Source organism: Fluoribacter dumoffii NY 23, from assembly GCF_000236165.1.
GTDB classification, from domain to species: Bacteria; Pseudomonadota; Gammaproteobacteria; order Legionellales; family Legionellaceae; genus Legionella; species Legionella dumoffii.
Genome location: NZ_CM001375.1, coordinates 16,341 through 74,011, shown reverse-complemented (window position 1 = coordinate 74,011; position 57,671 = coordinate 16,341). Strand labels below are relative to the sequence as shown.

Here is a 57,671-nt window from a genome sequence, read left to right as displayed (position 1 = left end):
TTCTGGGTTTCCAAACTCAAAAATATGAGCATGATGAGTTCTTTGGTTATCTCCCTTTTGAAAATAGCGGCGAAATGGAATTCCGTATTCTCCTTTTGCTTCATAGCCCAGGGCTTTCATGGCAGCATTGGCACTATCTACTTTGCTTAGTTCCAAAACAACTGGAATCATATCGATGATTGGTTTTGCAGCCAAACCAGGTACTGAAGTGGAACCGATATGATGAATTTCAATGCAATTACTACCTAATGCTTTTTTAATTCGCTCTGCTTCCTGTTCAAATTGCATAGGCCAATTAGCATCATAAGAAACTACTTCGATAAGCCGTTGTTGTTGGTTGACTTCCATCATCTATTCTCTCTCTTGAATATGCTGAACCATTTCATCCACAAATGCGGTGACTTCTTGATAGGTTTCTTCGGTCAAGATATCGCTTGCATGATCTAGTTCCGCTTTAGTTAATGCTCGTTGAATTAAAGCTCGCCATTTTGGGAATTGATTTTTAGCCCACACTCCAGCTTTTAACTTAGAGCCTTGTTCCTGATGGTGGAGCACGTACAAAGCCCTGCACAGTGTTAATACAGCATAATATTGGTACCCTAAAGAATTTCTGGTATGAATAACCCAATCTTGCCATTCAATGCTCTGCTTTTTGACATGCTCTATAAACTCACTGCTTGATACAGGAGCAACAATCGACTTTGCTGATGGACCATATAGAATGAGGCTATTTGTTTGCAATAAATAATAATTAATAAGCCAGTCAGTTCCCGCCTGTTTGAGGTGAAACGGTTCTCCTGGGCTAATGACAGCAATTTGACCTTGCTCTGTCTTAAAATGTTGTAACATTCTATACGATGCATAAGCTACTTCAATTCGGTCATACCAATCTGGAAAATGCTGAACCAGATTGGTATGCAAATAATCTAAAGCCGCGAATTCTTCTGATGTCATTTCTTGGTTTAATGCCACAAGAACATCAATGTCGCTGGTTGTTTCATCAAAATCACCCCAGACGAATGAACCATACACGTAAACGCCCAGCAAATGTTCCTTTAAAATTGATTGCAAGCCGGACAGTAAGTCATTAAGCAAATGATTCACTTCCGAAAATTCTGTATGTAATTTACTCATCTAATACCCCGTTATTAACTGACTCTTCAGATTCTTCTTTTCGCTCATCAGGCAAGAATCCACCTACTTGCGCGTCCCACAGGGTTTTATACAAACCACCAAGATTCAACAGTTCAGTATGTGTGCCATCTTCAACAATATGGCCTTTATCAAATACTAAAATTCGGTCCATATGCAGCAGAGTCGATAAGCGATGCGCAACGACCAGGGTTGTTTTTCCCTGCATCAACTCCCAAAGACTGTCTTGAATGTTGGATTCTGTAATGGAGTCCAGCTGGGACGTGGCTTCGTCCAACATTAAAATGGGTGCATTTTTTAAAATCGCACGAGCAATGGCAATACGCTGGCGTTGCCCGCCTGAAAGCTTCACACCACGCTCACCGACCAATGTCTCATAGCCTTCTGGCAAAAGACTGATAAACTCATGCGCATGAGCCTTCTTGGAGGCTAAAATGACTTCCTCATCCGAGGCTTTTGTCCTACCATAACGAATATTATCCATTAAGCTTCGATGAAAAAGTGTAGGGTCTTGAGGAATCATAGCAATGGCTTGTCTTAAACTCTCTTGAGTCACTTCAGATAGGTTTTGATCATCGATTAGAATTTGTCCATCCACTACCTCATAAAGTCGCAAAATCAAATTAACAAAAGTGGACTTGCCGCTGCCTGAATAGCCCACTAACCCCACTTTTTGACCTGCTTCAATGGTTACCGACTTATTCTGGAACAAGGAGTAACCACCTTGGTAATGAAATTTTACCTTTGAAAATTCAATTTGCCCTTGCGTAACAATTAATTGGGATGCATTTTTTTTATCCTGTATCTCATGGGGGATGACCAATGCATTTAAACTTTGTCTTGCCTTGCCTAAGGCTTGGTTAAATTGGTCCACTTGGTACATGGTGTACCACATCATATGCCCCAATTCCATGGAAAGCCCAAGAATCAAAGCAAAATCACCAATGCTCACCAGTCCCTTGCCATACAAGTGAATTAAGGTAATCGATGCCAAACCCATCATTACCGCAATCATTCCACCTTGGGCGCAGCATAACAAAACAATAAACAGCTCTTTTCTTTGGAAAGCCCGTTGTACCGAGCGAAAAAAAGTATTCATACGCTCTACTTCAAAGCCTTTACGTGAAAAAATACGAATATTGGATTGATTCGCCAGGCTATCTACTAATTGCCCAGAAAGCTGCGATTCAGAATTTGCATGGTCATCCGATAACTGAACCAATCGCGCCGACATCCAAATACTAAATGAGGCAAAGGCAATGAACCATAAGAATAAAATATAAAAGAACAGGACATTAACAAAATAGGCTGTAATAAAGGAAACCAGCAACAATGAAGCACCACGTAGAAAATCGACAGATACGCGATGCAAAATAATCTCAAGATTATCAGCAAGAGTCGTAATTTGTGTGGCAATTCGCCCTGATAGGTTATCCTGAAAAAATTGCGTACTACTTCCCAACACATACTCAAACATTTGGCTAATAATTTGGTTTTTAATCACCGCTTCGTATTTATAGTTCAAGTACCCGATTGTTCGCCAGGTGATATTGTCAAAGATAATAAAGTTCAATACCAATAATCCAGCGATCCAATACAAAGCGGAGAGGTCTGTATTTGTCTTTGCCACTAAGGTATTAATGAAGGACTTAATCAATAAACTATTAAACGGTCCCCAAAATCCAGCCATTAAAGCAAGCAGGATAAATAAAAAAACCATGCGACGATACGGTTTTAAAAAATGCCACATAAAAGAGCTTATGTGGTTAGGCAAACGACTAGTCATGATGAACACCCTCTGCTTGTTCCCCATTGAAATGATGTATCTTCCCTTGATGAATGTGATACCTGGTTTCAATGTGAATGGATTCTAAAAAATCATGATCGTGAGAAATAACCAGTATCGCACCTGGAAATTCACGTAATACTCCGATGATATGATCGCGTGTTTCCAGATCTACATTGTTGGTTACCTCATCTAAAACAAGTAGTTTAGGCGGATTGGCAGCAATCAAGGCTAAAGAAAGCCTTGCCTTTTCACCACCAGAAAGATCTTTGACCTTTATTTCTACCTCTTCATTTTTGCGAAATAAAAAGTCATTTAAATGGGCACGAAGTTCAGCATGAGAAGCATGGGGCATCTGACTTTTCATCAAATCCAGAACTGTTTCGTCACAATCCAGATGTTGATAATGCTGATCGAGATACCCAACTGTATTGTACTGAGGAAGAGTCCACTCACCTGTTCTCTTAATGTGACTATCCTCCAAAATCGCTTTGGCAAAGGTGGACTTCCCTGATGCGTTGTCCCCATACAATGCCACTCGTTCGCAGCCATTTAAGTGAAAATGAATGTCTTCCAGAATCACAGCTCCTGATTCATAGGCAATAGAAGTGTCTTGAATCCTGATTAAGGGCTTATGGTGGTCAAGACCGTTTAATTTAAATTTGGGCTTAATCGTTTGCGGAAGGTTTAGAGAAGAAAGCTCTTCAAGCAAGTGTTCTTTTTTATGATTAATCTGACTTAATCGTTTATTTCCTGTTGTCATTGCATTGGCGAGCTTTGTATGAGACCGAATCGTTGGCCATTTGCGTTGGGCTATCTTTTTTTCACCTGAAACACGAGAACGTTTATTACGTTCTTGTTCTCTCATTAGAGCAAGATGTGATTCTTTCTTCTCACGTGCAATCCGTGATAATTCCTGTTCAATCGATGCTTTCTTGTTTTCAAGCATCTGCTGATACTCAAAATAAGCCCCTCTAAATAGAGTGAGCCTACCCAAATCAATATGCCATAGAGTATCTGCGACGGTATTGATGAGCTCCGTATCATGAGAAGCAATGACCAACGTCCCCGGATAATGCTCGAGCATCCGCATTAAAGAACGACGATTGCGTCTGTCCAGATGATTTGTGGGTTCATCTAACAACAAAACATTCGGATCTTCAGACAATATTTTGGTTAACGCCTGGTTTAATCGTTGACCACCACTTAAATCAGGACATTCTTCAATCAATTGGGGTAAGTAACCAAAACGAACATCCTGTGGCATTTGAATTTCGCCAGCAGAGGCTGAACAAAAACCAGCAAGCATTTTAAGTAAGGTAGATTTTCCCGAGCCATTTCTGCCAATCAGTGCAATACGCTCACCAAAATGGATTTCACCACTGAAGTTTTGAAAACAGATTTTATGCGAATAGATAAGACCTAGGTCTTTAAATTGAATCGGTTTATGGTGCATGATTTACTCTTAAGCATGTCTTTTAGGACAATAAAAAATAGAAAATCAACAATGATTTCCTCTATTCGCCCTATTAGATGGGCGTACTTAAGATGTAATTTTCATGGCGTTATAAACCTACGTTTTACGGTTTTTCATATTATTTCAAATTTTAATGCAAAATAGTTGCTGATGTCAATCTTTGTTTCGCTCTTTGGCCGCAAACCGAGTATTTAGAGTCTTTAAATCTTAAGCTAGAGAAAAAAGTTCATGAGCGAACACGAGCGCTTCATCGGGTTAATGAAACTTTTGAAGAAAGCGAAAAACGATTTCGTGCGGCTTTTGATTATGCAGACATCGGTATGGCTTTAGTTTCATTGGAAGGACGCTGGCTTAAGGTGAATAAATCGCTGTGCCAAATAACAGGTTACACAGAAGAAGAACTATTACAAATCGATTTTCAGCGGATAACCTATCCTGATGATTTGCAAACCGATTTAAATTATGTGCGCCAATTATTGAACGGCACAATAAGCTCCTACCAAATGGAAAAACGTTATATTTGTAAAAATGGCGCCATCGTTTGGATTTTATTGAGTGGTTCGTTAATTAGGGATGCACATAGTGCCCCGCTGTATTTTATTGCTCAAATTCAAAATATTGATGCTCAAAAAAAGGCTGAACATGAGTTGGTTAGGATGGCCTACCATGATGCATTGACAGGATTGGCAAACCGCAAGCAATTGGAGCAATCGTTTCTATTATTTATGGCGTATGCAAAGCGCCATCAATGCAGTATCGCCGTGCTGTTTATGGACTTGGATTACTTTAAGAAGATTAACGGTACGTTTGGCCATGATGCCGGTGATTTGTTATTAATAGAGGTTGCATCACGTCTAACAGCATCGGTGCGCTCTTCAGATATTGTGGGACGACAAGGTGGGGACGAATTCTTAATTATTCTTTCAGATATTGTTCATGAGGAAGAGGTACATACCGTGATTAATCATTTGTTTCATGCTATCCAACAGCCTATTCTTATAAAAGAACAGACCATTTCGATTTCGTTGAGTATCGGTGTGAGCCTTTATCCTCAAGATGGTTCTGATTTGGATACGTTGATTCAACATGCGGATGCCGCTTTATATCAAGTGAAATCCACAGGAAGAAATAATTTTAAGTTTTATACGCCTTTCCATTGAGTTGGGCTGTGATGGGTGAAATACTCTTATTTCACCTGAGTATTAGTGACAAGGAAACAAGGGATAGGTCATGGCAGCATTTACTAGTGTTACTCAAAACGAACTGCAGCAAATTATTTCACAACTAGAGCAAGCAATTTATAATCATCAACAATGGCACAATTCATTGATTAGAACCTTGATTTGCCGACTGCCTGGAGATAACAACGATTTGCAGCCTGACGCTCATACGCGTTGCCGATTTGGGCAATGGTATTACAGTGGCATCCCAAAAGAAATTCAAGAACATCCTGGAATCATTAATATAGGCGTGTCACACCAACGCATGCATCAATTAACCGCGCAGTTATTACAAAAGGCAAGTATGCCAGAAGGGATAGCCCCTATTGACTACAATCATTTTGCCAATGCCTTGGAGCAGATGCGACTTGAGCTCTCCGCTCTTAAAATGAGTTGGAATATCTGATTCACAGCCGAGATGCGTTGACTGGGGCACTGTCTCGCGTGACGATGCTGTCGACTTTGCGAGAGCAACAAGAAATTATTAAGCGCCAAGGGCAAAGTTGTTGCTTGGTTATGGTGGATTTAGATTACTTTAAAGAGATTAATGATCGGCACGGCCATCAGATGGGAGATCGTGTTTTGGCAACAGCTGTTCGTCTGTTTATTGAGAATCTAAGGGCCTATGATAAAGTTTTTCGTTATGGTGGTGAAGAATTTTTACTGTGTTTGCCATTTACCGATTTGGATATGGGGTTCGCAATGAGTGAACGTCTTCGGAAAGTGCTTGAGGCCATTACCATCGATGATGGCAAGGAGCACTTGATTCAAGTAACTGCCTCTTTTGGTCTGGCGCTGCTTGAGCCTAATAAACCGATAGAGGAGTCTATTGAACATGCAGACAAGGCATTGTATTTGGCTAAGTCCGAAGGACGAAACCGGGTGCGCGTTTGGAAATAGGTAATCCACTGGTTTTATTGAATTACTTAATGGAGAGCGTTAGGTTTAAAAGTTCCTTCCGGGTCACTTAAATCAACTCCATTTGGCATGGTTGCGCGTGGATTTTCAAGATGCAGGGCTTCTTTAATGACCATCGGATACCGTGGGGACATTAATGTATCAATTTATCTTTGGGGTTTTCAATTTAGCTTAATGTGCTTTCCAGATAATGGATAATTATTATCGCTTTTTCTTCACTGAATGGTTTTCTAAAACTACACAAGTGAGGGCTTCCCATTTCATTTTTTATCGGTGGATGTTCGCAGATTAGTGCAATCACTGGAGCTGTAGTAAATGGGTGGTGTTTTTTTATCAATGCAGTCCAATCATAGTCACCTTGTGAATAGTACAAGTAGCTATCAATTAAAAGCATATCATAGCTTTTAGATGTAATTTGCATCAGAGTGTCTTCAATTGAGGGAACGATATCCACGTGTTGTCCAAGCTGCATTAATTGATTTCGGATAATAATGCGAGCAGGAAAAGATGCTTCTGCAACAAGAAAACGAAAAGAATAATTCATTAGTCCTCTGTTCTTTGTTCAAATCCTATTAAAAAGTATAGTGTGTCCAAGGGGATGTTGCGATAATACAAGAAAAACAAGCCGCGTAGCGTCTTTACAAAGCGATTCAATACTTTTTTAGTGGGTCTTCACGCTCAATCTGCTGATTGGTCGATGCAAGACTTGCTAATAAACCTTCAATAAGAAAAGGGAGACATGCCGGCGGATAGTGCAATGAACCCGCCTTCTCCATAACCTGGTTTGCTCTCTTCTGCTGTTATGATGGTATCAATAGGAGCAAATAGTGTTTGATTAATTGCCTCTTCTGTAAAATGAATTTCATGAAGCAATTCAAGAATCTCGGATACTGAATAAAAGTGAGCATATTGAGAAAATGGGTTGTCTTGTTTTGTGGCTTCGTACTGCTGTCCAAGCATCGAATGTTTATCAATCATGCCTATGATAATCTTCCCATTAGGTTTTAAGACTCGTTTTGCTTCGAGAAGTGCTACTAACGGCAAGTCAACATAACATAACGCCGTATTGAATAAGACAAAATCAAATTGCTGTTCCTGGAAAGGCAATGATTCAGCAACCCCTTCGAATACATCAATACCTCTTAATTTAGCGAAATGACTTAATTGAACAGAAGGATCGATGCCTGTTTTTATACCCAATGCGGCAGCAAATCGTCCAGAACCAACGCCCACCTCAAGTCCTTCTCCTGATTGAGGGGTGACTTTCTTTAAGGCTTCAAGTTCCGATTGAAAAACACCTGGATGACTATCAAACCAACCATCATAATCTTCAGCCAATTGGTTAAACATTTTAACTGATTCAATTCCCATATTGACCCAATATTTTATGTTCACTCACGGTGTTGTTGCCCATCAAAAAACGTAAATCGTATGATTTACCTTATGAGCATAGCATTGACAAATAAATACGCAACACCAATATAAAATTTTTTTATTTGGACAGGAGGCAATCGATTGGTTGCTATGAAAAACACAGAACTCTATTTATAAAAAATCATGAAAATTCCGGAGGATATGAATGACCATGCATCACCAGAATCCTGATTAAAGAAAATGTTCTGCAGAATTGTATCGAACGACAACACCAAGTACACTTGGTTTTTAGTCACTTATACAATCAATTGATGAATAAATCGGATTCCTTTTATAACCTGGAAACTCTTGGTGGTATCCTATTATTTATTGCTGCAGTGCTTGCGATAATCGTTGCCAATTCCCCTTATCGTATTGGTTATGAGCATTTTTTGCATATTAATGGCAGTGTTTCTGTTGGGAATCTTTCCATAAAAAAACCGCTAATTCTATGGATCAATGATGGATTAATGGCTGTATATTTCTTATTGATTGGCCTTGAAATTAAACGGGAAATCAATCGGGGAATTTTGAGTAATAAAACCAATCTACTGGCTCCAGCCCTTACGGCATTAAGTGGCTTGCTCTTTCCCGCTTTAATCTTTGCTTTCTTTAATGCTCATAATCCAGTCTATCTAAAAGGATGGGCAATCCCTACCGCTACCGATATTGCATTTACTCTAGGAATCGTCTCTCTTTTAGGCTCACGTGTACCTTTTTCACTCAAAATTTTACTCACTGCCATCGCCATTTTTGATGATATGGCAGCCATTGTTATTATTGCGCTGTTTTATACTGCAAAGTTATCGCTTTTTTCTTTTTCACTGGCATTATTGTTTACCCTGATTTTGATTGGCTTAAATTATTTTAAATGTCGCCGCATTTCAGTATTCATGCTTTTTGGGGTAGCTCTGTGGATCGCCGTATTAAAATCTGGCGTTCATGCAACCCTTGCCGGGATTGTGATTGCCATGACCATCCCTGATGTAGGCAAGGAATCGATGCTGACGCGCCTAGAAGACGGTTTGCATCATTGGGTTGTCTTTTTCATTCTTCCCTTGTTTGCCTTTGCTAATGCAGGGATCACTTTTATAGGGCTTGATTTCTCAATATTTACCCACCCAGTGGTTTTAGGCGTTGGGCTAGGATTGTTTCTTGGAAAACAATTGGGTATTTTCTTATCTTTGGGCTATTTTGTTAAGTTCAAAAAACTTCTTAAGACAGATAAGGTGAATCTTGCTCAAGTTTATGGCATTGCACTTATTTGCGGCGTTGGCTTTACCATGAGTTTGTTTATTGGTTCTTTGGCTTACCAAAACAATGATTCAAGCTTAATGCCCATGGTTAAAATGGGCGTAGTGCTTGGTTCGTTTATATCAGGACTCACTGGATTTTTAATGTTAAAAATGGCCTCAATCAAACGATAACAAAGTATTTTTCTATAGGGACAAACCAATTTAATTAAGGAGAATAATCATGGAGAAAAAGATAGCAATTGTTACTGGTGGTACAGGAGGTATTGGTAGCGCTATTTGTCAACGATTAGCAACAGACTATTCTGTGATTGCCTGCTACTTCAAAAACGGCAATCATGAAGAAGCAATTCAATGGCAAAAAGAGCAACAACAAGCAGGATTTGAAATTGATATACTGTATGCGGATATTGCGCGGTTTAATGATTGTGAACAGCTGGTATCACTGGTTATGGAACGCTACGGTCGTATTGACGTATTGGTTAACAATGCAGGTGTGACTCAGGATTCCAGTTTAAAAAAGATGTCGCCAGAGCAATGGAAAAGTGTAGTGAATGCGAACCTCACCAGTGTATTTAACATGACGCGAAATACACTACCTGCCATGCTTGAGAAAGGGTATGGACGTATTATCTCTATTTCCTCAATTAATGGACGTAAGGGTCAGTTTGGGCAATGCAATTACGCAGCAACCAAGGCCGCATTGTTTGGCTTTACCAAAAGCCTGGCGCTTGAAGTAGCCAGCAAAGGCATTACGGTGAATACTATTTCGCCAGGCTATATTGAAACGCCCATGATTCGCAAAATGCGAGAAGACGTTTTAAATACTATAATTTCAGTCATACCGGTAGGGCGCTTGGGACTTCCGCAAGATGTTGCAGAGGCCGTTGCTTTTTTGGCATCCCCTGCATCGAGTTTTATCACTGGAGCTAATCTGGATGTCAATGGCGGCCAATACATGTAAAAAGCAAGGAGCAATTGCGGTTCAAATACGATTTTGAAACATTGCTCCAGCCCTTTCAAGGAGGAATAAGTAATGCACCGATTTCATAACATTTTATTCGTTAGCCATGGAATTAAGAACGAAACAGAAGCCTTACAGCTGGCGTTAAAATTAGCTTCTAAAAACGAGGCACAGCTTCATATTTTAATTACCTGCCCTCCTTTTCCTGATACGCTTAGTGAGTACAAAACTTCTTATGAAGCATCATTGATTGACAAAATGAACAAAGCCATTCAATTGGCCAAATCAGGGCTTGGGGTATCTAAAAAGAAAATTCCCATCGATATTGAAGTGGATTGTGGCACAACACCTGACATCCGAATCATTCGCCATGTCCTTAAAAATTCACATGATCTTCTCATCAAAGAAGCGGAAACACGAGAAGGTATGAAAGGCTTTAAAGCACTGGACATGGAACTATTGCGCAAATGCCCCTGTGCCTTGTTTCTTTATCGTCCGCTTAAGCACACGCAACAGGATATTCGCATTGCAGTGGCTATTGATCCCAAAGATGAAGAAGCAGAAGCCCTGGACCTTTCGCTTCGCTTATTAGAAGTTGCTCATTCATTAAACGTCCGTTATCAGGGTAAATTAAGTATTATTTCCTGTTGGGAATTTGCGCTGGAAAGTTACTTACGGGATAGTGTGTGGTTAAAAATATCTAAAGAAGAATTAGATAGAATAGTCGCTGAAGAAAAACATGTTCATGGATTGCTCTTGCAAGAGCTCATTAAACGGTCTCAAATTTCTGGAGCATACCAAATTGACCATCTGAAAGGACAACCAGAAGAGGTTATCCCCGCCATCATAACCCATAAAAGAATCGATATTTTGGTGATGGGCACCGTCGCACGCACCGGGATATCTGGATTTATGATTGGCAATACTGCGGAAAACATCTTGCAAGACATTGATTGCTCGTTACTGGCATTAAAACCACAAGGTTTTGTATCCCCAGTAAAAGCCTATTAATCAGGGAAAAGAGGACCATGGTGGAATCAAAAAACAACATCCCAGAGCTCTGCTGGCATGAGCAGTCAGCAGAAGCAATTCTCGCGACATTAAATACTACATCAGAATTCGGTTTAAGCGAGGACGAATCGAAAAACAGATTAAAACGTTATGACCTCAATTGTTTACCGGAACCTCAAAGAAAAAATGTTTATTTTCGCTTCTTGCTCCAGTTTCATAACATCCTCATCTATGTGTTACTAGGGGCTGCTCTGGTGACTTTACTCTTGCAACATTGGATAGATACTGGCGTTATTTTAGCAGTCGTCATCATCAATGCCCTAATCGGTTTTATCCAGGAAGGAAAAGCAGAAAAAGCACTGGACGCGATTCGGAAAATGCTGTCCCCTACGGCTACCGTATTACGGGATGGCGAACGACGGCGTATTGCTGGTGAGGAGCTTGTGCCAGGCGATATTGTTTTGCTGGAAGCAGGAGATAAAGTTCCTGCCGATGTACGCTTAATAAAATCTCATGGACTCACCATCCAGGAGGCCATCTTAACTGGTGAATCCATTCCGGTTGAAAAACACATTCATTCAGTCCCAAGAAATGCCGTATTAGGTGACAGGACTTGTATGGCATTTAGTGGGACCCTGGTAACCAATGGTCAGGGCAAAGGCATTGTGGTGGCCACAGGCTCATCCACTCAAATTGGACATATTAGTGGGCTATTGTCAAAAGTAGAGTCTTTAACCACACCCTTAGTCCTACAAATGGGGCTGTTTGCAAAATGGCTGACTTTGTTCATTTTATTGATTGCGGCACTCCTTCTTGCGTATGGGTATTTTGTTCAACATCACCCGTTTGTTGAATTGTTTATGGTCGTGGTTGGTTTATCGGTTGCGGCTATCCCGGAAGGTCTTCCTGCCGTTCTTTCAATTACCTTAGCTATTGGTGTGCAGGCTATGGCGCGACGACATACCATTGTACGTCGACTACCTGCCATTGAAACCTTAGGCGCGGTATCGGTTATCTGTACGGATAAAACAGGTACCCTCACTCTAAATGAGATGACCGTGTCTTCGGTTATAACCAGCAGCCACCTATTTACTCTCGACAGCACCGGTTACGAGCCGGTCGGTGCCCTGATGTTGAATGAACAAATCATTGATCATAACGAGCACCCTGTACTGAAAAAACTGGCCCATGCAGCAATTCTTTGCAATGACGCCATGCTTCGTGAACATGAAGGATGTTGGTCTGTGGATGGGGACCCTATGGAGGGCGCTTTGTTAACCTTTGCAGGTAAGACGGGACTTGTCCTTAAAGAGGAAAACGAATCCTGGAGGCGTACCGATATCATTCCTTTTGATGCCAAGCATCGCTTCATGGCAACTCTTCACCACGACCATTTCAATCATGCGATGGTCATGGTGAAGGGAGCTCCTGAGCAGATTTTGGGTATGTGTCAAGTTCAACAAACAGACTGGGGTGGAACAGAGCCATTAAATGAGTCTTACTGGAAAGAGCAGATGGAAATGATTGCAGCAAGTGGACAGCGCATCCTCGCTTTTGCTGTCAGAAAAATAAAGCCAGAACATATCGTTTTGGAGTTCGCTGATGTTGAAGGGAATCTCACGTTACTTGGGATGGTTGGACTGATTGATCCGCCCAGACCTGAAGCCATTGCAGCAGTGGCAGAATGCCATACAGCGGGCATTCAAGTAAAAATGATCACAGGCGATCATGCCAGTACAGCGGTTGCTATTGGCCGGCAAATAGGACTTAAAAATTTGGATAAGGTATTAACAGACATTGATTTGGATAACATGGATGACGCCGTACTCAGAAATGCTGTATTGCTAACCGATATTTTTGCCCGAACAAGTCCTGAACATAAACTAAGGCTGGTGATGGCATTGCAATCACATGGAATGACTGTGGCCATGACCGGCGATGGGGTCAATGATGCGCCTGCGTTAAAACGAGCAGATGCAGGAATTGCTATGGGGAGAAAAGGCAGTGAAGTCGCCAAAGAGGCGGCTGAATTTGTACTGGTGGATGATAATTTTGCTTCCATTGTAGCCGCTGTACGTGAAGGCCGTACTGTTTATGATAATCTTAAAAAAGTGATTAGCTGGACTTTACCCACCAATGCGGGTGAGTCAATGACGATTATCCTGGCTCTGCTGTTAGGTCTAAGCTTGCCGGTAACGCCGATTCAAATTTTATGGATCAACCTGATTACCGCAGTGACTCTTGGCATTGCCCTGGCCTTTGAGCCGACCGAAGAAGGGACCATGCAAAGACCACCACGCCCTCGAAACGAGCCTTTACTGACCGGCAGCTTGGTATGGCATATGCTTCTGGTTTCTATTCTCTTTATTTGTGGCGTCTTTGGACTCTATTTTTATGCGCTCGATCGCGGTTACTCGCTTGAGTTGGCACGCACAATCGCATTAAACACACTGGTTGTTCTTGAGATTTTTCATTTGTTTTATATTCGCAATATTTATGGAACATCACTCACATGGAACGCAGTACAAGGGACCAAAGTGGTTTGGATGGCGGTCATTGTGATTACTGTGGCACAGTTTGCAATCACCTATTTCGCTCCTTTACAAACCATATTTGTTACTGAAAGTATCCCCTTTGGGGATGGCGTACTCGTCGTTCTAACCGGCGCACTGTTTTTTGCTGTGCTTGAAATTGAAAAGCAACTGCGGTTAAAGCTGATTGCTGTTCGCAAGAGTTAGACTTAAAGAAAATCCATATGACTCATTTGCTTTTCTACAATATTTAATACATTAATAGTTGCTTTGATGTATTGACCATCGAGAAATGTTTTGTGTGCTTTATTAAAATCTGCAACAAACTCTCTTCCAAGACTTTTACATTCATCAAAGTTTGTTCGATTCATTGTCGCAGTTATTGTGCTATTAAAATCTTCTACATTATGACTAATGTATTTTTTGGTTAATTCTGCACATGCCGTGGAAATGTGAATAAAAATGAGTAAAGAAATAGTTAATATTCTGTCCATAGTGATCGTTATATACCCGAGTCATAACAGGGCGTGAATTATATACGAAGATGAACTGAATTCAGAGTATATTAAAGATTAAATATCCTTTACAGCGCATTCAACGGACTTTAGTAAAGCATGTTTCAATTCATTGGCGCAGATTGGGTTAATTTGTAGATGGCGGTAATAAATCATAGGTGACGTGGTCAAATCTATGAAACTACGTCATTTTTTATACATAATTTGCTTTAAAAAAGAGGATATTGAATGTCTACGGTGCCTATTTCGTTAATTAAATTATAATAGTTTTCATTTGTAGAGTATGTTAGCGTCAAGAAAGATGTATCTTGTTTGTGGTCTAAGCTAATTGTGGTATGTTCAAATCCTCCTGGAAATACAATTGAAGGTGTGTCTTTTTTTGTAAGTTTAGTATCGATTTCAAATCCAAGAAAAAGATAATAATTTTCATTTCCTTTTATAAAGGCATTTTCTATCATGACTCCCTTCAAGTCGGTGTCATTGTTTCTTTTAAAAAACATAACTGGTTCGCCTTTGGAATTGTATTCTCTTAAGTGTTGTTTTAAATAAGTATCATTGTACCAATATGCCGTAAACTTTAAATTTAAAAATTCAGGTATTTGGATGTCATAGAAAGTTTTTTTATCATTTGCATTGTGTGTGTCGATTGGTTTTTCTTAACTACGTGGGTATCAAGTACAGACTTATTATTTTAATCTAACAGAAGAATTAATTTTGGGAAAAATAGATGGTTTGGATTACATCTTAAGCAAATCAGCAACCCGCAATTCCTGCAAGTGGGGTTCGCCTATTGCCTCATAAGTGAATGTTACCGAAGGGTCTTTCGAATATCTAATTTTGAATATCTCATTTTATTAATATATTTTAAAATGGGCTATAATTGATTATTCGAAAGTTAAATTGAAATGACATTAGTATAATGAAAATTCAATCTTTTCAATACATCCAAAATCTGGGATGGAGCATTCAGAAATTTCCTGAACTGGACTCCGAAAGTACATTCGTTTTAGTTTTTGCCAGTCCAAACTTTAGAAATAATGCAAAACCAATTGAACAATTAGCCCAAGCTTATAAAAAATCAAAAATCATAGGTTGTTCCACCGCAGGGGAAATTTTGGGGCCTAATATTTTTGATAACAGTATTTCCGTTGCTGTGGTTCAATTTGAATCCACAAAACTACAGCTCGCAAAGGCTGAAGTAAAAAGAACTGAAGATTCTTACGAGGCCGGTGCCCAATTGGCAAAATTATTGCATCAACATCAGAAACCCAAGGGTATTTTTATTTTGTCTGACGGCTTACATGTTAATGGTTCCGAATTAATCAAGGGCTTAAACAAACACTCAGCTAAAGAAGTCATTATTACTGGAGGACTTGCTGGTGACGGTGCTGATTTTAAAAATACCTGGCTTATCTATGAAGGACAAATCGTTGACCACTGCATTGCAGCCATAGGGTTTTATGGCGAGCAAATCCACATAGGATATGGGTCGCAAGGCGGTTGGGATATTTTTGGTCCAGAAAGATTCATTACCCACTCTAAAGGAAATATTCTTTATGAATTAGACCATCAACCGGCATTAAAACTCTATAAAGCTTATCTTGGTGAGAGGGCTTCTGAATTACCGGCTTCTGGTTTGCTTTACCCACTTGCTATCCGTAATTATTTTGATCCAGATTCTCAGTATATTGTACGCACTATTTTGGGTATTGATGAAAACAGCCAATCCTTAGTTTTTGCTGGAGACGTACCTCAAGGATACCATGCTCGATTAATGCGTGCCAATTTTGATAGACTCATTGAAAGTGCGAATGATGCAAGTGAAAGCGCTAATAATCTTCTTTTTGAAAATAGGGACTTAAAAGAAGAGCCCGTTTTGGCAATTGATATTAGTTGTGTTGGCAGAAGACTACTATTAGGTGAGCGCACTGAGGAAGAAACAGAAACTACATTGCAATCAATGCCCAAGGGATCAACTCAAATTGGCTTTTACTCTTATGGTGAATTGTCACCATTGACCGTTGGCAATTGTGAATTACATAACCAAACAATGACCATTACTCTTTTATTAGAGAACCATAGGTAATGGACTATAAAAATATGTATCCAATTCCGCTTTTCAAAGCCATTTTGTTTGCTCACAATCAACGAAAGAGAAATGAGCCGCCTCACTCGCTGACAATAGAGGTAGCTGGCGAATTATTTTGTTTCAACAATAATACAAAAGGTAACATAATCAGAAAACTCCACATGATAAACGCGAATGTATTGATATAAGAGAGCATTAGCGATTGTTTACCTAGCTCATTCAATAATAAGGCAGCGGCTTGTGGATCCGTGGCTTTAAGATGCCAGGGGCGTAGGTATTCCATTAATGCTGGATTGTAGGGTTGAATTGAGCCTGCGATTTGATTCCAGGCCATTTGAGTGTGGCGACTTAAGAAGGTGATAGTAATGGAAATCCCTACAGAAGAGCCTATGGTACGTAATAGGCTGTACAGTCCAGCCGCTTCGGCACGAGAAGAAACCGGTAAGGTTGAAAATGCTACAGAGGATAATGGAACGAAAATCAAGCCCAATCCAAATCCTTGGAGTATTAATGGCCAAATGAGCCAGGCTAGACTAACCTCTTGGGAGTAATGAGTCGTGATATAAATCCCGGAAGCACTGAGTAACACTCCTATCGAAATTAACCAGCGAGGTTGAACTTGATTAATTAATTTACCAACAATCATCATGCTGAACATACTGGCAATCCCGCGGGGCGCCATGATTAATCCTGCGATTAAAACGGGATAATTCAGTAAACCTTGTAGCATTTGGGGTTGGATAACCATTGTTCCATACATACCCAATCCCAAGATGGCCAGTAATAGACTGGAAAGAACAAAATTACGATCTTGAAAAATAGAAAGGTCAAAGAGGGCATTGGATTTGTTTTTGATGCTGTACGCTATGAATCCACATAAACTGATGAGACCTAAAAATGTGGCAGTGCGAATATCCAAGGCGGCAAACCAATCCATTTGATTGCCGCGATCAAGAACATATTGAATGGAGCCTACTGCCAACGCAATGAGTATCATGCCAATCCAATCCATCTTGCGTTCCTTTTTAAGAGTATCCGGAACAAAATGGAATACCATCAGTGTTGCCGCAATCCCAAATGGAATATTGACATAAAATGTCCATCGCCAACTGGCAATGTCAGTAAGATACCCACCCAGCGACGGACCTAAGATAGGGCCTACCATGACGCCCATACCCCAAATGGCCATGGCTTTACCGCGTTCATTATCTGGAAAAATGTCAGTCAAAATGGCTTGGGATAAAGGAACCAACCCAGCACCAAAAATGCCTTGAAGCAATCTAAATACCACCATTTGTACGATAGAGGTTGCTGCACCACACAAAGCGGAGGTAAGGGTAAACCCTATAATTGATAAAAGAAGGTAGGCTTTTCGGCCAAACCTATCTGTAAAATAACCGGTTAAAGGCATGAAAATGGCAGAAGCTACTAAATAACTGGTTAAGGTCCAGGTTATTTCATCGGGGCTTGCGCCTAATGAACCCTGCATATGAGGCAGTGCGACATTAACTATGGTCGTGTCCAATACTTGCATCAGGGTAGCTGCCATGATGGCTACGGTAATTATCCAGCGTTGTGAGGCGGATAAAGAGTCCGAAGGATTATTCATGAGGTTTTACTCACTTGCTTGGACTGTAAATCGATGGATACCTTGGCTGAAGTGCCCAGGCGCAAAGGATATTGGGAGTCCGGTTTGATGATTTGCACGCGGACAGGGACGCGTTGTGTTACTTTGACCCAGTTTCCAGTGGCATTTTGTGGTGGCATTAATGAAAACGCCGTGCCGCTTCCACCGCTAATGCTGTTGACCACCCCAATGAATTGTTTATGGGGATACATGTCGATTTTAATGGTTGCTCGTTGATTTGGTTGGATGTGTTCCAGTTCTGTTTCTTTAAAATTAGCATCCACCCAAAAGGTGGTGTCATCAATCATCGCAAACAGGGGCTGGTTTTCTGAAACGACATTGCCCACCCTGAGAGACAGGTTGCTCACCCAACCACTTGTTGGAGCGAGCACACGGGCATAGGATAGTCTCAATTTGGCTTCTTTGAGTTTGGCTTCTGAAAGTCTCAAAGCTGCTTTGGCGCTTTTAAGTTTTGCTTTAACATCATCTCCGGCTTGACGAGACATCACTTCGCTTTTGACTAACTCTCGGGTTCGAATGGAAGTGGCTTCGGCATGTTGCAGATTGGTCTTATCAATGAGATATTGGGCCTCAGCTTGTTCCACTGCGACTTCAAAAGGCGTGCGGTCTAACTCAAACAGCAGTTGCCCTTTTTCAACAAATTGATTGTTCTCCACATAGAGGTGTTTTACCGGGCCGGTTACTCGGGATGCAATTTGGACTACATTTCCATTAATATAGGCATCTTCTGTACTGACATACCGTTGAGCAAGAGTCCAGAAATAAATGCTGGCTAAGGTGATTAATGTGAGACTTAAGACGATTAGAAAACGTTTCCATGAATGCGTTTTATTGCGCCACTTGTGCAGGATTGATTTCTTCAGAAGGGTTGGGTTATTCATAAGATTCCTCGGCGGTTTTCTTAATTTTTTGTAGTGTGGCAATACATGCTTCTAATTCTGCTTCAGATAAAGGAGCAAGTAATTCCTTAGAAAGTTCCTCTGCGGTATTTTGTATCTGGTCAAGAGTCAATGTGGCTTTTTCAGTAAGGCAGATGACTTTGACGCGGCGATCGTAGTCTGCATCTTGTCGAATCACCCATCCTTCTTTAGTGAGGCGATCGATTAAACCGACAATAGTCGGCGCCTCAATGCCTAGCTTTTTAGCAAGTTGGATTTGTGTCAATGGGTATTTCGTCATGGAGAGAAGGAGCAATGCCCGCCATTTTGCCTGGCTAAGGCCTAATGGTTTTAAGCGTTTATCAAGTAAATTTCGCCAAGTGGCTGCGGTTTCATATAATACCATAGGGAACGCGTTCATATTGTATAGCCCGTTGTTAACTAATGATTTGTAACTCATTTCATTTAATTCTAAAATTTTCTCTGACTTAGTTAAAAAAGGAAAAAGTATTTCAATTCATTCACAGAGCGAATGACCCCCATTTTTTGCACATTCCTTATTTTTGCTAGTTCATTAATCCACCTCATTGATTCCTAATAAACAAGGTGCACGAGGTTTAAGGATAGAGCCCTCCACCTAAAGCAAGATACAGTTGAATGGTGTCTTGATACCTTTGTGCTTGAGCATTGACATAGCCCAAACGCGATTGAGCATACAATCGTTCCGCATCAAGCACTTCTAAAACGCCAACCACGCCTGCAGTAAAGCTCAATCTGGCCACACGTAGAGACTCTTTGGCGGTCAGCACCGCTTTTTTCTGTAATGCAAGTTCCTCTGCATCGTGTTTTAAGGCATACAACAGGTCGCTCACTTGATAAAATGCTTTAAGTACTATGTGTTGGTATTGAGCCAAAACCGATTGGTAGGCATGGATGGAGGCTCGGCGTTGTGCACGCAATGTCCCTCCAGAAAAAACAGGAGTTGTTAAATTACTCAAAAGACTCCATGCATTAGGAGAAATACTTGATAGAGCGCTGGGAATTACTCCCTCCTGTAAGAGTGTGGCAGAAAGGGTGATGTTGGGATAAAGACGTGCCGTAGCGATTCCAACATCCGCACTGGCTGCATGCAAACTCGCTTCCGCAGCGAGGATATCCGGCCTTTTATGAGCAAGCGTTGATGGCAGTTCTAATGGCAGTTTTTTAGGCAAAGTAAAGTCTTTTAACTGAAAAACTAAATCCTTCTGTGAACGCGGTGGCAGTGTACCTAAAAGAACATTGAGTGTGTTTTGTGCAACACGAAGTTGTTGATAGAGAGAGGGCAATAAAGTTTCATCATTGGTTAACTGGCTTTGCGCGCTTAAAACATCACTTCGAGAAGACGAACCCACACTAAAGGATTTTTGAATCAGCTGTAGATTTTTCTTGTCATCCTGGATAATGTCCTTAAGTACATCGATGCGTGCTTTTATTGTCGCAAGGGTTAAAGACGTTGTGGCGATGTTACCGGTTAATGTCAAAAATGCGGCATCCAGCTCATGTTGTTGATATAAAGCTAATGCCTTTTGCTTTTCAATGGTGCGACGTGTTCCACCAAAGACATCGAGCGTATAAGAAGCATTAGGACCTATTTGATAATAGGAAAAGGGTTCAATTCGGAGATTAACGGGTCCAAATGTGGCAGGACCATATTGTTGCCTTCCGACGGTCGCATTGAGCCCGGCTTGAGGCCATAACTGGCCTTGGGAGGCCGCAACCAACTCTTTGGCTTGTGCCAAGGATTCTCGCATGGCCGCCAGAGAATAATTATGCTGGATGCCTTGCTCCATCAGGTGATTGAGCGCTGGGGAATGAAATTCTTTCCACCAGGTTCGTGACGTTTTATTCTTCAGTGCTACGTGTTGATTGCCCAATTGATATGTTGATTTAGAGGTGTAGGCTTGGTTTCTTAATGGTGAGGGTCTTACAAAATCAGGCCCAACAGTGCATGAGCATAAAGCCATTGCCCCTGTTAACCCAATCAACTTGTGGTAAGCGGATTTCATATGCTTCTCCATTTCAATCTGGAGGACACAGGGTGGATAGGGATTCTCTTACAATCAAGGGATGTTGCCCCAGCAGGTTTTAAGTACGATTTATTCATGACCTGCCCTACTCTGAGTCGCTTAATTGACGTCTCAAAGAGGGTAGGATGCTGCGTAAGGAGCAATGGATTTTTTACCCTTAAGAAGGGGAATAGCCAGGCTCGATGGGCCTGACCAAAATTCAACTGTTTTGAGATTGTATCGAGCAAATAGAGCCAACCAAGGCTAATTTCATGCACTAACAGAGTGAAGCGCCTCATTTCCAAAAACCAATTAACAAACTAATAATTAGCATGCTAACATAAATTAAAATCAAGCGATAGAGGATAAGCGCTTAAAATATTATCTCAATTAGTGAATTAGAGCGGATGGCTTCTTCTTTCTCCGCAAAGCTTTATTTATTTGGATTAAGTAAGCTATGATGCAAGGTGGCTGCGATTAGAGAATTTATTCACAAGTTGCAGTGATAGAACAAGAATTAACTCTTTATTTTCTCGAAAAGGCAACACCTAATTCCATTGCTGGAGCAACAAATTGAATATTTTTCTGGCCATAGGGCTCTTTATCATAGGACTTCTATTGGTGATTTGTTTTGCTGAGAAACTGGTGAAAGGAGCCGTGGGAACTTCGGCCAGTTTTGGAGTTTCTACTTTTTTCATCAGCGTTGTTTTTATTGGTTTCGACCCAGAAAACTTAGCCATTGGAGCCGTCGGTGCGTTTAACGAAATGGCAGGCATTGCCTTAGGTTCAATCATCGGTGCCACCATAGTCGCGATTGCACTAGCCTTTGGCATCACCGCATTAATTGCACCGATGACATTTAAGCAAACACCAAAACGTATTCTTATTTTACCTAACCTAGCTATTCTTCTATGGGGGCTATTCGCATTAGATGGGGAACTTTCGAGAATCGATGGCTTGATTTTATTTGTAAGCTTTATCCTTTCAGTCTTTTACCTCTTATGGCTCCATAAAAAAGGGTATGACATCAAGCCATCTCATGAACTTTCTGAAACCATAGACTCGGTCAAAAAAGAAGAACGGTGGAAATCTTTAGGATTACTTCTCTTCTCTCTAGTAGCCATTCTTGTGGGGAGTGAGCTCATCGTTATGGCATCTAAAACCATGATTCGATATTTTGGACTTTCCGGCACCTTTTTCGGAATGATTATTCTTGCTTTTTTAGTCAGTATTGAGGAAATAGCCAGGGAATTGCCTGCAGCACTTAAAGGAAGAGCGGAAATTAGTTTTGGTAATGTGGTCGGTTCAATTTTTGCATTTTTTTTATTTAATGCAGGTATTATTGCCATGATAAAACCCGTGAAGGTCAATCAGCAAACATTAATTTTCTATCTGCCTTTTTGCTTGTTCACCATGGTCATAATCTCTCTTTTTATGTTAACACAGCGGATATCACGATGGATGGGCGGCGTCTTGGTTTTTTTATATCTCATCTTCGCTGTAGGAGGATATTTTCTTTTTTAAATTTCTACTTGATTATTAATCAATGTTATTTGTCATGGGTTATCAGTCAAGAAATGAAGAGGTCATGTTGTCATCGACCCAAATGGTATTGCCATGATTTTTTTTAGCCTTGTAGCAGGCGTCGTCCGCTTTTTTTAGCACGCTATTGATGGATAACGAGTTCTTGGTTAATTGGGTGATGCCCACAGAACAACCAAGTGATGAATGATTAGGGAGTTTTTCTTTGGTAATCCGAGAAGTCGTTTGAATGATTTTCTGTCCGATAGACTTGGCTTTAGTTAAGGGGATGTTTTCAACCAATACCACAAATTCATCGCCACCATAGCGGGCAATGATGTCTTCTTCTCGAAGTTGTTGTTTTAATAATTGACCAAAGCGCTGTAAGATTTGGTCCCCGAAATCATGGCCATATTCATCATTGATTTTCTTAAACCCATCTAAATCAACAAACATGACCGTTAACTGTCCAGTGTTTAATTTGATTTTTCTAAAGCGATTGTCCAAAATTTCCATTAAATAATGACGATTGAAGCATCCGGTGAGTTTATCGTGTTCTGCATTATAACGAATTTTTTCATATTCTAACTTCAAATTATCCATGGTTTTGATTTTTTCAATCGTTTTTGAACTCAAATAACTCATCCAAAACACATAAAAACCCCCTAATAAAAAAAGGGTGGCGTAAAAATAATTCGTAAAAAACTCATTAATCAAAAGGGTGTAGACAATGACAAAAAGAAAACTGCCTATAAAAAAACAAATAAGCACAAGATTGGCTATCCATTGGTAATGATAATACGATGCTTTTTTGATAAGCGGCCAAACCACGATGGCTCCTCCTAAAAGGAAAAAAATCCCTATAATAATCATAATGAGTGTAAAATACATTTGTCTTAAATCATTAAGTGAATTAATTTTAATATAGCAAAAATAACTTAAATCAGTTTTATGCCAAACAACGTGCGGACTTTGGAATGCACCTCATACCGGTACATTAAAAGAGATTATTGAAAATAAGGATGAACATGGCCGTCGGAAGGAAACAAAAATGGTTATGGGGAATTGTTATTGGCGGTTTATGCCTTATGCTAATACCCATTTTTTGGTATTATTATCACCCCAATCCAATGGGAGAAGGTTTTGCCAGTGGTAATGGGCGTATTGAAGCCGTAGAGATTGATATTGCAACCAAAATTCCTGGACGAATAGAAACCATCCTGGTGGATGAAGGTGACTTTGTAAAATCAGGTCAAGTTCTGGCTAAAATGGATACGGAAGTATTAGAAGCACAGCTTAGAGAAGCCAAAGCACAGAATAAAGAAGCCAAGAGCAAAGTCATTAGTGCCAAAAATCAGGTCATTCAACGAAAAAGTGAAAAAGAAGCCGCATTAGCTACCGTTGCTCAACGCGAAGCAGAGCTCGATTTGGCGCAAAAACGCCTTTCCCGTACTGAAAAATTGGTCACTAAAGGGGCTGCGTCACTGGATAGTCTTGATGAGGCCCGTGCTCATTTCTATAGCGCACAAGCCACTCTCCATGCTGCCAAAGCGCATGTTGCTTCCGCTGATGCATCGATTGCAACTGCTGAGGCAGAAGTTGTCGCCGTAGAGTCCTCTGTCGATGCGACCCAAGCGACCATCGAGCGTATATCAGCAGATATCAACGACAGCACTTTAATCGCTCCCTGTGATGGACGTATCCAGTTTCGGGTTGCGCAACCAGGAGAAGTGCTCAGCGCAGGAGGCAGAGTATTGAACATGGTTGACTTAAGTGATGTGTATATGGTTTTTTTTCTTCCAACAGAGCAAGCAGGTAAAGTACAAATCGGCGCACCAGTTCATTTAATTCTTGATGCGGCACCCAACTATGTGATACCGGCTAAGGTGACTTTTGTCGCCAGTGTGGCGCAATTCACACCTAAAGCCGTAGAAACGGCCAGTGAACGAGAAAAACTGATGTTCCGTGTTAAAGCCCGTATTGCACCTGAATTGCTGAAAAAATATATCGCCTTAGTCAAGACAGGGCTGCCAGGGATGGCTTATGTTCAATTAGATCCCAAAAGCAAATGGCCCGCGGCGTTGGAAGTTAAAATAAATGTCAAATAACAAGGCCTCCAATAATGGGGTTGAAAAACCGGTTTGTGAAATCAATAACCTGAGTTTGTGGTATGGTAAAACTTGTGCCCTGGATAACATTACTCTTAAACTGCCTTCTGGTTGTATTGTTGGCTTCATTGGGCCAGATGGTGTTGGAAAATCCAGTCTGTTTTCACTCATTGCTGGAGCCCGCGTCATTCAACGCGGACAAATTTTTGTTCTTGGTGGCAATATGGCGAGTAGCTCTCATCGTGAAGCCCTCTGCACGCGCATTGCTTATATGCCTCAAGGCTTGGGGAAAAATCTGTATCCTACCCTTTCAGTATTTGAAAACATCGATTTCTTTGGGAGTCTTTTTGGCCATAGCCGTGAAGTGCGACAATACTACATTACCCGTTTGTTGGATAGAACAGGGTTATTCCCTTTTCGAGACAGGCCAGCAGGTAAGCTGTCTGGAGGGATGAAGCAGAAACTTGGATTATGTTGTGCTCTGATTCACACTCCCGATCTGTTAATTCTGGATGAGCCTACGACAGGAGTGGATCCCCTTTCAAGGCGTCAATTCTGGGAGCTCATTGAGACGTTGCGTGCTGAAATGCCGAAAATGAGTGTTCTGGTGGCCACTGCATACATGGAGGAAGCGGCGTGTTTTGATTGGCTGGTTGCAATGAATGCTGGAAAAGTCTTGGCTTCAGGGACTATGAGTGACCTGTTGAGGCAAAGTCGTACTCATTCTCTGGAAGAAGCGTTTGTTGCCCTCTTACCCGAGCAGCAGCGACAAATGCACCCCATGGTAATAGAACCCCGCTCATCCACTCAAAAATCGGAAGTAGCTATTGAAGCAACCGGTTTGACCAAACGCTTTGGTGATTTTGTCGCAGTAGACCACGTCAATTTTTGTATAGAGCGTGGCGAAATTTTTGGGTTTCTTGGCTCGAATGGTTGTGGCAAAACAACGGTTATGAAAATATTAACCGGTCTGCTTCCTGCCAGCGAGGGTCAAGCTTCGCTATTTGGACAATCTGTTGATTCAAACGATCTGATGATACGTCAACGCATTGGCTATATGTCCCAATCTTTTTCGCTGTACACGGAATTAACGGTTCATCAAAATCTCATGTTGCATGCCAAATTGTTTCGTTTGCCCGCCCATAGCATTCCCAAACGCATCAAACAATTGCTCGAAAAATTCTCTTTGTCTGACTATGAAAATGAACGGCCTGACTCATTACCACTAGGTCTTCGTCAAAGGCTTTCTCTTGCTGTAGCCATTATCCATCAACCCGATATACTCATTCTTGATGAACCGACTTCTGGTGTTGATCCGGTTGCTCGCGATATATTTTGGCAATTAATGCTTGATTTATCCCGACAGGATAAAGTAACCATTTTTATTTCTACCCATTTCATGAATGAGGCAGAACGTTGCGATCGCATTTCGCTGATGCATGCCGGTAAAGTATTGGTTAGTGAAAATCCAGTCAAACTCATCCAACAAAGACAAGCCTCTTCGCTAGAAGAAGCCTTTATCAGCTATCTAGAAGAGGCCATGAAGAAGAAGGAGGTGAATCCTTCAGGGCAACATCCTGCAAAACCAATCATGAGCTCTTTATCTGAACACCCCAAAATCATTCCTGCAAAAAAATATTTCAACATCAGACGCATGTTCAGCTACAGCCGTCGTGAAGCGCTCGAACTGATACGCGATCCAATTCGTGCAACTCTTGCGCTTTTGGGAAGCATTCTACTGATGATCATTATGAGTTATGGAGTTACTCTGGATATCGAACAGTTAACCTTTGCAGTTCTTGATCGGGATCAAACGAATGCCAGCCACGCTTATGTTCTTAATATAGCCAGCTCGCACTATTTTAAAGAACTCCCTCCCATCTTGGATTATAAAGAAATGGATCAACGTATGCGAAGCGGAAAATTAAGCTTGGCATTGGAAATCCCAAGTGGGTTTGCCCGTGACATCAATAAAGAGACTCCCGTACAAGTTGGGGCATGGATTGATGGAGCAATGCCTACCCGTGCAGAAACCATTCAGAGTTATGTGTATGGAATGCATCAGCATTGGTTAGTGAATAGTTGGCCTTATTTGACTCATCAAAAATCGGAGGAGTTCTTCAATATTGAGCCTCGTTTTCGTTATAACCCGGATGTGAAAAGTTTACCTGCCATGGTTCCAGCCGTCATTCCTATCCTATTGATGTTAATCCCGGCGATGTTGATGGCACTTTCTGTGGTGCGAGAAAAAGAGCTGGGATCCATCGTTAATTTATACGTGACGCCCATTACTAAACTTGAGTTTCTTTTGGGAAAATTGATACCTTATGTGATTTTGGCCGTATTTAATTTTCTATTGCTAATCGCCTTGTCCATTTATTTATTTGATGTACCGATCAAAGGAAGTTTTTCCATCCTTTTCTTTAGTGCTTTAATCTACGTTACTCTTTCCACTTCGATGGGATTTCTAATCTCCACTTTTATGAAAAGCCAAGTGGCGGCATTGTTTGGAACTGCAATACTGACGCTTCTTCCAGCCACCCAGTTTTCTGGCATGATAGAGCCGGTATCCTCTTTGGAAGGATTGGGAGCAATGATAGGCCAAATCTATCCGGTAACGCATTTTCTTACGATTTCGCGAGGTACTTTTTCCAAGGCACTGAGTTTTCAAGATTTGCTCCATCCTTTTTTATATTTACTCATCACCTTGCCGGTATTGCTTGGGTGTTGTCTTTTATTTTTAAAAAAACAGGAGCGCTAAGTGACAATAAGTAATATTGTGCAACTTGGGTTTAAGGAATATCGAAGTTTGCTTCGTGACCCAATTATGATAGCACTGATCGTCTTTGCATTTACTGTACAAATCTATACAACAGCCACAGCCATGCCCGAAATGCTGCACAAAGCACCGATTGTCATTGTTGATCTCGATCAATCCGCTGTTTCACAACGTATCAGGGATGCTTTTTATCCCCCACAATTTATAAAATACGTGACCACCTCACAAGCAAAGATGGATTCGGGCATGGATGAAGGCTTATATACCTTTGGTTTAAATATCCCGCCTGATTTTCAACGGAATCTTTTGTCCGGGCGAAAGCCAACCCTTCAACTGAATATTGATGCTACACGCATGAGTCAGGCGTTCACAGGAACAGCCTACATTCAAACTATTATTGAGAGGGAGATCAATGAATTTGTCGAACATTATCGTTCTGTGGAAACTCCGCCTGTTGATCTTGCAGTCCGCGTTCGATTTAACCCGACATTAACTAAGATCTGGTTTGGTGCCTTAATGGAGTTGATTAATAATGTAACGATGTTATCCATTGTGCTAACGGGTGCCGCATTACTTCGGGAGCGCGAACATGGAACAATTGAACATTTATTAGTGATGCCAGTCACGCCATTTGAAATCATGGCCAGCAAAATTTGGGCAATGGCTTCCATTGTACTCATCGTTTGTGCTGTTTCGCTTATTACAGTGGTACAAGGGTTACTCTCTGCCCCCATTGAGGGTTCAATTCTTCTGTTTTTGCTTGGTGCGGCAATCAATTTGTTCGCTACAACGTCAATAGGTATTTTTATGGGAACCATCACCCGCTCCATGCCTCAATTTGGTATCTTATTGATTCTGGTACTTCTCCCGCTAGAAATGCTTTCAGGTGGATTGACCCCTCGTGAGAGCATGCCTGAATTTGTCCAGACCATGATGCTGGTTGCGCCTAACACTCACTTTGTGATGCTTGCTCAATCGATTTTATTTAGAGGGGCAGGGTTTGGTATCGTGTGGCCGCAATTTCTGACGCTTGCAATAATAGGCTCTATTTTTTTCATGACCACATTAATGTATTTTCGCAAAAGGATTGTCCTTCTTTCTACATGAAATAACATTGCATTTTTTCCAATAAAAATTTGGGTTAATGCCATGTCCTAAGGACAATCCGCGCTTGCGCGCCATGGTTATTGGTCCATGATTGCCTTCTTTGAAATAACAATCAATGAAATTTGATAATTCGATTTTTTACATCTCCTGACATACAGCTGTATCAATACTACCTGTTCCGATGGTAACTAAAGCAACTTACTCGTCCATTTCTTCCTACTTGATTATTTCAAATGATAAAAAATAGATTTATTCACCACAAGGCTTGAATATTTTCATGTCTATTGGCCAATTAGAAACCCTGAGACAAACACCTGCTAACCAAATCAAATATAATGTTACAGGCGAAACTCGACTTGAAGCTAACCAAAGATTCCCTCAAGAATTACAAAGAAACGGGTATAATGTTGAGTTAATATCACTACCAAGTGGGCATAATGAATTATCAACAATTCATGTTATAACTAACCAGGCACTTCCATTTGTTTGCGCTGATAAACCATACAATAAAGATGAGCAAAGTCAGTTGTCATCGGTTACACTGCAACCATCAGAGGAAGAATTATTAGCAGCACGTGAAAGAATGCAAAATTTTAAAACAACAATGCGACATAACGCTCTTGATCTTACTGCAAATCAGGAGGAAATGAAAAAAGATGATAGTTCTACCCCATTGACAATCACACCAAAGCCACCATGGGAGCAGTAATAGTTTACTCTAATTTTTATCTTAAAAACCATTTCTATGGCAAAAGGCTACAACCCATACACGGCAAGGGTTATGGGTCTCTATAAAAATGAAGTGACCCATTTTGCACACGTATCCTGACTTACCCCATACTGCATTCTCAATCAATCTGCGAGCTCTTGACTGGTTTGTTAAACCGCCGATTCCTTGACGAATATCTGATTAAACAAATAGGACAAGCAAAACGTATCAAAACATCTCAACGAGCACCCCAACTAGGCTATAATTTATAATAAGATTTTGCTTAAAAGAAGGTCTTTCAAGATGAAATTGTGAAATGGATTTATTGAGCAATATCTTGAATGGAGAATGAGATATGAATCAACAATATACCGCACGAATTTATTCCAATGAGAAAATAATACAATATAAGTCTGGCGATGATATTGAGAAATTATATATTTGGATGTTAGCCGAAGTTAGTGATACACCCGGCGACATTAGAGGCGAAATAATTGACAATGCGACGACAAAGGTAGTTCGACATTTTAAAAAAGCACCCGTAGAATAATGAACAAATGCCTATAGTCGCCTCAAAATACGCCACATTTGATCTTTCCTCGAAAAAACAGGACACCAACATTATGCAACCAACCCAAAGTCATTCGGGGTCTGAAACCCTAAAGTTGAATGGATGCGCTGACGATTGTAAAACACTTCAATGTAATCGAATAGAGCTAATCGAGCATCCTTTCTAGTTTTATATTGTTCCCCATAAATCATTTCGACTTTCAAAGTATGATAGAAACTTTCCATAACTGCATTGTCATAACAGTTACCCGAGCCACTCATGGAGCAAATAAAATCATGTTCTTTGAGAAGCGATTGATAAGCATTACTGCAATATTGAGATCCTATATCAGAATGATGAATAACGCCATTAGGTGGGTTATTGCGGTGAATCGCCATGATAAGAGCATCTTCAATAAGGCTTGTAACCAACCGAGTTCCCATGCTCCAACCGACAATCTGTCGATTGAATAAATCTATGCTAGATAAAGCCAGCCCTCATCAGTTTGAATGTAGGTTATATCAGACGCCCAAACGGTGTTAATAGCAACAGGATTAAATGGTCTTCCCAAGATATTTTCGGCCACATGCTTTGAGTGGCGACTATCTGTTGTCACTTTAAAACGCCTTGCCGCTTTAGGTTTGAGTTCTTCCTGCTGCATTAAGCGTTTGATCCTCGCTTTCCCATGATATTTACCCAACTTACGCAATGCCTGTTGTAATCGCTACTGGATACGCCTAATGCCTAACAAAGCTTTTGTACACGATGAAAAGCCGATTGTTCTTTTATTACCGCATATTTCGCTGGCCTTCCTTGGCGAAAAACGCTGCCGCCTTTTTTAAGATTTCTCGCTCTTCTTCCAGCTCCGCTACACGCGCTTTCAATCGCTTTAATTCTAAGTCTTTTTCATTTAATTGAGATTGATTTGGGAATACTTTCTCTTGTTTGAGAAGGTATTGTTTGCGCCAGTTATATAGGTTATTTTCTGCTACAACAAGCTCTCTGGCTACTTGTCTTAAGGGCTTATTACTTGATTCCAGTAGTTCAATAGCTTTAATTTTGAACTCTTTTGTATAAACTTGTCTTACCATGATTACTCCTTGTTGATGAGATTATATCTCTTAAACAAGGTGTCCGGCTATTCGAGAGAAGATCACTTTCACTCTTAGTGATCATAACATTCACTCAGAAGTACAAGCATATTAAAAATAAATCAGGGGCTTCTAAAATATCAATATGATGTGGGAAGTTATTTAGAAGTCCTTAAAAATAAGTTCATAAAATAATTTAAATTTTTTAATATTATTTGTATATCGTATTAGATATCACATGGAAAATAAAAAGAACTTATTGGCCTTCGCATAATTAATTCTGCAACAGTTAATAAATAAAAATCTCTCAAATACATCAATAAATATAAGAAAAGTAAGGTAATTGAGTTTCTTGTTCTTTTCTGATGATGTTTTCTTTGAGATTTGTTGATTTCTAGATCAATAAGGAAGAAAGGATAATTTCTCTTTATAAGGAAATTCTTATGAGCAATACAAATCATGCAATCATTGAACGCATTGGCAATGAAAAAAAATAAATGTCAATTTTCTAAATAAAAACCAAGACGTCGATGAAAAAAGCAAATATATGTATACTGCACTGGAAGAAGAGGAGTATGATGTAATCCGCTCAAGGTGTTGCCCTGTTAGCTACAGGGCCAATAGACTACGCTTTTTCTACTTTGATATCACGAGTACTTTTTTTAGCCTCTTCTTTTTTCGGCAACTCAATGCAAAGTGTTCCTTTTTTAAAAGTTGCCTTAGCCTTATCAACATCTATTGTTGAAGGCAATGAAATAGAACGCTCATACTTCCCATAGCTAATTTCTCGAGAAAGATATTTTTTGTCTTCATTCTTTTTAGAAGTCGACTTTTCACCAGAAATGGTCAATATATTATCCGCTAAAGAAACCTTGATATCTTTTTCATCCATACCGGGCATCTCAAGCTCAATACTGTAATGATCTTTATCTTCCACAACATCCATTGATGGGGCAAGATTTAGATTATCAAATTCCCAATTGAATCGAGAGGGCGAAAAAAAATCATTAAAATCATGAAATACACGATCTATTTCATTTTGAAGTCTTAAGAACGGATTATGTGTATGCTCAATGGCAATCGGGGTTTCTTTTTTCCATTTTATTAATTTACTCATCGTTTCACTCCTTAAATTGATACGTTTGTCATTTCTGACTGATTATAAAGTTGGACTCACAACCTCATTTTGTCAAGTCAATTACATTACAAAACAATCATCTGCAAAATCGATATGTGGCGTTACAACGCTTAAAATCTCAATCCCTTAGAGTATTGAAGATGTCGAAAGTGATTTTTTAAATGTCACAATTAAATTTGAATCTTTCACTTTTGAGCTCATAGAATTGGGATCATAGCCCTGTGGTAATTGGAATGTTTGACTGTAATTACTCTGAGAATAGCTTACACTTTTACTATTATCCTGTTCACGAGTGATTTTTTGCGTTATATTTGAACTAACCACTAATTGTCCCTCTTTAACAGAAACATCAACTTTACTATCCCCACCTTTAGGTAATTTTATTTTATAAACAAGCTCATTTTTACTTTCTTTAATTTCAACATTATTTGTATTACCAAAGAGCATTTGATTGGGTTGTTTTAGAAGGTTAGTGTGCATTTGTGAGAATTGACTCTTCATAAACTGGTCCATAGCCTGTTGCATTTTTTCCATTTGCTTCAAAACATCATAAGGTGATTGAAAAAAGGGATCGTTATCAAATGGATCTAAGGCTAATAAATCTTTACTCTTTTGTACTTGATTATTTTGTTTCGCTTCAAGTGCTATGGCTCCTGCTGACATCATAGTGATAAGAGGAACAGAGATTAAAATAGGAAGTAGTTTCTTTTTCATCTAAATCTCCTTTCAAGATTGGCTTATCAAAAACTCTAGTCACCGTTTTACACAAAGTTTCATAGCTCTAATTTTATTACTTAATAGCCAATATCGGGGCAAATTACGCAGTTTTCAAGGCGCTTCGCTCAGAGCCAAATGCGTTGGCAGGGGTAAAGAAGCATTGGAGTTCTAATCATCATAAGACCGTAAATTATTATTCATCTCTCAGCGCAATAAAATCCTTCTTTAGAATTCATTACAAAATGACATTATAAAACTGTTCATACAAAGGATGCTTTTTAATTGCTTCATTGAACTCATCAGGATCAATAAACCCACATAATCCGATGTTTACGAGCCGTCTTATTTTTTCATGACAACATTAGCTTGTGACTTGCAAACGCCCTATAGAATCATAACCAGTCCAGGTATAAGATGCAAAGTCATCACCAAAGTCTATTTTACATATGGAGCAGCGCCCTTGATTTTTTGCATGGAGTTTATCGATTTGCTTTTGTGGTTTCTTTTGAGTCTTCATTATAGAGCGATTAAGGATAGATAGATGAATGATTATATCAGGATAATTTATTAAGAGGTTGGCCTTTGTAAATGCTTTATGCTGTAAGTAAAAAAGAGTTGGACTGCGAACAAAAGAGAAGCCTGAAGGACTTGTTGCTCAAAGATAACTCCTGGTATCACTATTTCCAGAAGTATAAAGACACGCTACGCCATGAGGTTTTGGAAACAATCTCGAACATTTTAAGTTGCGGGAGCACCTTGCGAGGATTTTCCTGTTATGACTGCCCCAACCCTAAATGCACTCATTGACGTGGTCAAGCAAATTTGTACACCCCAGTTAAGCCACTTTTTTCATTAACCCCCCAGTACCGATTTTCAAATTGATTCGGACTTAGATAATCCAAAGACGAATGCAATCTTTGATTGTTATAAAACATAGTCATGTAATCTAGAATATCTTGTTTTGCCTCCCGTCGGGTTTGATAATTACGCCAATGAACTAATTCATCCTTCAAGCGGCTGAAAAAACTCTCAGCAACGCTATTGTCCCAGCAGTCACCTTTTTTGCTCATGCTGCCCACAAGGCCATGTTGATTGAGAAGGCTGCGATATTGTTTACTGGCATATTGTGAGCCCCTGTCGGAATGCACAATAAGGCCTGCTTTTGGCTTTCTCTGCCAAATGGCCATTGTTAATGCATCGCAAACTGTATCAGCCTTCATTCTCGAACTCATGTTCCAACCAACCACTTTTCGGGAAAACAAATCAATTACCACCGTCAGGTATAACCAGCCCTCATGGGTTGGGATATAGGTCATATCGGACACATAGGCACGATTGGGTTCATTGACCTGAAATTTCCTGTTTAAAACATTATCAAAAATAGGTTGCTTGTGATTGCTGTTTGTTGTCACTTTGTATTTCTTTTTATAGCGAACAAAAATACCCGCTTCACGCATTAATCTACGAGTTTTTCTGCGGCCAACCGGATAACCAAGAGCATTCAGTGCTTTCCTTATCCTGCGATTTCCATACGAAAATTTGCTGGATTCCGATATTTTTTTAACCCACTCCAATAGCTCTTCATGTTCTGGTTCATTGTTCGGTTTTGTACTCTTCCGTTTTTGATAGCTATAGTACCCGGAAGAAGTAACGCCCATGAGTTGGCACATCATGCCAACCGGCCAGGTCTTCTTATGTTGGGCGATAAACGAATATTTTATTTCGCTTCTTTCGCAAAGAAGACCGTGGCTTTTTTTAGTATTTCTTTCTCCATTGTCAGCCTTCTGACTTCTTCTCGTAACTGACGAATTTCAAGTTGCTCTTCCGTTAATTTTCCATTTCCACGAAAAGCATTTTCATTATTCTCCGCTGCCTCTCGAATCCAGCGACTCAAAATATTCGAATTAATTCCCAAGCTCCTTGCTGCTTCTGGACATGTGTATCCTTGCTCAGTTACTAAACTAATCGCATCCAGTTTAAATTCCTTTGTATATTTTCTTCTTATAGACATTGTGACCTCCAATTAAACAAATTATCTCTTAACTGGAGTGTCTAAATCAATTGAACCACATCACATAGCAAAAAAGTTGCGTTTACCTGCCATAATCGGTTTTGCTCGAAGTGTGGGAAGAAAGCCACCGAGAATTGGATAAGCAAACAAATTCATCTGTTACCCAGTTGTGACTGGCAGCATATTACGTTTACGATGCCACGGGAATTATGGAGGTTTTTCAAAGAAAACTGGATTTTGTTAGGTTGGCTGCTGCCAGTAGCAGCTTCTATTTTGCTGCGGTTAGCGAGTCATAAAGGAGTCTTACCCGGAATGTTTGCAGCGCTTCATAGCTTTGGCTGAGATTTAAAGTTCAATCCGCACGTGCATATCTCGACTACCCAAGGAGGGATAAATGATAAAGAGACACGTTTTGTCACGTTCTACTTCAAAAAGAAAGTGATTATGGAGATGTGGCGTTATCGTGTGATACAGATGTTGAAAAAAGCCTATAGAGAAGGAGTTCTTGTTCTTCCTGAAGTATTAAATGCCCTATGCCCGACACAGGGTCATTTTAGCGCTTGGCTCAATCGTAGACTCAACAAACCGTGGATAGTTCATGTGGCCAAACCACAAAAAAACCCACAGGCGTCAATTAATTATCTTGGGCGTTATATTCGTAGGCCACCGATTGGCCACAGCAGGTTACGGCATTACAATGGCCAAAATGTAACCTTTAACTTCCTGAATCATAAGACGAATCAACACGAAGATTTTCACTGCTCTACGGAGGAGTTTATCCGTAGACTGGTACAACATATCCCTAAAAAGCATTTCAGGATGTTGCGCTATTATGGATTTCTTGTAAATAGAGTACGGAGAGAGAAATTACCATTAGTTCGTGCTTTATTGGGGTAAGAACCTGAGCCCAAAACCTACAATCTCAAATACCCATAGTTGATGCAAAAGACCTTTGGGATTAATCCTAAGGAATGCATTCTATGTCATAGCGAAATGGAACTTGCTTATCGCAAAATTGGTGCTAACGCTGCGTTTTTTATGAAAATCACGAGAAACTGGCACAAAGAAAAAGGCTGGTTGCATAGGCGTTCCCAGGATAGATCTATCTAAAATTTGGAATTATTTTATAACTTTAAGCGTATTGACTTAATTTAATCCGACATAGTGTGTCTCGAAATAGCATCCAGTGTCACCTTAGCACCTTGGTTGTTTATATTTTACCAACACTCCTGTCCCGATTTAACATTGAGATTCCTAAGTATGAACAACAATTTGATTTTGTCTTATTCAATACAGTATTGTGTTTTTTGAATTTACCTTTAGTAGCACTTCTTGAAGCAAAACGGGTTTTAAAGCCCAATGGTAAGCTTATTATTGGTATGATTGATAAACATTCGATGATTGGACAGCAATATGAGGCCACCAAGCAAGATAATCTGTTTTATCGATACGCTCATTTTTATTCGGTACAGGAGGTCTTTGAATTGCTTCATGAAATTAATTTTAAAGAAGAAGCAATTTATCAAACTTTATTCTCTCCTGTTGATACTATATTAACGCCAGAGGAGAGTAAACCAGGCTATGGGGAAGGAGGGTTTGTTGTTCTTTCTGCTTATGTTAAACCCAATCGATTTTCCTATTTAGATTTTATTTGATAGACGTTCTAGTTAAATCAAGTAAGCCGATAATTGAGCAAACTATTTAAAATTTAATTACTCTGTATATTAAGATTGATTTTCTTAACAGTTACACTAGGAAAACTCTAATTTGCAGTGGCGTTGAGATAAATTACCTATTTTTTAAATTGCCTGATTGCTTGATGAGTTCTCCCGACTTGCTATCAATTTTTCTTGGATTCAAGATGTGCTTTATGAGTTTCACCCAGAATTTCAAATGTTTCTTTTATTACATACAGAGCACCTTTCTATCTGCTCCGATAGCAGCTTGATAGCATTCGCAACCCATGTCATTTCCTTTTAAGTGGTTGCTTAGAATCCTTATCAGTCTCTCTGGTATTGGTGCAAGGTTATTTTATGAGTTCATGACAGAATAACGGCGTAACATTAAAGGTTTGGAGTAGATTAAGTTTTAATCAAAGGCATAAAACTTGTCGTAACCCATCATCCAAGGCATTTAAATCTTTATCTGAAAGGTTTCCTGCCACTTTTTTTAAACGACTTTTATCAATCGTTCTTATTTGATCACAAACTGCGGTAACTTGTTTGCCAAGACAAGAAACAGTGATGGTAATTGGTGGTCTGGCTGTAGCAGAGCTTGAAAGAGGAACGACGACAACAGTGCGTCTTGCTTGATTAATCGGTGTTGCTCCAACTAAAACGCAAGGTCTGAGTTTGTTGATTTCAGAGCCTGTAGTAGGGTCGAGGTTTACCCAATATACATCACCACGATTCATCAGTTAATCCATCTTGAACCGTTATATCCCAATCGTTCATTTCATTTTGTAAACCATGATCATTTTCAACAGCTAAAGCGCATTCATAGAGCGCTTTTTCACGTCGTTCAATTTCTTTTTCAATAAGATGAGCAATCACCTTGCTGCGTTGTCGCTGAGGTATTGCTGCTCTCATTCTAGAAGCGATTTGATCGGGTATTGATATTAAAACTTTATTCATCATTATCTCCATCTATATATAATATAATATATCCTATATCTAAAGACAAATTATTCTGATTGTGGAAAATAATTATTCTCTTTTTTTATAATTGGAAGGTGGTACTCGTTAAAAAATAAGCAGCATTTGCTGAGAGTCCTGAGATTGGGATTGAATGGTTGAGTTTTGATTCAGCAATGATCGAACTTGCTTTTTCCGAGGTCTCTTTTTCATAGGTGCTGGATCCTCCATAAAGCAGGCCCATGGTAGTATTTGTTGGTATAGAACATCATGGGTTTGATAAGAGATCAGATAATAACCGCGTTGGTTTCGTTCTTTCACCATGACGCAAAAGTGCTTCAAGGCATCAGAAAAACTTGCAAAGGCAATAATATGGCTTTGCCCAAATCTGGACTTGATACGTCCATTGGATGCGCAGAGTGTCCAGTCACCCAATAAATCCTGTTCCAGGCGAATGACGTAATAGCGCGTTGCCTTTTCAAAACGGACGGCATGATAACATTCCTTGGGTTTAAAATTAAGGTAATGAACCCATGGCAGGGTGGTGAACCAGGGGAATCATCACCAAGATTTACCGGTTGCAGGTTCCGTGATACTCATTTCTGTAAATCCATTGCGACAGCCGGCAATCGATTCGGCTTCATGCATTAAGTCATAGATAGTTTCATCCAGATCCTTATCACTGGTATAGGGAATTTTAAGACTGTATTCCCATCCATCCTTGTCTTTTTTCACCATATCAAAGGCTGAAAAGCAGTATTGCTCGATTTGCCGCCTGGATTCATTTTTTCCACGCACAAACTTATTGTTGTTTTCTACGCGCAGCCAAACTTCAACCACGGCAATTTTTTGAGTTCCCTGGCTGCCTGGAATTGATTTTTCTGGATTATCCTGTCGTTGGGTTTTAAGAATACGATAAACACTGGCAATACCCATATTAAGTTTTTTAGCAATAGCGGTGCGTGTGTATCCCTGATTGATTAACTCCATGACCTCATTAGTTTTTGAGCGTGCTGTGGGTTTTCTCCCTTTGTATTTGCCTTCGCGTTTTGCGCGCTCAATACCTTCCAGTTGCCGCTCACGGCGAAGGTTGGTTTCAAACTCAGCAAAGACACCCAGCATATCCAAAAAGAATTTACCTGAGGCATTAGAGGTATCCACAGGTTGCTCCAATGCTTTTAGGTGGATCTCTTTCTCTTTTAAATAATGCAGTAAAGTCTGTAAATCCAGAATACTGCGGGTTAAGCGGTCAATTCGTGTAACTACCAAGGTATCGCCTTCACGAATATACTCCATGCATTCATCCAGTGCGGTTCGGTTTTTTTTTGAAGTACCACTTTTTTTCTCGGAAAAGATCTTTTTACATCCAGCGCATTTTAAAGCATCAAGTTGAATGTCCAAATTTTGGTCAATTGTAGATACGCGGGCATAACCAACAAGCGCCATGAATTTTCCTATCAATAATATTTAAAATTAGTGATAGTACATTATCATAAATAAAAATCAGATTCTATTGATATGAAAAACAAGGGATTTAAAGGCAAGGCAAAATTTATCACAAGGGTGTACTTTATTGATAGCCCATATAAAATAGAAAAATTGAAAATGTAATGCATTTGTTATACAATTAAAATATCAGTATTTTGGGAGTTACTAAGATGAATAAGGCGGCAACAATTAATGCTCGTATTGAGCCTGCTCTTAAAATGCAGGCAGAAGCGATTTTGCATAAGGTAGGCTTATCTACAGCCGAGGCGATTCGACTGTTCTATAGCCAGGTCTGTCTCCAAAATGGCCTGCCTTTTGAGGTAAAAATACCGAACAAAGAGACAAGAGAGGCCATGGCAGAGCTGGAATCAGGAAAAGGCGAGCGATTTAAAACAATGAAGGATGTATGGGATTCTGTAGATAATGCTTGAATTAGAGTTGGCGACACAGTTTAAGCGTGATTTGAAAAAGATTACGAAGCAAGGGAAAAGAAGGACGCTCTTAGACTCTATTGTAGAGCAATTGCAAAAGGAAGAACCCCTGGATCCAAAGCATAAGGATCACAGTCTTTCCGTAAATTGGGATGGTTATCGTGAATGTCACATTACCCCCGATTGGTTATTAATTTATAAGACCATTAAAGATGATCGCATACAATTGCTGCGATTATCACGAACAGGATCACATAGTGATTTGTTTGGGTGAGTTCTAAAGGTGTTACTCTCTGTCGCAATACCGATCTCTATGGAATACGAATTAATCGAGATGATCTTTATTTTGAGATAAGCCGATACTTGTTCAACCAATTCAAAGGTTAGTAAAATAATCCCAACAAGTATTCTATCGAAATGCTGATTTTTATCTTTTTACCTAGTATGTAGTGCTCAGGTTTTTTTTGTTTTAAAAGCAGTTGTATAGTTGGCGATAATATCATTAGCCTCTAACTTGTATTGTGCCAGATGTTGTTTGACAGCTTGACTGTCTTCAAACTTATTTTCAGTGGCTATAGATCGTATAAATTTACGGGCGTTATTAACTAGCTTTTCTAATAAGCTCTTATTTATTATTTTTATATTGTTACTTGGAGGACACGCATACTCAAAACAAGTAGATAAATGAATCATAATAGGTACACATTTAGCACCATTGCCATAATTATTATTAAACCAAATTTCAGAACCATTCAGCTGATTACAATCGTGTTTGCAAATAAAATCGGTGGTTGCACCATTTTTACATTCAATAACTAAAAATTTTAAATCATCCAACAGCCAGAGATTATCTGGTCCTTTTCCATAATCATTTTCGGGGCGTTGGCCTATAAAGCCAAGAAGGTATGCTAACTCGTTAAAAGCATCCTCAAATATATTTGCAGTACCTTCACTAAATATAAGTTTTGAAAATACTCCCTCTGTATAGATAATAAGTTTGTTTCCATCTTTAAATTTGTCTTTTAAATAGGTAGAACATCGTATTGCTTGTGATCCTGTATGGGTTTTTAATGGTTTATAACTGATGCCTTCGATTGGTTTAAGAACTCTCAAATTATCAGAAATAGCGGATAGTTGGGTTTTTTGCGATTCCACCTTATCGTACTTGTTTATATACTCCGACATGTATTGTTTTAATACGCCTTTTAATAAAAGATCATCGGTTGAGTTATTGATTTCATGTAAAATTCTGTTTGCTGCTTCTTGTGGTTTCCCTGAGCGATCTAAATCGTAAGCTTCTCTTAAAGCGATTTTTATTGAGTCAGATGTATTTTTATTGGAGTAATTTAGGTTAGCCATAATACCTCTACTTAACTCAACCCATTGCGGGTCTCTTTTTAGACAGTAGTTTATTACGGATCTAATTTCCTCAACTCCTTTATCTTTTATTTGATCTGCTACCCTTTCTGACAATTCTAGTTGAGCCTTTGTCGCCGGTGAAAATAGTTCTAAAGTTTCGCCCGTATAAAGCTGAGAAGTAAGATCTTTTCCCATAAGAAAAATGACGCAATAATCATCATTAGATCTAACACCTCTCCCCATCCCCTGTTCTACTTTATGAACGATTTGATTTACTTTGTTCGAACTACCCGCAAGCTCGCTCTGGCGAATTTTATCAATATTATTTCGAGCGGCTGGTAATCCATCTATAACTAACAATCGACAAGCATTTTCGGGCAAATCAATCCCATCATATTTGTTAACTAAAATTGTTAAGCCAATATGAGTTGTTTTAAGTTGTTCAACTCCTTGAAGGATAGTGTCTTTTTTTAAAATGAGATCAGCTGCATCCTCCCAAAACTCCAATCGTTTGTTAGATGGGACAATAACTACCACGTTATATTCTTTGGATAATTTCAAACATAATTCTTTAACATCACTATCAAACATATTTGTGTTGAGAGCTTGTGGTAATAGGATTAATCGATCACCTACATCTCCCGCTGAATCTGGAGTGATAGGGTTATTAAGATATTGAGAGCTAACACCAAAATGGGTCGTTAAGACGCTATCGTCTGATAATGTCGCGGTCATAAATATTTTTCTTGATGCATTACTAATAGAAGGAATCACATCAATTGGAATACAATTACTAGTAATTTCAATGGAATGCTTACTAATAACGCAACTGCATCGCTCTAAATTTTCTTTTATTAATGGCCATTTAAATTTTATGTCTTCATGATTTTTGTTTTCAATTAAAACCTGCATTACCTTACTTAGATTTTCTTGCCAGTTCCAATATGGGATCAGAATGTAAGCAAAGGGGTCTCCCGCTTCAATCTCCAAATATTTTGCTTCCGACTGCCTTTTCATTGCTTCTTCAAAAAGACTAAATAATTTTTTATATGCTGGGTTAGATGATGACACGTTCAAAGTGAATTGTTCTTCGACTGTGTTTACGCACGCATGAGCATCATCAATAAGGAGTGTCTTAATGGGTATTTTTGCTCCCTCATCGCCAACACCAAATACTGATTTCCCGTTAATTAATTTATATATATTAGTTACTAGAATTGCTTTTCCTTTTAAAAAACTCTCATTTTCAGGGTTATCAACGGCATTTAATCCAAGATCTTTGGCTTCGGATAACACTTGTTCTACTAAAAAATTATCTGGAACTATATAAACTACAGGCCCTTTCTTCTCATTCAAGCAACTTTTTAAAATTAAAAGGCCAACCACTGTTTTACCGCCACCAGTATTCATTTTTATAACCAGGTTGCGTTCTTCTTTGCGGTCAAACCATTTGCTCCATACTTGAGATTGCACATCGCGGGGGTAATGGAATTTGTTTGGTTTTTTATTTGGTAAGGCGCTAAAAATTTCTCTTGGCTTTAAGACTGTATCAACAGTTTGTCCTGTACTCAGTTTGGAAAAATCTAATGCCATTTTATATCCTTTAAAAAGTACTGTTATTTGATGTTGGCCAAATGTTTATTAGGCTTGTAATTGCAATTTTAAGTGCATGTTGAGCGCATCAGCGACCTTTACCAACGTTTCTAATGAGGGAATAAAGGAGCTATTGCCGCTTTCAAGACGAGAAATAACCGATTGCTTGGTTCCAATTTTATTGGCCAACTCGGATTGAGTCATATGCCGCTTTTTACGGGCATTCACAATCATGACGGCAATGTTATTAATGATTTGCTCACGCTCATAGTGCTTGGCAAATTCTTCGTCCTTATTGATTTTGTCGTCAATAAACTCATTTAAGGTAAGTGCTTTCATGGTCGTATACCTCCATCATTCGTTTTTCAGCCAGTTCAATTTCTTGCTTTGGCGCTTTTTGTGACTGCTTTTTGTAAGCATGTAAAAGAACAATGATTTCCTTTTGAATACACACATAAAAAAAACGATAACCACTGCGTGATGTTTTAATCTTAATTTCCCAAAGCGAGCCTTTTATTTGCCTGAATTGTACCCTTGGGCTATCAAAACCAAGCTCTTCAACATTCTTTAAACAACCGGCAAGTCGCGCGATTTCATCGGATGGCAAATCATTTAGGAATTCCGCCACAGGGTTTTTGCCTGATTGTTTTTGGTAAAATTTTATTCTCATAGTAATTTATAGCATAAATGTGATATTTTGGAAAGTCTTTAACTAAAGTCTGTCATGGAATTTAGTTTGCTGCTTAACATTTCGGAGTTATTCAAAGACCCTAATTTATCGAGTAATTCCTTGATTGGCCTATTATTTTTTAGTGAAGGAGTCGCCCACAAAAACAAGATATCGTTATCAGATAATATTTTTTGCACAATATCTGGTTTTTCTTCCAGTAAAATCTCTATGGCACAAGATACTAACCATTTGGAGGTTGATAAATCACCTTTTGCGATTTCTTCAATGGTTTTCGGAGAAATACTTTTATCTTTATTAAAAAGGACTATGGATTTTTGGTGCAGTTTTTCTGATTTATTATGAATGGACAATAATTCAGAGAATACCGCTTGTATTTTTAAGGAAACATCCGATTTTACATTTTCAGATAGTCCGAGTTGATTAAGGAGCATCAGGGCTTGCTGCTTTTTGTCATCAGGAAGGCTTGCTGTCTTGATTTTAAGCTGCCCAATGGCTGCACTAATCATGGCATCATAAACATTTAAGTTGATGTCTTCCTCAGAGCATAGCTTGCTTATTTCATCTATAGTACCTATAAAACTGTTGGGTAATTTGATTCTAAAATCTTTTTGTTCGGACAGAGCCTTTGTAGAAAAGTAATGCTCAATAGCCGACATATTGTTCATATAATGCTTTAATTCAATGGTTTCTTCTGGGCTTAATTTATTCCAGGCATCAAATTCATCACAGTTATTGGCTTGAAATGAACCATAGGTTGTTTTTTTATCTGCTGATTGCACATGAACTCTAGGGGGTTTATTCATGTTTGCCTTAACGGCAAATGATAATTTTTTCATTAAATCACCTCAAATGATTTCTAGCCCCCAGCGATTGGAGGCTGGATAAGGTTTAATATTTATAGTTTGGTATTCTTTCGATTATATTATCAATGAACTCAACGAGTTGATCGCAATAAACCCCTTCTATCGCCTCATATGCAGAAACAGGATGCTTAAGCATCTCTGGAACTGTTTTATTTGAATAAAAAGTAATGTTATACAAATCATGTGCCTCATCCAATGTGATGCATACAAACCCATTGAGGCGGTGTGCATGAACTCGTATTGCAAGCATTGTATTGGATACTTTATACCATTTGGACACACCCCACGACCAGACGATCGCTTTATTTGTGTGCAGTAATTGGCGTTGGATAATTTCTGGAATAGTCATGCTGTTCTCCTATGTTTTTACTATTGGTCACTAAGACAAGAACAGTATAACAAGTGCATCTTAAAATATCAACATTTGTAATAAATAAAGTTTATAAAGAAAATTTATAAATAATTTTGACCTTGGGTCGGTTTTTTGCGATACTGTATTTGTTCCTTGAGAACAATAGTAAAAACATAGGAGAACAACATGTTACCAGTATTATCAAAAGATAAATTATTCAAATTAGCGCCATCCATATTCACACAAGCCAGCTCTTATAAAACGAGTACCAAGTACTCGCCCATTTCAACCGAGCAAATCATTGATAAATTAATGTCAGAAGGTTTTTTCCCCACTTGGGCAACCCAGACCAAAAGCCAGAACCAAGAAGCGAAAGTATTTGCAAAACACATGCTCCGTTTTCAACGCCATGATGTCCTGCAAAATAATCAGGGGCTTTATCCCGAATTGGTTCTTATTAACTCTCATGATGGTTTGTCTTCTTATCGCTTAATGGCGGGTCTTTTTCGGGTTGTGTGCAGTAATGGAATGATCGCTGGACAAGCGTATAACGAAATTAGAATTAAACATCAGGGGGATGTTCTTGGGAATGTCATTGAAGGCACCTACAAAGTGATTGAGACAGCAAATAACATGCTTGATGTATCCGATGATATGGCTTCCATTCACTTGAATGACGATGAAAAAATGATTTTTGCAGAAGCTGCTCACTCACTAAAATTCTCTGATACAGAGGGGGGTATTATCGTTAATCCTAAGAGTTTATTGCAACCAAGGCGTTATGTAGATCAAAAAGATAATGATTTGTTTACCGTGTTTAATGTCCTGCAAGAAAACTTAATTAAAGGTGGGATCCGTGGCCATCGTTTAAATAAATACGGTTACACCACTCGAACCAAAACCAGAGAAGTAAAAGCCATTGATCAAAATGTGAAATTAAATCGTGCGTTATGGACTCTTACTGAAAAAATGATGGAAATAAAAAGATAAGCAGGCATTGATGAGCAAAGGAGTATTCCTTTGTTCATCATTCTACGGATGACAAGCAAATCAATCAATTTTAAAGGACAATTATGAAATTAAGATTATATCATGGACGCAATACCCCAGAACAAGAAATGGATGATTGGGGATTTGAAGGCGCAACCCTTAATGATGTTGATGTGATTATATGGACTTATGGAGTACCAAGGATCTTTTTTGTTACTGAGAGCGCATTGAAGGAGGCCATGGATTTAACGGGGTGGGATGAATTAGGGAATGGTTTAGAAATGTGCGTTTATGAGGATTTAATCAAAACCAAAGAGGGATACTTTGGAGATTGGGAATTACTTTGAATTGCAAGAGGTGTTTTTTGCTAGTCTTTATGCCTCATCTTGTTAGTTTTATACCTTGAATATGCTTTGATAATTAATAGAATGTTGATTGATAAGATCACCAAATAATAAAAAATTTGGTGATCTAAAATAAGAACATCCAATTTGTTAATGATTACAGTTAAAGAGCTCTTTATGTAAGAAAAAATAGCTTTACTATTTATCAGAAAAACAATGAATAAAAGAAACGCCAACTTCCGTTTAATTAAAGAAAAACATAAGACTATAGAATGTGCTTTTATTTGAAGAGATCGAATATTCATTTTTAGGATAATACCCTACCTGACACAAGTGCGACTGCTTCTAAAGGTATGATTTTCGACTCATCATCAGCACACTTTATCTCGCTAATTTTTGCGACTATTTTCCCTGATTTATAATCAGTTTTTAAAATGGAATCAGAGATTGCGGTGCACGAAATGGGGTTGATATTTATTTTAAACTGTAATTGATTAGGACTATCAGAATCATGAAAGGGAGCGATGACAAATGCACTAAAAATTTTGCCCATAGGTATGGATTTTGATTCCTTAATCTCCGGTGTTGAAAATTTAAATTTTTTGATGACTACAACTTCCCCCATCTTGCTTGATGGCACATAAATTTTTTTTGATTCTGAGGTAATTTCTTTTTTATGTTCAGACAGTAATTTGAGATATTCATTCTTATTAATAAAAGCGACAGGGATGAGCCAATCCATAATAGCAATTACTGCCTTATCCAGAAAAGTTGGCTCAACACCTCGATTTTTCGCGGCAAGTTCGGATAACTCTTTTATAGTAATATAGGTTTGTTTTTCTTTCTGCTCTAGTTTTGATTGGACTGAATAAGAGTGAAAAACAAATATGCTAATAATAGCTATGGGTACTATGTATTTACACGTTTTTTTAATACTGTTTTTCACTTGAATATCCTTTTTTAAATTGATTATGCTAAAGTTAATTTTTTCTCTTTTCTGTATTGCTTCCATTCTTTGTCTTTAGAGAAAATCATCGTAGATGATTCTTCAAAAAAATGGCTAATGTTATCAATACCAGCCCATAAGCAGTATTCTTTTATTTCTGAGTAAATATCTTTACTGATTTCGATCTTAATTTTTTCAGTTTCAGGTGCTTTTCTTGCGCTGATTAAAGCCATAATAAATCCTCAATTTAATATAAAAATTAGTGTCTTTTAATAACGATTGTTAAATGGATCATAATTGCTGCTATTGTACGTTGAATAATGATGATAATCATTATTCCAATAATTGTCTCTATCGGATGCACTGGAACCAAAAGAATTTCCCATGCTGTCTAAAGCTCCAATCATTGGTAATCCTGTAGCAGGATTAATTTCTGTATTATTTGATTTGGAGCAAGAACGAAAAGAATTCTGTTTAGCATACTTTGCTTTTTCATTTTCAGTCCATTCGCTATATGGTCGAAAATGAATGATTTTAGCAATTTTTTTCAGAATTTTTTTTAATATGCCCATGATATAAATATCCCTGTTCAGTGACACGATTATAGATAAGAGAATCCGTGAATCACAAGTACGCAATTATTATGCGCTTCCCAAAATATTAATTTAAATAAACTATACTAAAATGGCCAGTGAAACACACACAAAAAAAGCAAAACCAAATAAAAAAGAACACACCCCTCGCAATGTTTATTGCTTAAAACATTTTATTATTATTCAGTAGCTTACGTGCGGATTGGCATTTTAAGATCTGCTAACACCCCTATTTTATATAGGTGTGCATCCACTCTTTAATAATAATCAATAAGTTATAAAATATCAACACCTAATCCACACCTATTGAATGAGTAAAAAATATCTATTGAACGAATATACACACCTATTCGACACCCATTATTAAATGATACAATTATTCTAAACCAGGTAAAAACAATGCACAGAACCTGCATTATAAATTTAAAAGAGGATTGTATGCCCAAGGCTTATTGTTATCTAAATCAAAGAATCATTGATCAGCTCGAAACAATTAAAAAAGATGAAGGACATGATTCATCATCCCAAACCATGAAAGAAATGATCGAATTAGGAATTAAGGTATACCTACACAATAAAGATAATCCAGTAATCAGCGAAGATGAAAAAAGACGCTTAGAAAAAGAGGAGGAATTGAATCGTCAACACACGACTCATCTTTTAAGATTACTGGGAATAAGTGCTGATATTTTTCGCTGTGTTTATGATAAAAATAAACTTTCAGGTGAATCAAATAATGCCGAAGAACATATCGCAGAACTTAAGAAGAAAGTAGATAATTTCATTGAAGGATATATCAATAATTAAGTTAGTATTAATGGTATTTACCAGTTAAATTTAAAAATAATATGGCTTATTTTAAGCTTCAAATTTTACTCTGAATAAGTCATTAATTGTTTCATCTGGAAATATGTTGTCAATCCAATTAAAGCAAATGCCACTAATGAAATAGCCAAACTACCATAATAAAATAGTTCATTCCCTTTAGGAAAATGAACTATTCGATCAATGTATATGATAAACATAAAATACAAGAACCAGATTAAAAATAAACATAAAGTCAATCCATTTTTTACATTAAAATAATAGCAATGAATACGACTTAATATTGCTAAAACCATAAAAATTGGAAACGATATAAAGTAAAAAATCATTTGCATTCCAGATGGCTCATAAGCAACCTGAAGCAGGTTATTCACTTTGGTGGAGCACGCTATTGAAACATAGAGATAAATGAGGTAGACCGATGATCCATTTATCAATAAAAGAGAAATTACTCCAAACATTTTTTTCATATAAAATTCCTAGATGCACTGCGTTCAAGTAATTAATATATTTCCATTTCTCCTCGCTGCAGGGTTTTCAGTTTCTCAATTGGATTATTTTTATTTTCAGGAAGTTCGAGATTCATTTGTCGAGAAATGCTCTCAAGACACTTCTTAATTTGATCTTGATTCATATCTATTTTATTAGGGCAGCCAATAAATTTATCGACATTCGTTGCTTTATTTAATATATCTACCACTCCTTGAACCCCACTGCTTTTATTCACATCATTAAAGTCTTTTTGATGTAACGGAATGGCAATTTCTACAGTTTTTCCATGCTGTTTTAATCGTTCAATGGTTTGAATGATTACCTTATCTTCTTTAATTGATTTGCCATCATTATCCATACAAATGACTATTTTATCTGTAAGTAATGCCATATCGATATTTACAAAATTTTCTTTCCCAAGAGTCGCTATAACCCGTTCATTTTGAACTGCATCTCTAACGCTTAATCCGGTTTCCACCCCTTCTGTAATGTAGGTGACACTTTCATGTCCTTTACCCTCGCTTAAAACGACGCCAACGCCTGCTTTTGAGCCATAAGATTTCTTGGGTTTTATCTTCATTATTGCTTTATTTGCTGTTTCATTATCCAGGTATACCACTTCAACGCAGGCCACTTTATTGTCTTTGTCTCGTGCAATATTTAACAGTGCTGGCCTGTAGCGTACTTCCTCAGTATCTTTGGTATAGACATTAGGATGAAATCGAATATTTTCCCCAGATACATTATGTATCTTTCTAATTTCTTTTAAATACCTTTCTGCTATAGTGCCTGATATAGGTTTGGATTCTCGCACCAATTGCAAACCATAATCTGATGTTTTTCTTTTCTTATCAGTGTCTTTCACTTGAAAATTATTGGGGTTTTTGTTTGCTATTTTAATACGTTCCTTTAGGTCATCACCTGTTAATTTGGCGGCATATTCAAGGCTTTCTTTAAAATTTAGATTCAATGTTTTTTGGATCAAATGAAGCATGTTTCCTTTTTCTTGTGTTTCAAAGTTATGCCAAACTCCTCTTTTTTCTCCGCTTAAACAGAGGCTTAAGCTGCCGTGAGTACCATATCGATATTCTGTTTTGGAAGAAAGCGCTTGATTAGGCTGCCCTAGCAATGATTCTATTACCAGCTCTGCCTGCTCGGATAAGTGTTGTGACAGCATATTCGCATCATAACGAGGCTCCTGGTTCTTCATTATGGGCATTCTTTGCGCTGCTTTGAGTGATGTTGATGGTGCATTGGGTATTGGGGGCTTTGTTTGGACATTCAGATGGTTAAGTGATTCCAATGCAGAAGTTTTCTCAGGAGTAACGCGAAGTTGTTTTTGCAGCTTTTTATGATCGTCTGTATAAATCATTGCCTGCAAGGAGCCTCGCGTTACCATAATATAAAACGACCGCAGGTGATTTACTTGCGCATTTTTAGTCTCAGCAACCCCAATAACAAATGGGGATGAAGCTCCTTGAATTGAATAGCTGGTAGCCGTATAACTATAATCCCAATGGGAGTCGCTCATCAATTTTTTTTGCAGCACGTGTTCCACACCACTACTGTCTTTTACGGTAAATGACTCATTATTTACCGCCGTCACCTGTACCCTTTCATTAGCGAATCGACCTAGAGTCTTATCGGATTTTTTAAAATGAATTTTTTCACCAACTGAAACCCTTCCTGGCATCGATTGAAACAATTCAATTTTCCAGTCTTTATTTTCTTTTTCAGGAACAAAGAGGCATTTATTTCCTTTCGCATCGTTTAATACTACCACTTTCGCTGATTCATCTACTGAAACCACTTTGAAATAGTGCTCCGCTTTCTTTAAAAAATACTCCTCTTGCTTTTTTAAGCAATCCCGATATGTTTCGCAATAATAAAGCTCTGCAGTAGTGTAATTAGTGCTTAACAGTCTCGGAAATTCTTTGTTTTCGGAGCCTAAAGTAGATTCTTTCATAAGGGCATCTCTTATCAAACCATTTGCAACTTCCCGTTTTTTATTTTCATGAATGATAACAATCGTGTTATCACGGCATGATGGTGTACGAGATAAATAATCTCCTACAGCCATTTCGATGGGGTTCTTTTGCTTTAATTCTTCCTGGAATGGATCTATTGATTGCTGTTGTGTGTTTTCCAGTTGCAGGTAGTCTTTGGTCGAATCGCCTGTTTCAATAATTGAAGAGGTAATGCTATGGTAAGGACTATCCGCTTTAGTGCGGGTGATTGAGTCTAAGGGTTGATTGGCTAACTGAGCTAAGGCCTTGTCAATATCACCGGCGATTAATGTTTCGATTGCTTTTTTGTATTCGATAACTTGTTGTCTTACCAAATCATCCATACAGGCCACCCTGATGCTTCCCTCTTGAATTAATATCTTACTTGGCTTACCGCTTTCAATACTTTGATGTTGGCTAATATCGCCAAGCATTGCACAACGAGCGCCAGAATGATGAATTTTTTGCATGAGGTTTGCGCAATCTCGATTAGAGACCATGGATGATTCATCGATAAGAACAAGTGTTTTTTTGCTTAATGTCGATTCCTGTTCTTGTTCAATAAGGAAACTCTTTAATGTTTGGGCTTCAATTCCCAGAGCCCTCATTTCTTTTACAGCCTGGTGAGTGGGCGCAACCGCAATTAGTTCAACCTCTTCATGAGTCATTGATTGGGCATGCTTGATGGTATCAATAGCACTGCGAGTCATGGTTGTTTTTCCAGTTCCTGCATACCCCTGAATCATAATAAACTGATCGGATGTAGTCGTGATTAACTCACAAGCTTCTTTTTGGCCTTTGGTAAGATCTGTCAGTTCTAGTTGTTTTTGCGCTTCATCACTGCTCATCAATGGCTTAAGAATGTTAATACCCGCTTTAACATTCTTTATAATCGATTCTTCAAATGCCACCGCTTCTTTGGTGGTCAAAAACTCGTTCCCTCCAGATATTAAGTCGCCACTGTTTATGGCATTACCCAGGACGTTATCTATTTCATTAAGACCTGCTTTTCCAATAGCCTGATGAACGGCCACTTCAAGTAAATCTGATCGAGTAAAGGCTGCCTCTCGTTCTGAAAGGTGAGCAATTGCAAAGTGCAGCGCTTTTTCCGCATCACTTTTTTGGGGTTTTTTAGCGGTTAATAGGGTTAAGGCCTGCTCTAGTGAACTGAGTAGATCACTCGTGGTTCTATGGTCAATAATCTGTGCACCATGATTTGTTTTGGCGGCATCCAAAGTCAGCGATATCGCGGAGGATTTTGTCGCACTTTTCATGGCAAATCGATTTGCCTTGTCCACATTATCCGTAATAATCATTACGTTTTCTTTACTGGATTCGCATAAAAGCGACATGGTATTTTGTTTGAGCGCATAGGCTGGCAGTGTCATAATGGTTTGTTTCACGGGTTTAAGATCATCGGAATACATGGTTTTGGCATAGGCATGGCTCAATGGGAAATGCTTTTCGTTACTCGTGATAAGATGAATGCTTCTTTTCCCATCTCTTATTTTTATTCCATGTCGGGTAAATGCAGTAACCTCATATTGGTTTCCTATTTTTAATCCTTCAAAGGATAAACTGGCAGTGGCCACTAATTGATCCCCGATTCCTACCGATAAAGGTGTTTGTTCATAAATCTGCATGGAATCTGTAATATTTTTAGCAGCAAGTAGTGATCTTGCCCCATTGGAATTACGAACAATCAATTGATTGTCTTTTTCATTAATACCGAGTACCGTGAATTTTTTTGATTCCGTACGGGTGTTATGGATTAATATCCAATTGGACTGATAACTTTTAGCCAGTTTTTTTTCACTGAGGGTCAAGGGAATACGGGTTAATGTATTTATAGTCTTTTCATCTGATGAAATCTCTCCCTGCTCTTTTAACTGAGTACGGATTGCTTCATTGACTTCTTTAGCTTCGAGCTTTGAGACAGTAAAGACTTTTGTATTTTGCCTCTGGATTACTGGCAAGTTACAGTACATTTGCGCTGTTTTAAGAATACGTCCCTCAACGGTTTGGGCTTCTATAAGATTGATGCTGGTGGCCGGCACCTTTCTGTCATCAACCTCAAATGATTTTATACAGGCTTTATCAAGCAAGTCGGGAATATCGGATTTAAAGCCAGACAGAGATTGTGATTTTTCCAGAAAAATGACCTTGGCACATCGCTTATCGGCAATAGATAATAAAGTATTCATCTCGTCAGGAGCCAGGCGCTGTGCTTCATCCACAATCAGTACTTCGCGCTCCTTTTTACTATGAAAAAAGGGCAATTTATGTTCTGAACCATGACGATAATTAAAGCCTGCTACTGTTTCACACAAATCCTGTTTCCCAATAGATAAAATCCATTGCCACAGTGTAGGCGCTGATTTGGCCATATCCTTATTGATTGTATTGGCAGAAAAAGCAGAGGGACAAAGGATACGAATTATTTTGGAATCCTGTGAATAATCAATTAAAGTACTTAAAAGCTCACGCGAGGTAGCGCTTTGCTGCTTGATGCGTACAACTCCATCTTTATTAAATAAGGCTTGAGTTACTGCCTTTTGAATGGACTCATTATCGGTGAGTTTGCACACTTTATCCATATTTCGTTCGATGCCTTTTTTTTGGTGTGTGAAGTTCACGATTTTTTTTATGAGCTCTTGTTCTTTGTTAATGAGCTTACTCGTTGTAAAAGAGGAGTTTTCTGCATTAAGAGCAATCAGATTTTGTGCATCAATTTCTTGATCAATCCGTGACATCAGCGCTTCAAAGCCCTGTTCACCTAAGGAAAAATAGAGACTTGTCTGTAACACTTCCTGATAGGTAAATGTAAGTTTTTTCTCTTCTAAATGCGCAATTGCATCAAGAACACTTCTATCGAGTTCTTGATTATTGGACATGGCTTCTTTAGGCGTATGCGATTCTTTGGTTTTATCCTTTAAAGTGGCCAGATAGGTGGCAGGATTTACTCCCAGCGCTTCACTTTCTGCTTTCCATCGCATGCGTAATTCCTCTGGGGAAACCACTTCCTTTGACTTTCTTGAATCCAGAGTTGCTCTGTCATATGCTTTTAACGAATTTGAGTGCATCCCTTTAATGTGTTCTTCAACCTGGGTACGGCGTTTAGACATTCGTTCCAGCAATGTCTTATCAAAATGTTTGATTTCAAATAAACCATGGGCATCGCCTGTATGTTCTATTTCGAGCCCCATTTCTTTTAAACCAAGAGCAATTTCAGACCGGTACACAAGCCCTAAAAAGATTTGGTTGTCCATAATCCATTCCATAGTGCCGTGATTACGACTGATATCAGAGGCTAAAGCACGCCACTTGCCATCAAGACGTTCAGTAAAATTCATCAAAAGTGCATGCACATGGAGCTGAGGATCAAGCTCTCGGGAGGTGTCATGGAGGATGGTCGCAAAACACAGATTGCCAGTCTTTTCATACTCCATACCCTCTTTTCCTGATTTGCGTGCTTCGGCAGCTTCCTTCTCAATGAGTTTTAATACCGTTTTTACGGCATTTAAATGCAAATCAATAAACTCTTTATGGCCACAAACCAAACCAAGATAGGACACCGATTTAGGCGCGGAGAAGGTCAGATCATATCCGCCACGATGCTTGATTTCGCCGGATTGGGTTTTGAGGCCAATGACATCGCCGCTCGGTAATGCACCACGAACAACGGCCTCAAGGGATAGTACGTTAACCTCTCCAGAAAGGTTTTGTCGCTCAGCACTTAACCCCACCCATTCGGTGGTCAATTGATTTGAAAAGTAATAATTTTCCTTATCAAAATAATAACCTGGCATTTTAATCGGTTTAACTCGCAGACTTAACATAATTTATTCCTCTATCAAAAAATAGATTCAATCTCGTATTCACCTTGGAAACGCTTGGAATTAGTCGACTCTTGCGCATTAAAGCGACTGTCTGAGGACTCATTAACAACAGGCACATGTTTAATGCTGGTATTAGAAACAGGAAGAGACGGTATGGCACGAGGTAGAAAACCTGAAGCCTTCGCGCTTCTTTTTTGATAATGAAGCTCCAATTTTGTTATAGGATATTGACCTGGCAATCGCAGATAACAAGTAAGCGGATCAAGCCCCATAATTTCAGGATAAGTCACCAAGGGTCGTGTAATACGGTTTTTTCCTAAGGAAATCCCATCACGAATGGAGTTAGCTCCATAAGAATAATTTTCTCGGGTATCATCAATTTCCTCATCCCCAAGTTCCTTACTGACAAGTTGCGCCATTTCATGACTTGGACTTGCAAAAAAGGCTCGGGTATTCAGCAAGTCAAAAATTTCAGCCGCCCCACTACGCCCATATACCTTCTCCAATTGACTAAAGCTCTGCATTCCCAGCAGAAAACAGCCGCCAAATTTCCTGACTTCAGCAATGGTTTCACCCAATAAGGGTAATTTGTGCAGGCTTGGTAATTCATCACAAATAAACCAAATTCGCCTGTTCGCATCTTCTGGCAAGCTCAAAAGTGTCAGGGATGCCATGGCAATCCACATCGAAATCAATGGTTTTAAAGATTTATGCTGTTCCCCATTGCTTGATATAAAAAGCCAGCCCTCCAAATCTTTATTTAACAGATAATCACGAATGGAAAAGGAAGGCTTACCAGATTCATCAAGCCCACTTAACGACTGCATTGATTTAAGGTAGGTTGTGATGACGGAGCGAATGGAGATGGCTGTTTTTTCTATTTTATTACTGACCAAAGTCGCTGCAGCCGTGCCGTTGAGATAAGGTTCCAACTCACTAAACTCGCCCGTTACCAGTAACCCTAACAGCTTGGATAGGGAACGTTCCTTATCCTCACGCATTTGACTTGCAAGACAGGCAAACACGGTGCGTGCTGCATTAACCCAAAATGGATCGTTTTCTCCATGCATGGGGATGAGGCTTTCTGCCATGTTTTCCAGTAATTCATCTTTTGGGGCTTCCAGCCATAAATCCCAATTAGCACAGCGTGCATCAAAAGGATTAAGTAAAACATCATGATCTTCCTGAAAATAAGCCTGAGTAAACGTGCATCCCTTGTCATAGACAATGACTCGGTCGCCTCGTGCACGTAAACAATCCATCAATTTCATAATGAACTGACTTTTCCCCATCCCAACCGTGCCATGAACCAATAAATGCTGCACCTCTGCACCTTGCAACAGGGGAAATCCATCAAGATGTAAATCAGATGCTTTTCTTTGCTTTATGATCTGTTTTTTAAGTGTTTCTGATGGGACTAAACTAGCCCCTCGTATAAATTGGTTTTGTGTTTGTACCTTTCCTCGATAAATGAAATATCGGCTCACCAAAAGTGCCACAATCAACGATAAGGGAAAACTCCATAGAGTTGACTGTAACAAGAAGGTCAGTAAACGATCTGAGGTAGCAGAAAAATAGTGATTGTGGAGAAGCTGCTCGACAGTTTGTGATGCATACCCCCCTTTAACAGGGATAGAAAATACATGTGGCACCCCTGCCAGGTGATAAAAGTGAGCCGCGTGATAGGACACCGTCTGTCTTATCATTCCATGTGGCGCAAAAATACCGGTCAATACAATGCTTAACCCTGCCCAAATGAATAAGTAAACATGAAAGAGCGCTTTGTTAATCTGAAACCACATCCGCAGATTATGGAATGAGATCTGGCCTCCCCGGGTATAATGTTTGTAATTGGATTCATGACTCATTTTATCTTCCTCCTGCTTGTTTTGGGCAAAGCAGCGGCTTCCACTGCTTGTATTTGTGGTTAAAAATTATTCTTTTTGATGTGTTTTTTTTATTTTAAGGGTATTGCCGCACTGGCATTTTTGTCCTTATCAAAATAATTCTTTATAAGAGTAAACAGCACGCTGATGCCTATCCTATTGAGCTCCATTTCAACAAGGATGCTCGTTAAAATCCCACTGATGAAAAAAGCGCCAAAGGATATGAAGAAGGCAGCACTGGGAAACAAGAACAGTGATGGAATCAAAACAATCCCCGCAAATATTCGATAGGCTATAGTCCCAGCTCGCCTTATTTGTTTTACAATCAATGAGCCTGTTCTTAGTTTGTGTTTCAATTGATAGTCAATCAAAATGTATTGATTTAATGAGCTGTAAATGAATAGAAAAACAAAAAGGCACAGTCCTAGAGCCATTAATGGCAGCCAGAAAAAAATGTAGATGAGCTCGTGCGTTGAAGTCTCCACCATCAACACGTTCCAATAAAAAGGAAGTGGAAGTAAAAATCCTAGAAGTATTGTTCCATATAGTTTAAAAAAAACATGCAAAAACAAACGCCTGTTCGCCTGGTAATACTCCTTGGCCGGCATAATATCCACGTCCAATGTTTTTAATGTTTCTATATCCAAGGCGATGGCCTCTTTTAATTCTTGTGAATTCATTTCTTCATTATTCATGGATAAGCTCCTTCTTTGGGGCTGATTTATCATGATGATCAACCCATTTAGTAAAATAGGCGGGTATAGCCACGTTGGTTTGCCCCAGTTTTTTACCTTCGCCTACATCGTTGTTTGTTGTTTCAACCGCTTGCTGGTATTGACTCTTTAAACGCCCTCCTCCACTGCTTGTTTTATTTACCGCCGCATCTACCTGATTATTAATTTTTTGCTGCATACTTTTGGCTCTTGATGCATCCATGCCAACTCTCATAGTCCTTCCAGAATCCTCCAATGCATTACTGTTTTTGTGGTAGTCAGCTCTCATTTGTGACTCTTTTGTACTTAATGGATTTGCTGCATCCTGATAAAAGGAGTCAATCCGAGCATTTTTAGAAGCATTGCCGTATCGTGCGATTAAACCTTCTCGTTGCTCATGGATAAACTCATTAGCTAGCGTTTGTAATTGTTTTAACGAAGCCAGATCTGAAGGATTGGAATACAACGCATCACGAGTTACTTCATCAGTTCGACTGGCAACATATTTCGAGAAGGCCTGATTTAGATCGGTAGTAACTTGATCAGCGTTTGATTCCACATAACTCCTGGCCGTGCTAATGCGAGCGGCTTTAGACATCGAGGCATCGTAGTTTTGGCTTGCCGTTTGCGCCTCCCTTAAATCGGTACCCATTTGATTCGAAAGACTTGCCCCTTCCGAATGGCTGTTATCAAAATGATGGTTTTGTGCAAACTGGCTCACGTAATTAAGCGCCTGATTAAAGTCTTCTGCTTCCTTCGCTGACATGCTACTGTCCGTCCCTTCATGGTAACGATCACTACTTGTTGATGACCGATCGAACTTGGCATGACTATCAGCACCTCCTGTTGCTCCAAAAGCAAACCGCCCAATGCTTCCCAGCATGCTTTTTTCACTTGCAACTCCGGCGTGGACATTTAATCCAGCAGCGGTCATATGAGCCAGCGCATCTTCTTGGCTTATCCCTTCGCGTTTAGCTACATCCGAGGCAATGTGCG

General features: G+C 39.1%; 57 protein-coding genes and 3 pseudogenes (1 of these 60 only partly in view). 22 read left to right on the top strand and 38 right to left on the bottom strand.

The genetic code is table 11. The features are described from left to right. The 4 genes in view from KYQ_RS17750 to KYQ_RS17735 are tightly spaced (at most 3 nt apart) and all read right to left on the bottom strand, a layout consistent with a single transcriptional unit that may run on beyond the window. Positions 1-348, bottom strand: partial view of a bifunctional GrpB family protein/GNAT family N-acetyltransferase gene (locus KYQ_RS17750; RefSeq protein ID WP_029489092.1) — the start only. 609 nt of this gene lie to the left of the window's left edge; 348 of the gene's 957 nt are visible here — the first part of the coding sequence; its start codon is at positions 346-348; the stop codon falls past the left edge of the window. 3 nt (positions 349-351) lie between these two features. Continuing rightward, a complete protein-coding gene (locus KYQ_RS17745; protein WP_014845085.1) occupies positions 352-1,134 on the bottom strand; it encodes a nucleotidyltransferase domain-containing protein in 783 nt (260 codons plus the stop codon). Then, positions 1,127-2,938: an ABC transporter ATP-binding protein gene (locus KYQ_RS17740; protein ID WP_014845086.1), complete on the bottom strand. Its 1,812-nt coding sequence runs from the start codon at positions 2,936-2,938 to the stop codon at positions 1,127-1,129. The genes KYQ_RS17745 and KYQ_RS17740 overlap by 8 nt, the downstream gene beginning before the upstream one ends. Further along, complete coding sequence (locus KYQ_RS17735; RefSeq protein ID WP_014845087.1) at positions 2,931-4,394, bottom strand: ABC-F family ATP-binding cassette domain-containing protein; 1,464 nt, start codon at positions 4,392-4,394, stop codon at positions 2,931-2,933. Before KYQ_RS17735 ends, KYQ_RS17740 begins: the two co-directional genes overlap by 8 nt. Positions 4,395-4,735: 341 nt before the next feature. Between KYQ_RS17735 and KYQ_RS17730 the strand changes: the two genes are divergently transcribed. The 3 genes from KYQ_RS17730 (at position 4,736) to KYQ_RS17720 (ending at position 6,535) form a co-directional block, all read left to right on the top strand. Next, positions 4,736-5,575, top strand: coding sequence for a GGDEF domain-containing protein (locus KYQ_RS17730; RefSeq protein ID WP_014845088.1), 840 nt, complete (start codon positions 4,736-4,738; stop codon positions 5,573-5,575). 70 nt (positions 5,576-5,645) lie between these two features. Then, positions 5,646-6,041, top strand: a complete 396-nt coding sequence (locus tag KYQ_RS17725) for a CZB domain-containing protein (RefSeq protein ID WP_014845089.1) — start codon at positions 5,646-5,648, stop codon at positions 6,039-6,041. A gap of 44 nt (positions 6,042-6,085) precedes the next feature. After that, on the top strand, positions 6,086-6,535 hold the full coding sequence (locus tag KYQ_RS17720) for a GGDEF domain-containing protein (RefSeq protein ID WP_019350453.1): 450 nt from the start codon (positions 6,086-6,088) through the stop codon (positions 6,533-6,535). 26 nt (positions 6,536-6,561) lie between these two features. Here KYQ_RS17720 and KYQ_RS19640 read toward each other — a convergent pair whose 3' ends face one another. The 3 genes from KYQ_RS19640 to KYQ_RS17705 form a co-directional block, all read right to left on the bottom strand. After that, positions 6,562-6,687, bottom strand: coding sequence for a hypothetical protein (locus KYQ_RS19640; protein ID WP_019350452.1), 126 nt, complete (start codon positions 6,685-6,687; stop codon positions 6,562-6,564). A gap of 32 nt (positions 6,688-6,719) precedes the next feature. Further along, a complete protein-coding gene (locus tag KYQ_RS17710; RefSeq protein WP_014845091.1) occupies positions 6,720-7,097 on the bottom strand; it encodes a response regulator in 378 nt (125 codons plus the stop codon). A gap of 176 nt (positions 7,098-7,273) precedes the next feature. Continuing rightward, on the bottom strand, positions 7,274-7,924 hold the full coding sequence (locus tag KYQ_RS17705; protein ID WP_014845092.1) for a class I SAM-dependent methyltransferase: 651 nt from the start codon (positions 7,922-7,924) through the stop codon (positions 7,274-7,276). A 314-nt stretch (positions 7,925-8,238) separates the two neighbouring features. On the opposite strand from KYQ_RS17705, the gene nhaA reads away from it, so the two are divergent. The 4 genes from nhaA (at position 8,239) to KYQ_RS17685 (ending at position 13,932) form a co-directional block, all read left to right on the top strand. Then, the gene (gene nhaA, locus KYQ_RS17700) at positions 8,239-9,393 is read left to right on the top strand and encodes a Na+/H+ antiporter NhaA (protein WP_014845093.1); all 1,155 of its coding nucleotides are present in this window, start codon (positions 8,239-8,241) and stop codon (positions 9,391-9,393) included. A gap of 49 nt (positions 9,394-9,442) precedes the next feature. Then, positions 9,443-10,183 carry an acetoacetyl-CoA reductase gene (gene phbB, locus KYQ_RS17695; protein WP_014845094.1) on the top strand — a complete coding sequence of 247 codons (741 nt, stop codon included), beginning with the start codon at positions 9,443-9,445 and terminating at the stop codon, positions 10,181-10,183. A 72-nt stretch (positions 10,184-10,255) separates the two neighbouring features. Next, positions 10,256-11,194, top strand: coding sequence for a universal stress protein (locus tag KYQ_RS17690; RefSeq protein WP_019350451.1), 939 nt, complete (start codon positions 10,256-10,258; stop codon positions 11,192-11,194). A gap of 17 nt (positions 11,195-11,211) precedes the next feature. Beyond that, positions 11,212-13,932: a cation-transporting P-type ATPase gene (locus KYQ_RS17685; RefSeq protein ID WP_014845097.1), complete on the top strand. Its 2,721-nt coding sequence runs from the start codon at positions 11,212-11,214 to the stop codon at positions 13,930-13,932. A gap of 2 nt (positions 13,933-13,934) precedes the next feature. Here KYQ_RS17685 and KYQ_RS17680 read toward each other — a convergent pair whose 3' ends face one another. Beyond that, positions 13,935-14,219, bottom strand: a complete 285-nt coding sequence (locus tag KYQ_RS17680) for a hypothetical protein (RefSeq protein WP_014845098.1) — start codon at positions 14,217-14,219, stop codon at positions 13,935-13,937. A 230-nt stretch (positions 14,220-14,449) separates the two neighbouring features. Further along, a complete protein-coding gene (locus KYQ_RS17675) occupies positions 14,450-14,740 on the bottom strand; it encodes a hypothetical protein (RefSeq protein WP_014845099.1) in 291 nt (96 codons plus the stop codon). Positions 14,741-15,159: 419 nt separating this feature from the next. On the opposite strand from KYQ_RS17675, the gene KYQ_RS17670 reads away from it, so the two are divergent. Further along, positions 15,160-16,326, top strand: coding sequence for an FIST signal transduction protein (locus tag KYQ_RS17670; protein WP_014845100.1), 1,167 nt, complete (start codon positions 15,160-15,162; stop codon positions 16,324-16,326). An 82-nt stretch (positions 16,327-16,408) separates the two neighbouring features. Here KYQ_RS17670 and KYQ_RS17665 read toward each other — a convergent pair whose 3' ends face one another. From KYQ_RS17665 to KYQ_RS17650, 4 genes are all read right to left on the bottom strand, one after another. Further along, entirely contained in the window at positions 16,409-17,938 is a 1,530-nt protein-coding gene (locus KYQ_RS17665) for a DHA2 family efflux MFS transporter permease subunit (protein WP_014845101.1), read from the bottom strand. Next, positions 17,935-18,858: an HlyD family secretion protein gene (locus KYQ_RS17660; RefSeq protein ID WP_014845102.1), complete on the bottom strand. Its 924-nt coding sequence runs from the start codon at positions 18,856-18,858 to the stop codon at positions 17,935-17,937. The genes KYQ_RS17665 and KYQ_RS17660 overlap by 4 nt, the downstream gene beginning before the upstream one ends. Continuing rightward, positions 18,851-19,261: a MarR family winged helix-turn-helix transcriptional regulator gene (locus KYQ_RS17655; RefSeq protein ID WP_231294697.1), complete on the bottom strand. Its 411-nt coding sequence runs from the start codon at positions 19,259-19,261 to the stop codon at positions 18,851-18,853. The genes KYQ_RS17660 and KYQ_RS17655 overlap by 8 nt, the downstream gene beginning before the upstream one ends. Before the next feature lie 211 nt (positions 19,262-19,472). Then, complete coding sequence (locus KYQ_RS17650; RefSeq protein WP_014845104.1) at positions 19,473-20,900, bottom strand: efflux transporter outer membrane subunit; 1,428 nt, start codon at positions 20,898-20,900, stop codon at positions 19,473-19,475. A gap of 573 nt (positions 20,901-21,473) precedes the next feature. Between KYQ_RS17650 and KYQ_RS17640 the strand changes: the two genes are divergently transcribed. Next, positions 21,474-22,424 (top strand): sodium:calcium antiporter, encoded by a 951-nt coding sequence (locus KYQ_RS17640; RefSeq protein WP_019350449.1) that lies wholly within the window; start codon positions 21,474-21,476, stop codon positions 22,422-22,424. A gap of 42 nt (positions 22,425-22,466) precedes the next feature. Here the strand turns inward: KYQ_RS17640 and KYQ_RS17635 are convergent, their stop codons facing one another. Next, the gene (locus tag KYQ_RS17635) at positions 22,467-23,312 is read right to left on the bottom strand and encodes a GGDEF domain-containing protein (protein ID WP_014845106.1); all 846 of its coding nucleotides are present in this window, start codon (positions 23,310-23,312) and stop codon (positions 22,467-22,469) included. Between the two features lie 137 nt (positions 23,313-23,449). On the opposite strand from KYQ_RS17635, the gene KYQ_RS17630 reads away from it, so the two are divergent. The 5 genes from KYQ_RS17630 to KYQ_RS17610 all read left to right on the top strand — a co-directional run bounded on the left by KYQ_RS17630 (position 23,450) and on the right by KYQ_RS17610 (position 29,674). Continuing rightward, complete coding sequence (locus KYQ_RS17630; RefSeq protein WP_019350448.1) at positions 23,450-24,529, top strand: HlyD family secretion protein; 1,080 nt, start codon at positions 23,450-23,452, stop codon at positions 24,527-24,529. Then, positions 24,519-27,290 carry a ribosome-associated ATPase/putative transporter RbbA gene (gene rbbA / locus KYQ_RS17625; RefSeq protein ID WP_014845108.1) on the top strand — a complete coding sequence of 924 codons (2,772 nt, stop codon included), beginning with the start codon at positions 24,519-24,521 and terminating at the stop codon, positions 27,288-27,290. The genes KYQ_RS17630 and rbbA overlap by 11 nt, the downstream gene beginning before the upstream one ends. Beyond that, on the top strand, positions 27,291-28,415 hold the full coding sequence (locus tag KYQ_RS17620) for an ABC transporter permease (protein WP_019350447.1): 1,125 nt from the start codon (positions 27,291-27,293) through the stop codon (positions 28,413-28,415). A 277-nt stretch (positions 28,416-28,692) separates the two neighbouring features. Next, positions 28,693-29,124: a hypothetical protein gene (locus KYQ_RS17615; RefSeq protein WP_014845110.1), complete on the top strand. Its 432-nt coding sequence runs from the start codon at positions 28,693-28,695 to the stop codon at positions 29,122-29,124. Positions 29,125-29,479: 355 nt separating this feature from the next. After that, complete coding sequence (locus tag KYQ_RS17610) at positions 29,480-29,674, top strand: hypothetical protein (protein ID WP_014845111.1); 195 nt, start codon at positions 29,480-29,482, stop codon at positions 29,672-29,674. 71 nt (positions 29,675-29,745) lie between these two features. Here KYQ_RS17610 and KYQ_RS19250 read toward each other — a convergent pair whose 3' ends face one another. The 7 genes and pseudogenes from KYQ_RS19250 to KYQ_RS17585 form a co-directional block, all read right to left on the bottom strand. Then, positions 29,746-30,117, bottom strand: coding sequence for an IS3 family transposase (locus KYQ_RS19250; RefSeq protein WP_019350446.1), 372 nt, complete (start codon positions 30,115-30,117; stop codon positions 29,746-29,748). Positions 30,118-30,149: 32 nt separating this feature from the next. After that, the gene (locus KYQ_RS19245) at positions 30,150-30,335 is read right to left on the bottom strand and encodes an IS3 family transposase (RefSeq protein WP_019350445.1); all 186 of its coding nucleotides are present in this window, start codon (positions 30,333-30,335) and stop codon (positions 30,150-30,152) included. A gap of 127 nt (positions 30,336-30,462) precedes the next feature. Beyond that, on the bottom strand, positions 30,463-30,765 hold the full coding sequence (locus KYQ_RS17600) for a transposase (protein WP_014845112.1): 303 nt from the start codon (positions 30,763-30,765) through the stop codon (positions 30,463-30,465). Between the two features lie 625 nt (positions 30,766-31,390). Beyond that, positions 31,391-31,882, bottom strand: coding sequence for an Hsp20/alpha crystallin family protein (locus KYQ_RS17595; protein ID WP_014845113.1), 492 nt, complete (start codon positions 31,880-31,882; stop codon positions 31,391-31,393). A gap of 147 nt (positions 31,883-32,029) precedes the next feature. After that, on the bottom strand, positions 32,030-32,617 hold the full coding sequence (locus tag KYQ_RS17590) for an Hsp20/alpha crystallin family protein (RefSeq protein WP_014845114.1): 588 nt from the start codon (positions 32,615-32,617) through the stop codon (positions 32,030-32,032). 364 nt (positions 32,618-32,981) lie between these two features. Further along, a complete protein-coding gene (locus tag KYQ_RS19240; RefSeq protein ID WP_154080667.1) occupies positions 32,982-33,137 on the bottom strand; it encodes a hypothetical protein in 156 nt (51 codons plus the stop codon). 318 nt (positions 33,138-33,455) lie between these two features. Next, positions 33,456-34,631, bottom strand: a pseudogene (locus KYQ_RS17585) (IS3-like element ISLpn7 family transposase). Between the two features lie 120 nt (positions 34,632-34,751). Here KYQ_RS17585 and KYQ_RS19735 point away from each other — a divergent pair. The 3 genes and pseudogenes from KYQ_RS19735 to KYQ_RS17570 form a co-directional block, all read left to right on the top strand. Beyond that, positions 34,752-34,973: pseudogene (locus KYQ_RS19735) on the top strand (IS91 family transposase); the annotation flags it as partial. A gap of 21 nt (positions 34,974-34,994) precedes the next feature. After that, on the top strand, positions 34,995-35,528 hold the full coding sequence (locus KYQ_RS18710) for an IS91 family transposase (RefSeq protein ID WP_061637559.1): 534 nt from the start codon (positions 34,995-34,997) through the stop codon (positions 35,526-35,528). A 269-nt stretch (positions 35,529-35,797) separates the two neighbouring features. Continuing rightward, complete coding sequence (locus tag KYQ_RS17570; RefSeq protein ID WP_014845116.1) at positions 35,798-36,286, top strand: class I SAM-dependent methyltransferase; 489 nt, start codon at positions 35,798-35,800, stop codon at positions 36,284-36,286. 437 nt (positions 36,287-36,723) lie between these two features. Here the strand turns inward: KYQ_RS17570 and KYQ_RS17565 are convergent, their stop codons facing one another. From KYQ_RS17565 to KYQ_RS17550, 4 genes are all read right to left on the bottom strand, one after another. Then, positions 36,724-37,044, bottom strand: coding sequence for a type II toxin-antitoxin system PemK/MazF family toxin (locus KYQ_RS17565; protein WP_014845117.1), 321 nt, complete (start codon positions 37,042-37,044; stop codon positions 36,724-36,726). Beyond that, the gene (locus KYQ_RS17560; protein WP_223499713.1) at positions 37,031-37,267 is read right to left on the bottom strand and encodes a DUF8778 family protein; all 237 of its coding nucleotides are present in this window, start codon (positions 37,265-37,267) and stop codon (positions 37,031-37,033) included. The genes KYQ_RS17565 and KYQ_RS17560 overlap by 14 nt, the downstream gene beginning before the upstream one ends. A 105-nt stretch (positions 37,268-37,372) precedes the next feature. Next, a complete protein-coding gene (locus KYQ_RS17555) occupies positions 37,373-37,699 on the bottom strand; it encodes a hypothetical protein (protein WP_014845119.1) in 327 nt (108 codons plus the stop codon). Positions 37,700-37,825: 126 nt separating this feature from the next. Continuing rightward, positions 37,826-38,710, bottom strand: coding sequence for a recombinase family protein (locus KYQ_RS17550; RefSeq protein WP_014845120.1), 885 nt, complete (start codon positions 38,708-38,710; stop codon positions 37,826-37,828). Positions 38,711-38,922: 212 nt separating this feature from the next. Between KYQ_RS17550 and KYQ_RS17545 the strand changes: the two genes are divergently transcribed. After that, a complete protein-coding gene (locus tag KYQ_RS17545) occupies positions 38,923-39,183 on the top strand; it encodes a type II toxin-antitoxin system RelB/DinJ family antitoxin (protein ID WP_014845121.1) in 261 nt (86 codons plus the stop codon). Next, complete coding sequence (locus tag KYQ_RS17540; protein ID WP_014845122.1) at positions 39,176-39,457, top strand: type II toxin-antitoxin system RelE/ParE family toxin; 282 nt, start codon at positions 39,176-39,178, stop codon at positions 39,455-39,457. Before KYQ_RS17545 ends, KYQ_RS17540 begins: the two co-directional genes overlap by 8 nt. A 179-nt stretch (positions 39,458-39,636) precedes the next feature. Here the strand turns inward: KYQ_RS17540 and KYQ_RS17535 are convergent, their stop codons facing one another. The 5 genes from KYQ_RS17535 to KYQ_RS17515 are packed head-to-tail and all read right to left on the bottom strand — an operon-like array spanning position 39,637 to position 44,038. Continuing rightward, on the bottom strand, positions 39,637-42,135 hold the full coding sequence (locus tag KYQ_RS17535; RefSeq protein ID WP_014845123.1) for a DEAD/DEAH box helicase family protein: 2,499 nt from the start codon (positions 42,133-42,135) through the stop codon (positions 39,637-39,639). Positions 42,136-42,183: 48 nt separating this feature from the next. Beyond that, on the bottom strand, positions 42,184-42,474 hold the full coding sequence (locus KYQ_RS17530) for a helix-turn-helix domain-containing protein (protein ID WP_014845124.1): 291 nt from the start codon (positions 42,472-42,474) through the stop codon (positions 42,184-42,186). Continuing rightward, a complete protein-coding gene (locus tag KYQ_RS17525; protein ID WP_014845125.1) occupies positions 42,452-42,805 on the bottom strand; it encodes a type II toxin-antitoxin system RelE/ParE family toxin in 354 nt (117 codons plus the stop codon). Before KYQ_RS17525 ends, KYQ_RS17530 begins: the two co-directional genes overlap by 23 nt. A gap of 38 nt (positions 42,806-42,843) precedes the next feature. Next, positions 42,844-43,662 (bottom strand): hypothetical protein, encoded by an 819-nt coding sequence (locus KYQ_RS17520; protein ID WP_014845126.1) that lies wholly within the window; start codon positions 43,660-43,662, stop codon positions 42,844-42,846. Positions 43,663-43,714: 52 nt separating this feature from the next. Continuing rightward, positions 43,715-44,038, bottom strand: coding sequence for a hypothetical protein (locus tag KYQ_RS17515; protein ID WP_014845127.1), 324 nt, complete (start codon positions 44,036-44,038; stop codon positions 43,715-43,717). A gap of 189 nt (positions 44,039-44,227) precedes the next feature. Between KYQ_RS17515 and KYQ_RS17510 the strand changes: the two genes are divergently transcribed. Together KYQ_RS17510 and KYQ_RS17505 are read left to right on the top strand one after the other, a co-directional pair. Continuing rightward, positions 44,228-45,031 (top strand): DUF932 domain-containing protein, encoded by an 804-nt coding sequence (locus tag KYQ_RS17510; protein WP_014845128.1) that lies wholly within the window; start codon positions 44,228-44,230, stop codon positions 45,029-45,031. A gap of 83 nt (positions 45,032-45,114) precedes the next feature. After that, on the top strand, positions 45,115-45,378 hold the full coding sequence (locus KYQ_RS17505) for a hypothetical protein (RefSeq protein ID WP_014845129.1): 264 nt from the start codon (positions 45,115-45,117) through the stop codon (positions 45,376-45,378). Positions 45,379-45,682: 304 nt separating this feature from the next. Here KYQ_RS17505 and KYQ_RS17500 read toward each other — a convergent pair whose 3' ends face one another. Genes KYQ_RS17500 through KYQ_RS17490 form a run of 3 tightly spaced genes read right to left on the bottom strand, consistent with a single transcriptional unit; the run spans position 45,683 to position 46,893 of the window. Continuing rightward, a complete protein-coding gene (locus KYQ_RS17500) occupies positions 45,683-46,321 on the bottom strand; it encodes a hypothetical protein (protein ID WP_014845130.1) in 639 nt (212 codons plus the stop codon). A 23-nt stretch (positions 46,322-46,344) separates the two neighbouring features. After that, on the bottom strand, positions 46,345-46,554 hold the full coding sequence (locus tag KYQ_RS17495) for a hypothetical protein (RefSeq protein ID WP_014845131.1): 210 nt from the start codon (positions 46,552-46,554) through the stop codon (positions 46,345-46,347). 36 nt (positions 46,555-46,590) lie between these two features. Then, complete coding sequence (locus KYQ_RS17490) at positions 46,591-46,893, bottom strand: hypothetical protein (RefSeq protein WP_014845132.1); 303 nt, start codon at positions 46,891-46,893, stop codon at positions 46,591-46,593. A gap of 459 nt (positions 46,894-47,352) precedes the next feature. Here KYQ_RS17490 and KYQ_RS17485 point away from each other — a divergent pair, with 459 nt between their 5' ends. Beyond that, positions 47,353-47,721, top strand: a complete 369-nt coding sequence (locus tag KYQ_RS17485; protein ID WP_014845133.1) for a relaxosome protein TraM — start codon at positions 47,353-47,355, stop codon at positions 47,719-47,721. A gap of 65 nt (positions 47,722-47,786) precedes the next feature. On the opposite strand, the gene KYQ_RS17480 is transcribed toward KYQ_RS17485, so the two are convergent. The 5 genes and pseudogenes from KYQ_RS17480 to KYQ_RS17460 form a co-directional block, all read right to left on the bottom strand. Then, positions 47,787-48,209 carry a hypothetical protein gene (locus tag KYQ_RS17480; RefSeq protein WP_019350439.1) on the bottom strand — a complete coding sequence of 141 codons (423 nt, stop codon included), beginning with the start codon at positions 48,207-48,209 and terminating at the stop codon, positions 47,787-47,789. Between the two features lie 32 nt (positions 48,210-48,241). Next, complete coding sequence (gene traI, locus KYQ_RS17475) at positions 48,242-54,076, bottom strand: conjugative transfer relaxase/helicase TraI (protein WP_014845134.1); 5,835 nt, start codon at positions 54,074-54,076, stop codon at positions 48,242-48,244. Positions 54,077-54,090: 14 nt separating this feature from the next. Continuing rightward, positions 54,091-55,944 (bottom strand): type IV conjugative transfer system coupling protein TraD, encoded by a 1,854-nt coding sequence (gene traD / locus KYQ_RS18540; protein WP_019350438.1) that lies wholly within the window; start codon positions 55,942-55,944, stop codon positions 54,091-54,093. A gap of 89 nt (positions 55,945-56,033) precedes the next feature. Beyond that, complete coding sequence (locus KYQ_RS17465; protein ID WP_019350437.1) at positions 56,034-56,657, bottom strand: hypothetical protein; 624 nt, start codon at positions 56,655-56,657, stop codon at positions 56,034-56,036. Then, positions 56,650-57,671, bottom strand: a pseudogene (locus KYQ_RS17460) (conjugal transfer protein TraG N-terminal domain-containing protein); the annotation flags it as partial. The gene KYQ_RS17465 and the pseudogene KYQ_RS17460, both read right to left, overlap by 8 nt.

Bases quoted from the DNA above. Each gene is read 5' to 3' on its own strand.
- KYQ_RS17745 (WP_014845085.1), bottom strand. From the start codon at position 1,134: ATGAGTAAATTACATACAGAATTTTCGGAAGTGAATCATTTGCTTAAT.
- KYQ_RS17740 (WP_014845086.1), bottom strand. From the start codon at position 2,938: ATGACTAGTCGTTTGCCTAACCACATAAGCTCTTTTATGTGGCATTTT.
- KYQ_RS17735 (WP_014845087.1), bottom strand. From the start codon at position 4,394: ATGCACCATAAACCGATTCAATTTAAAGACCTAGGTCTTATCTATTCG.
- KYQ_RS17730 (WP_014845088.1), top strand. From the start codon at position 4,736: ATGGCTTTAGTTTCATTGGAAGGACGCTGGCTTAAGGTGAATAAATCG.
- KYQ_RS17725 (WP_014845089.1), top strand. From the start codon at position 5,646: ATGGCAGCATTTACTAGTGTTACTCAAAACGAACTGCAGCAAATTATT.
- KYQ_RS17720 (WP_019350453.1), top strand. From the start codon at position 6,086: ATGCTGTCGACTTTGCGAGAGCAACAAGAAATTATTAAGCGCCAAGGG.
- KYQ_RS19640 (WP_019350452.1), bottom strand. From the start codon at position 6,687: ATGTCCCCACGGTATCCGATGGTCATTAAAGAAGCCCTGCATCTTGAA.
- KYQ_RS17710 (WP_014845091.1), bottom strand. From the start codon at position 7,097: ATGAATTATTCTTTTCGTTTTCTTGTTGCAGAAGCATCTTTTCCTGCT.
- KYQ_RS17705 (WP_014845092.1), bottom strand. From the start codon at position 7,924: ATGGGAATTGAATCAGTTAAAATGTTTAACCAATTGGCTGAAGATTAT.
- nhaA (WP_014845093.1), top strand. From the start codon at position 8,239: ATGAATAAATCGGATTCCTTTTATAACCTGGAAACTCTTGGTGGTATC.
- phbB (WP_014845094.1), top strand. From the start codon at position 9,443: ATGGAGAAAAAGATAGCAATTGTTACTGGTGGTACAGGAGGTATTGGT.
- KYQ_RS17690 (WP_019350451.1), top strand. From the start codon at position 10,256: ATGCACCGATTTCATAACATTTTATTCGTTAGCCATGGAATTAAGAAC.
- KYQ_RS17685 (WP_014845097.1), top strand. From the start codon at position 11,212: ATGGTGGAATCAAAAAACAACATCCCAGAGCTCTGCTGGCATGAGCAG.
- KYQ_RS17680 (WP_014845098.1), bottom strand. From the start codon at position 14,219: ATGGACAGAATATTAACTATTTCTTTACTCATTTTTATTCACATTTCC.
- KYQ_RS17675 (WP_014845099.1), bottom strand. From the start codon at position 14,740: ATGTTTTTTAAAAGAAACAATGACACCGACTTGAAGGGAGTCATGATA.
- KYQ_RS17670 (WP_014845100.1), top strand. From the start codon at position 15,160: ATGAAAATTCAATCTTTTCAATACATCCAAAATCTGGGATGGAGCATT.
- KYQ_RS17665 (WP_014845101.1), bottom strand. From the start codon at position 17,938: ATGAATAATCCTTCGGACTCTTTATCCGCCTCACAACGCTGGATAATT.
- KYQ_RS17660 (WP_014845102.1), bottom strand. From the start codon at position 18,858: ATGAATAACCCAACCCTTCTGAAGAAATCAATCCTGCACAAGTGGCGC.
- KYQ_RS17655 (WP_231294697.1), bottom strand. From the start codon at position 19,261: ATGGTATTATATGAAACCGCAGCCACTTGGCGAAATTTACTTGATAAA.
- KYQ_RS17650 (WP_014845104.1), bottom strand. From the start codon at position 20,900: ATGAAATCCGCTTACCACAAGTTGATTGGGTTAACAGGGGCAATGGCT.
- KYQ_RS17635 (WP_014845106.1), bottom strand. From the start codon at position 23,312: ATGTATTTTACACTCATTATGATTATTATAGGGATTTTTTTCCTTTTA.
- KYQ_RS17630 (WP_019350448.1), top strand. From the start codon at position 23,450: ATGGCCGTCGGAAGGAAACAAAAATGGTTATGGGGAATTGTTATTGGC.
- rbbA (WP_014845108.1), top strand. From the start codon at position 24,519: ATGTCAAATAACAAGGCCTCCAATAATGGGGTTGAAAAACCGGTTTGT.
- KYQ_RS17615 (WP_014845110.1), top strand. From the start codon at position 28,693: ATGTCTATTGGCCAATTAGAAACCCTGAGACAAACACCTGCTAACCAA.
- KYQ_RS17610 (WP_014845111.1), top strand. From the start codon at position 29,480: ATGAATCAACAATATACCGCACGAATTTATTCCAATGAGAAAATAATA.
- KYQ_RS19250 (WP_019350446.1), bottom strand. From the start codon at position 30,117: ATGGGAACTCGGTTGGTTACAAGCCTTATTGAAGATGCTCTTATCATG.
- KYQ_RS19245 (WP_019350445.1), bottom strand. From the start codon at position 30,335: ATGCAGCAGGAAGAACTCAAACCTAAAGCGGCAAGGCGTTTTAAAGTG.
- KYQ_RS17600 (WP_014845112.1), bottom strand. From the start codon at position 30,765: ATGGTAAGACAAGTTTATACAAAAGAGTTCAAAATTAAAGCTATTGAA.
- KYQ_RS17595 (WP_014845113.1), bottom strand. From the start codon at position 31,882: ATGAGTAAATTAATAAAATGGAAAAAAGAAACCCCGATTGCCATTGAG.
- KYQ_RS17590 (WP_014845114.1), bottom strand. From the start codon at position 32,617: ATGAAAAAGAAACTACTTCCTATTTTAATCTCTGTTCCTCTTATCACT.
- KYQ_RS19240 (WP_154080667.1), bottom strand. From the start codon at position 33,137: ATGAAGACTCAAAAGAAACCACAAAAGCAAATCGATAAACTCCATGCA.
- KYQ_RS17565 (WP_014845117.1), bottom strand. From the start codon at position 37,044: ATGAATCGTGGTGATGTATATTGGGTAAACCTCGACCCTACTACAGGC.
- KYQ_RS17560 (WP_223499713.1), bottom strand. From the start codon at position 37,267: ATGATGAATAAAGTTTTAATATCAATACCCGATCAAATCGCTTCTAGA.
- KYQ_RS17550 (WP_014845120.1), bottom strand. From the start codon at position 38,710: ATGGCGCTTGTTGGTTATGCCCGCGTATCTACAATTGACCAAAATTTG.
- KYQ_RS17545 (WP_014845121.1), top strand. From the start codon at position 38,923: ATGAATAAGGCGGCAACAATTAATGCTCGTATTGAGCCTGCTCTTAAA.
- KYQ_RS17540 (WP_014845122.1), top strand. From the start codon at position 39,176: ATGCTTGAATTAGAGTTGGCGACACAGTTTAAGCGTGATTTGAAAAAG.
- KYQ_RS17535 (WP_014845123.1), bottom strand. From the start codon at position 42,135: ATGGCATTAGATTTTTCCAAACTGAGTACAGGACAAACTGTTGATACA.
- KYQ_RS17530 (WP_014845124.1), bottom strand. From the start codon at position 42,474: ATGAAAGCACTTACCTTAAATGAGTTTATTGACGACAAAATCAATAAG.
- KYQ_RS17525 (WP_014845125.1), bottom strand. From the start codon at position 42,805: ATGAGAATAAAATTTTACCAAAAACAATCAGGCAAAAACCCTGTGGCG.
- KYQ_RS17520 (WP_014845126.1), bottom strand. From the start codon at position 43,662: ATGAAAAAATTATCATTTGCCGTTAAGGCAAACATGAATAAACCCCCT.
- KYQ_RS17515 (WP_014845127.1), bottom strand. From the start codon at position 44,038: ATGACTATTCCAGAAATTATCCAACGCCAATTACTGCACACAAATAAA.
- KYQ_RS17510 (WP_014845128.1), top strand. From the start codon at position 44,228: ATGTTACCAGTATTATCAAAAGATAAATTATTCAAATTAGCGCCATCC.
- KYQ_RS17505 (WP_014845129.1), top strand. From the start codon at position 45,115: ATGAAATTAAGATTATATCATGGACGCAATACCCCAGAACAAGAAATG.
- KYQ_RS17495 (WP_014845131.1), bottom strand. From the start codon at position 46,554: ATGGCTTTAATCAGCGCAAGAAAAGCACCTGAAACTGAAAAAATTAAG.
- KYQ_RS17490 (WP_014845132.1), bottom strand. From the start codon at position 46,893: ATGGGCATATTAAAAAAAATTCTGAAAAAAATTGCTAAAATCATTCAT.
- KYQ_RS17485 (WP_014845133.1), top strand. From the start codon at position 47,353: ATGCCCAAGGCTTATTGTTATCTAAATCAAAGAATCATTGATCAGCTC.
- KYQ_RS17480 (WP_019350439.1), bottom strand. From the start codon at position 48,209: ATGAAAAAAATGTTTGGAGTAATTTCTCTTTTATTGATAAATGGATCA.
- traI (WP_014845134.1), bottom strand. From the start codon at position 54,076: ATGTTAAGTCTGCGAGTTAAACCGATTAAAATGCCAGGTTATTATTTT.
- traD (WP_019350438.1), bottom strand. From the start codon at position 55,944: ATGAGTCATGAATCCAATTACAAACATTATACCCGGGGAGGCCAGATC.
- KYQ_RS17465 (WP_019350437.1), bottom strand. From the start codon at position 56,657: ATGAATAATGAAGAAATGAATTCACAAGAATTAAAAGAGGCCATCGCC.